A 53,184-nucleotide genomic window follows, 5' to 3' on the forward strand; every position below is an offset into this window, starting at 1 on the left:
GGCCATTAAAATTCCAGCGATCAAGACCTCTACCATGGTAAATCCCTTGGCTGGCACCTTGCATTGACTTCGGTGTCGATAGCGACCCTTGGTATTCACTCTGTTTGGTTAAATCAATGTGTGAATGATGAAGCTACTCGCTCATTATAATTGTATTGATTAATCCAATTCTTAGGGTGTAATGAGAGTTGAATTACCAACGGCGGAATGTATCCAGGCCAGTGCCCCGAATACCTCGCGTCACCAGCTGGCCATAGCCAGGAAAGTTTTTATTTTCCCAGTCCCAAAGTTCATTGAGATCGCGAACCACGCTGCTGCCTCCGCTGGTGTCGGTGATCAAGGAGAATGGTCCTGAGTTGGTGCAGATTCCATCAGCCCAGATCAGGCCATTTAGCTTTGTGGTGCTGCTGCCTGTTGAGACAAAACCTGGAATGAGATGAATAATTGCATTGGGCAGGCTGTCGCCATCAAAGGCCAGTACGTATTGGTCGGTTTGTGGAGTGACAGAACAGGTGCGTACGCCTGGGGGCTTCGGTGCTCCTGAGAGAATCACGAGTTGCTCCGGTTCAGCGTTGCAGGTTGTTTCCCCACTGTTCACGCCACAAAGTTGGCTGCCGTTGCCGAGATTGATGCTCCCGGTGATGCCAGGTTCTGAGGGTGCAACGGTGGAGGTTCCTGGATATTCCAAATGCAAGACCACGGGCCTGTTGGCGCTGGTTTCGATCAGCAACCTGGTTTTGTTGAGGTTGATGTGTTCAACGAATACGTGACAGTCGGATCCTGTGCCATTGCATAGTTCATTAGCACTGAGTCGGATCACAGCGGCATTATTTTCTTCGAGGTCTGATCGGCTCTGCGCAGTTGCTGTGTTGGTATCTCGACTGCAGGCAATGGACTGGCATTCCACCAGGCTTTGAGTGTCATCAAAGGTCCAGATCCGTACATTGTCTGAACCTGACTGTTTGTCCTCGGACCGTCCTAAGTCCCAGATATTGCTTGTCGGAAGGCCCTTCTCCAGGATTGGAATGATTCTGTTTTCGAGATTGTTGTTGCTAGCACTGGCTTGAACATCACCAAGCAGATTGGTTGGAAAGCATCCCGTTGCCGTTTGATAGGGCTCAGCGCTACTCACATTGAGCAGAATTTTTCCTTCGCCTACTGCTCCACTGCTTTTCAGGATTTTGGTATCACCGAGGAAGAGTGTGGGGCCTGATAACACAGCCCAGTCGCCCTCGCCTGCGACGATTGAGTTCACATATAGGGAGCGTAATAAGAGCGTTCTGGCTAGGTAACTTGTTTTGGGATCATCCCCATCACGCAGCACAATGCCTTCAATCTGGAAACGCCCTTCTCCTATTCCGTTGTTCGTGGCTGTTGCTGTTGTTGCATAGCCCCTCAGTCGATACTGGAGTTTGATGTTGTTCAGTCCATCGTTGCGTTGGCTGGATGTGCCTGCTGTTAGATCCGTATGGGGAGTGTTCGAGGTTCCTGTGTCAGGAGGCACCGCTGCTGGTAGGTGACTTCGATCGGTGCAGAGCTCTCTGAGCGGGAAGTTTGTCTGGTTGGCAGCGTTCCATCCCCACTGCTCAGACCCAGGATTTTCTGGATCGCCGCCGTTGTGATTAAGGGTGAAGAGGTATCCCTTGTAGGTGCTGTGGTTGTCCTCATTCAGCTCGCTGAGGATTCGGTTAAACCCATTCAAGGCTGCCGTTTCGGCCATCTGCTGATAGCTCTCGGCGGCTCCAAGCTTTCGTCCCATCAGTTGCCGCAGCAGTAATCCGCTTACCCCTGCGATCAGCACCATTCCCATCATCAAGGCGAGCAACAAAGAAAGCCCCTGCTCTTTTGCCGGAATCTTTGGCCCCGATTTTTTGATGGTGATGGTCCTTGGAGAGTTCATTTATCCACAGTTAGGAGTTGTGGCAGCGGTGTCTGCAGTGCCCTTGCCCTGGTTGATCCCACTGGCGCCGTTGGTCAGATTGATGCAGGCGATGACGTTGAGGTTTGTTACGTCGTCGCGGGTTGCGGTGATTGTGAATAAGTTGTCGGTATGCGTGATGGCTGCGTTATAAAAACCTCCGGCCAAGTTGATTGCTGAAAAATTACTACTTGTAGCAGGTCCGTTCTCGGTCATGATTGCATTGGTGTTGTTTAAGTCTGCCCAGCTGGTTGGCAGTACACCAAATTCATCGGCGTAAGCGGCGATCGTGGTTTGAATCTGGGAGATTACGGAAGCTGTTTCATTTTGCCTGGTGCGATTCACTTGATTCATGTAATTTGGGAGTGCAATGCTTGAGAGGATTCCAACTATCGCAACAGTTGCAATGCATTCGATCAATGTGAACCCACTACGCTCTTTATTGTTTCTCTCTGATGTGTTGATAGTGCTCAATTTTTTCATCGGGCTGCTCCATCGGCTAATTAACGGTGATTTGATTTGTTGTCAGAATTTTTGAGACCTCCCTTTAGGCATTAAGCCTTGATAGGGCTCTGTCTTTTAAACAGGGTTGCCAATTGTGATTGTTCCGCTTGCTATAGCTGCAGCGCCACCAGTAACTGCTGCCGTTCCCGTGAGGTTCACGCTGGAAGTGATTGTTTTTGTATTTAGATTTCCAGATGCTGCTAATCCTGTCGCTACAATTTGATTAGTGGATCCATCTTCATCACACGCATAGCTAAAATATTTAGTGTTTTCTGGGCAGGGGATGCTTCCTGTCCCATCGGGTTGGCCCGCCGCGGTAGAACCCCCCTCCTGATAGGCGGCATAAATTTGTTTTAGATAAGCACTTGCTACTGTTTTTGCTTCCGTTGCTTTTGCTTTGTCTGTTTGACTCAGGAAATTAGGAAGTGCTACAGCAGATAGAACGCCAACAATCGCAATCACGATCATTAGCTCCACCAAGGTGAAGCCCTTTTCGAGCAGATTGCGGCCTTTCTTGCGGTTGATCAGGGCCAATTGCATGCGGCTATTCAGTGAAGTCATGATGTTGTTTTGGTTTGTCGTTTCTTCGGCACGATTTATGCCCTCAGATCAAGCATTGCTTTTATGAATGGCCAGTAGCAGTGAAAACAGCTAGAGCTCTCTAAGAACGTTCTTATGGTTCTGGCTTTACCGCGGAAACAACAGTCTTTGCCGTCCCTGCGGGTTGGCTTGCAGTCCGCTGCTCTGATCTCCGTGATCGCAGGCTATGCCTTGTTCTTGGTGATTCATGCTGGTTTGGCGGATGCCCAGCGCCGTGACAATCACCAGCGCTTAGCGGCCTCCTTGCTCCTGCAGCTCAGGGGTGCAACACCTCCCGCTTTGCCTTTAGAAAACGAGACGCTGCAGATCCGCCTTCACTCCGAAGGGCCTGAGTTGCTCCCTCAGCAGCAATCCCTTGCAGGAGGAGAGCAGTGGCTGGTGAGTCGTCGTCGGGTGTCGACAGCGCAGGGTGATTGGCAGTGGTTGGAGCTGCGTCAAAACATCACCGATTCCCTAGCTAAGGAGCGTTTCAGCCAGCTTTTGTTGCTCGCGGTGGCTGGTGGGTCCATCTTGTTGACCTTTGTTTTGTTGCGTCTTGTGCTTCGGCGTGGACTGGAGTTACCGCTTCAAAAGCTTGAACATCAGTTGCAGGCTCTCGATGCTGACAACCTTGGTGACCATCTGCTTGATCCGGATCATCAGCCGCACGAGTTGCGCCCAATTGCTTTGGCTTTCAATCACCTGCAGCAACGCCTGGCTGTCGCCTGGAAGCTTGAGAGCAGCTTTGTTGATGGAGTGGCCCATGCGCTGCGTACGCCTATCACCTTGATGTCGGGCCACGCCCAACGTCTTCAGCGGCATCCGCTCCCCCTTGAGTTGCAACGACCTATCTCGGTGATGGCCTCAGAAGCCAAGCGGATGGGGTTGATGATCACGATGTTGCGTGACTTATCCCGCGCCAATGCGGGGCGTTTGGACTTGCAACTGGAGCCCCTTGATGTCGATCAACAGTTGCTGATTGCCTATGAACGTCTTGGCTTGGTTGCTGATGGTCGTTTGCTGTTGCCATCACCGGCCTCTGAATTACCTTCAACCTTGATCGCTGATCATCGCCGGCTTCAAGAGTGCCTTGATGCCTTGGTTAGAAATGCGTTGCTCGACAGCGAAGGCCCGGTGAGTTTGGAGGCCTCGATTGAGGAGGATTGGATCGTGCTGCATGTGCTTGATTCTGGAAATGGAATGTCCTCATCAGAGCGCTCTTTAGAGTTTCAGCGGTTCAGGAGTGGAACCAGCTCGTCTCGCCTTCGTGGCTCTGGAATTGGCTTATCGCTTGTGGATGCCCTGCTCAAAGCGATGGATGGCAACTTGCAGATTGCTGATGCACCCGACGGTGGCGCTGATTGTCAGATGCGCTTCAGGCGCTCATTGTCTCCACCCTCGCCATGAATCCAACCCCGCGAATGGTGTGCAGAAGTTGGGGATGATTTGGCTTCTCGATTTTGCGGCGCAGGTAGCCCATATAGACATCCAGGGTGTTGGGATCACCCACGAACGGCGCCCCCCAGACTCCTTCCAAAATGTTTTGGCGGTGCAGCACCTCCCCAGGGTGCTCAATCAAGTAGCAGAGGAGATCGAATTCCCGTTGCGTTAGCGAGAGCTTGTGTTCGCCTCGATGCACCGCTCGTTGTAGGAGGTTGATGCGGAGGTCGCCGAGCTCCAGCTGTTCTTTTTGTTTTTCGGAAGCGGCGAATGTGCCGCGTCTGAGCCTTGCTCGAACCCGTGCATGCAGTTCCCTCAGTTCAAAGGGTTTGCTGAGGTAGTCGTCCGCTCCATAGTCGAGGGCCTGCACGCGTGCGTCGAGATCATCGTGGGCCGTGAGCATCAGCACCGGTGTGGTGTTGCCAGTGCTGCGCAGGCGCTGGCAGATCTCCAGGCCGTCGAAATCGGGCAGGTTCCAATCCAAAACCACAAGGTCAAAGCGTTGCTGTCGCAGCAGTGTTAGGGCTTTGCTACCAGTCTTGCTGCAGGTACACGTCACCTTGTCGCTTGTGAACTCTTGATAGAGAAAGCGAAGCAGCTCTGGATCGTCATCAACGAGCAGCACTTGAGATTTGGGTTGTTGACCTTCTTGATCCCTCATGCCCACAGTCTGACCGTTTCGGTTTTCTTTCCTCTTACACTTTTACATTGATTTAGATCTGAGAGACCCCCTCTTTGGGGGATTGTTTTGACTCTTGCTGTCCCTCTGATGGGGGATGGCACGGGTGTTTTGTTGGATGGTCAGGCCCTGTCCGGCGCTTTGCGATTCGCCTGGGGAACACTTCATCCAGTTGCGTGTTGATCCTGTGTCGCTTGCGACGGCATTTCGCCCTCAAGCTCAGGCTGGTTTTGTCTTGCCGCTGGCTTTGTCTGCGTCAGCGGTGTTGCTCTTAGGGAGCGCCTCTCTTCATACGCTGAGCCTTCAAGGTCGGTTGCGTGTAACGGCCCTTCGACGACGTGAACATGCTGCTGATCAGTTGCGTTCCGCGGCACAAGCGTTTGCAGCAGCTGCCCTTGGGCCTGAATCTTGTTTGCTGACCTGGCCATTCACGGATTGGTCTGCCGTCGCCCAGTCCTGCGAAGGTGCCGATCCACTCGCGTTGAGTGGTGGGGTGGTGGCTGAGATTCCATGGTCTCTCCTCGATTGGCAGCCCAGCACTGGCAGTGGGCAATTGACACTGCAATTGGCGGACGGCCGAACCGGAAGCTTTCGGTTTGGGTTAGATCCCATCGCTCCTGCCGTACTCGAGATTGGTGATGTTCAGCTTCAGGCCCGAGTTCCTCAGCTGGAGGGCCAGCGATGACCTTGGTTGAACTGGTGGTTTCGTCTGTTGTTTTGGCTGGTAGCAGTAGCGCCGCACTTGGTGTGTGGAATCAGGCTGCCATTGAAATTCAAGGCGCCAAACAATGGGAGGAGCTTGCACTTCAGCTGGAGTCGTCGCGCATCGCCACCCATCGTTGGCTTCAGTCAGCACCGGTATCCGCTGATTTGCTCGATCCAAGGTCGCCAGATTGCCGTTTTAACGGAACGGCTTTAGAAACAGCCGTGGTTGATCGCCTGCCGATTGGATCGGATGTTCGCAGCCGTTGGATAGCCGATCCGCAGGGGCTTGGTTATTGGTTGGAGCTGAGTGCTGTTTCCCAGGCACAAGCGCCTCCATTGAAGAGGCGTTTGCTGTTTACGCCTGCGGCCTATGGCCTCTGCCAGCCCGAGGCTCTGAGCTCATGAGCTTGATCGAGCAGCTGATGGTGGTGAGTGTCCTGGGACTTGTGCTGTCGATTCCATTCGTAACGGGCCGCAGCGATCGTGATCAGCTTCAGCTGGATGCCAGTGCGCGACGCTTGCAGATGGGTTTGGATCGAGCTCGCAGTTTTGCCAAGCGTGAGCAGCGAGCTTGTGGAATGGCTCTCACCGAGGAGGGGTTTCGTGCTCCGGATGACGATCTCCTGCCTGGTGCGATTCCCTCCTGTACTGGGATTGGCTTGTCGTTGCAGGAGGCTTTTGAGCATGGGCCAATTGTTTTGACGACCAACCTGCCGTCGGTGCTGCGCTTTACCGCGAATGGTTTGCTCTTGGATGGCGGAATCGCTGTGCTCAGTCATCAGCGATTAGAGAAAGCACGTTGTTTGGTGGTGAGCTTGCCCTTGGGAGTGAGTCGTCTTGGCTCGTATCAGGATCCACTTCCTTCTAAAAGCGGCCGCTTAAGCAGTAGTCGTTGCTTGCCTTATGTCTCAGCGAGCTAAGTGGATGTTCAAGCAATGTTCTCCAACCCATGCCCAGTGTGGCTTCACTTTGATCGAGCTTTTGCTCTCCCTCAGCCTTGGCAGCATGCTGTTTGTTGTGTTGCTGCAGCTGATCGCCGCTGATCTACGCCTAGGGAAAAGCATGGCGAACCGTTTGCGTGAATCGGCGCAGCAACGCCGCACCTTGGAGCTGATTCGTGATGAATTAGCGATAGGGGCTGACTGGGTGGTGGATCCTGCTGTCTCCCCTCAATGGCCCTGTGGCATGGCTGGCCGGCAGCCCGTTTTGGCGATCGGCTTGGATTCAGAGAACACCCAGGCTGTAGTTCCAACCATTATTTACAGCGTGGGAGCTGCACCTTCACCGATTTGGCGCGGTCAGGTGTTGATGCGTTGCGGGCCCGCCTACGGACTCGATGGTGTGATGAGGGCAGGGGGGAGGGCCCAAAATCGTGTTCTCATGGATGGATTACCCCAGCAGGGTTTGGGGTTTCAAGCTCGCCTTGATTCTCAATCCAAAGTGCTTCATCTCGAGTTAGAGCAGCTGGCTGATGGTGGCTCTGGACGCCTTCGCTCTGCTGTCGTGTTTTGATGCTTGCTTGGTTACTTAGGGGGAATGCAGTCAGCGCTGCATTCATTTTTTTTGATGGGTTCTGGTTCTGAGTCCTTATTCGTTGAAATAAACCTTGATTCTGATCTTCACCAAGCGTTTGTAAGGAAACACTCTCCAGAATCGCCATAATCCCCAGGCCAGTAGCCAGCCAAATAACCCCACGACCAGTCCGACTAGGAATGAATGTCCAACTAAAAATGGTCCGCTGTATTCCAAATGAAACAGTTCAACTAAAAAGGCAGATGAAACTGCAACCAAATAGGTGGGAATTTGAGGATGAGGATTGGTTCGATTTTGCAAGTGGATTGAGACCTATTCAATCAATTCTAAGGAAGCGCTCTTTGCTGGTTCTTCATCGTTACACCACTACATCGGCCATCTTTATGACCGGATCCCTTAGCTTTGATTTAACGCTGATGCATTCAGCTGGGGTTATGCAGTCTCAGGCTCTGATGCAGGCCTGAATAGGAAGTAGACCTCTACGCTTGCCGCGGCCAGGGCAAGGAAAATGTGATCAATCCAGCCATTGCGTACTCCCATTCCCATGAAGGCAATCCAGGTGTTGATCACCACCATTACCCAAAGAAAAATACTTAGAATGAAGCAAGTACATTGATCGAGATGTTTCCGTTGGATCCACAGGCTGGCCAGTAAAGGAAGCAGGATTAGGGTTGACGTGGCATGTAGGATTTGCATGCTTAGATCACTATGAATATGAGGCGTCGTAGCGGCCCATAAATTCACGGGAATGAGTAAAGAGCTAAAAATTAGGTAATAGATCATCGTGAAATTGTACTTGAAGTTAGTTTAGGAAGGATGATTGAGAAGCAACTCCCTTCTCCTTCTTTGCTTTGAACGTGTATCTGTCCTCCCATGGCAGAGATCATTAGGGCAACCACAGACAGCCCGAGTCCTGTTCCGCTGCTTTCAGAGCTGTTCTTACCACGATAAAAGCGGTTGAAAATATGCGGGAGATCGCTCTCTGGAATCCCAATTCCCTCGTCTTTCACATCAATGGCAATGCCATGCTTATTTGGGTTCAGCACCAAGGTAATTAGAGAGTCTTTCGCAGAGTATTTGGCAGCGTTGTCGATTAAATCAAAGAGCACTTGTTGCAGACGGTCAGGATCAGCGAGTGCATCACTGGTTTCATGATTAGGAATGTTGTTCACCACTTCAAGCCTGTGATCCGTGAGATGGCTTTGGCTTAAATCAGCAGCTTTGCCCACCAATTCCTCAAGGTCCACCATCTCTTGGTTGAGCTGGAGTTGTCCGGAGTCACCGCGCGCCAGGTCGAGGAGATCATCGAGGAGCATGCGCATGCGAATGCTTTCCTCTTCTGCAGTTTTCAGGCCACGACGTTCGTCGTCGCTTAATGACTTACTGCGCTTAATCGTGCGATGCAGATATCCCTGAACAATGGTGAGGGGTGTTCGTAATTCATGGCTTACGGCACTCACAAAGCGACGTTGGTCATTCCATGACAGGGCCAGGCGTTCGATCAATTCGGAATAGGTCTTGGCCAACTGGCGCACTTCCTTTGGTGCGGCTGTCATCTCCGGAATCGAATCTTGATTCAGGGTGTCGGCGGTGAGGGCTGCACTTTGTTCACTGAGTTGTAGGAGAGGCCTCACGATTCGTCGCACCATCGCGTTAATGGTGATTAGTGAGAGCAACATCGATCCCACCCCAATCACGATCATCCAGCCCAGAAATTCATTTTGGATGCGGCCGGTGTCGCTTGCTATTGCACTACTCCAAACCCTTTCTCCGGTTGGATAGGCACGACCCAGAAGCGTGAGGTAATTCTGGCCTCCCACATTGATCAGTTGGGTTGTGTGATCTTTTTTGTGAGCCTTCATGGTGGCTCGCATCATGGTTGTGGGGATGGGGATGTGACCTGATTTCGGCGGCACGAGGCGTCCATCCGCCAATTCGATCCATAGGGTGGGTGGTACGCACGCCGGAGTGATCGCGTAGCTCCTGACGCACTTCTGCGTGAGTGGATGGGCTCCAATCTTTAGCTGAGTGGCCTTGCCCTAGATGGTCATAGTCCATCAGAGCGCTGATCAGGTGCTCCGCATTGGCCTTTAATTCCACTTCTCCATTTCGGATCTGATTGCGATTACTAAGCCAAAGCCCTGTGGTGGTAGCTCCGGTGAATCCGATCAGAACTGCGGTGTAGGTGGCCAGCTGGAGTTGGCCTTCAAGGCTTCCTAGAAGTTGCGATCTCCAGTTGGACTTCGATGCCACGAGATCGGTTCCCTTCCCTAGAAAAATTCCTGTCCTCGATTGTGCAGCAGGACCAGGGAGAATGGAACCCTTCGCTCGTTCTAGTGCCTTGAGCTTTGCGGTCTCGCCCTTAGGCATCTCACGCCCCACCCTCTCGGCGCGCATGGCCCGATGGGGTCTGGTGATTGTGGGGATCTACATCGCCGTTGCCCTGCTCACGCCTGCCTTGATCAGCGTTGGCTTTCTTCCGGATCCCAATGCCGGTTTAGATAGTGCGATCTATGCACCGCCATCTCCGCAGCATTGGTGTGGCACCGACCGGCTCGGCCGCGATGTGTGTGTACGCACATTGCAGGGGAGTGGCGTTGCTCTTCAAGTGGTGCTGCTAGCGGTCGTTCTTGCCTTGGTCGTGGGTGTGCCGGTTGGAATGTTGAGTGGTTATTTGGGGGGAGGGGTCGACCGGGTGCTGGTTCTGCTCATGGACACGCTTTACACCTTGCCGGTGTTGTTGTTGTCTGTGGTGTTGGCGTTTCTGCTGGGCCGAGGGATTCCGAATGCAGCAGCAGCACTGTGTGTGGTGTACATCCCGCAGTATTTCCGAGTGGTGCGCAATCAAACAGCTCAGGTGAAATCGGAGCTGTTCGTGGAGGCCGCAAAAACCCTCGGTGCTGGTCCGATTTGGATTCTGCGGCGCTATCTGTTCCGCAATGTGATCACCTCGGTGCCCGTGCTGCTCACCTTGAATGCTGCTGATGCGGTGTTGGTGCTCGGAGGCTTGGGTTTTCTGGGCCTTGGCTTGCCAGAAACGGTGCCGGAATGGGGCAGCGATCTCAATCTGGCACTTGCTGCTGTGCCCACTGGCATCTGGTGGACGGCTCTTTATCCAGGTCTGGCGATGTTTGTGTTGGTGCTGGGATTGTCGTTCCTTGGTGAAGGACTCGAGGCTTGGGTGAGCAGTACGGGGCGCGACGCGGCAAACTAAAAGCATTCGCTGTTTCAGGAATGACGCTCTGGGCCACATTCATCTTGCTAGGCCTGATGACCTACTTGTGGGTGTCAGGGCGCAGCAATCCCGACGACGTGATTGGTCTGCTGGAGCAGATCTTGGCCATCACACTTGGTTTGGTGGTGCTGTTTATCGGTCGCAGCCTGTTTCTGGAGCTCATGGTGCTGGTCTTTGCGCTTCGTTTGCCTGCTGCGCGTCGCAACCACCCTGTGGCAGCTCGCTCCAAGGCTGGAAAGGATATGTTGATGCCCTTCTGATTAAGCGCTAGGCAGATGGTTGTTGTTGTTAGCGTCATTGTTTGACTTTTAAAGGTATTTGTTTTTATGTGTTTGGAATTAGTTTTAACGATAAATTATTGGCTGAGGCTGATTATTCGGGATTGAAAGTTGTCAGGCTCGTTGGTAAAAAGCTATTACCTGATTTTAATCGATAGGCAATAGCTTTTTTGGCGTTAGACAATGATCAGAACGTGAACGTGGTTCTTAAAAGTCCGCCTAGTTGAGAAAAACTCTCATTGCTAGGAGTTAGCTGACCTAAGGGGCGACTAAGGTAAAATAATGCAGGAGTAACAGTAATATTATCAGTTACTTGGAAGCTATACCAACCCTCCCAGGCATAATTGCCATCATCAGGAGAATCACTCCCAGTGAGATCTGTTGCGAAAGTAGCTTGACCAACGGCAAGCCCCGCTGTATTTCCCTTCATGAATGCATCCTGCCATTGCAGTGACACTTGCCATGATTGGGAGGTGGAAACGTATCCATCAGGAGTGCTATCGCCATCAAAGCTAGTTGTATTAATACCCCATCCAACACTAATAGCAGGAATAAAACCTGAACTTATTGGCTGCCAATATCCTGAAAGCCCAAAAGCGTTGACTGATTGATCAATGTCTTGAAGATAGCTTAATTGGGTAAAGGAGGTAGAATACGGAACAATAGAAGCGTCTTGAATATAACTGTAAATAGCAGCGATTGCCCACTGATCAGACTGATAGCCAATTTGAACAGTACCTGTTGCAGCTGAATTATCCGTTGCAATGCCACCTTCTTGTGGATTACTGTTCGGTCCATTGTCTAAATTAGCTACATATTGCAAGCCAATCGTCCATCCATTCTTCTCCCAATTAAGTGCTACCCCAGGCCCTTGATTTTTGTTGTAGGCAGCAGGTGCACCATTAAGAGTGAGAACATCAAGAACTGTTGATGCATCACCTTGAGGATAAGCAGAAGGCCATAGAGGCAACATGTCATCTTGACCAACATTAGCTCCTATGAAAAATGTGAAATCCTCACCAATAGGAGTGTTGTAAAAGATTTTATCGATGAATACATCGTTTGGACCTGCATCCGACTCTGAAGCAACTTCTAATGTTGAAAGAGTTGTTGGCCCACCATTAAAGGAAGAGCTTCCAAAATTACCAGCTCTGAGAGTTGTTGTTAATAAATCTTTTCCAGTAAAACTGGTATTCAGGATCATCTGAATATCATAATTAAATACGGTTGCGCCAAAATTTTTCTTGGCATAGTTCACGTAATCCGATTTCGTCAAATCAACTTGTCCTGCGTCTCCCGAGGCCAAAAGCAAGTTTGAACCACGATTACCTTCGCCATCATCTGGGAATCGTTGGTCAATCTCATTGATTTGCTTAGCAGAATAGTTCAGGTCACCGCCAAAATTATTGGCGCCAACAACAAAACTTGCTTGAACATCAAGCTTGGTGGTGGTGGAGAACTGAGTGGCTTCCAGTTCGCCAACGCGGGCTTCAAGTCCGTCAACACGGCCCTTGAGGATGGCGAGTTCCTTTTCGAACTCCTTCATCAGGCGCTTGAGCTCGTCGGTCACTTCGGTGACGCGGTCGAGACAGGCGTTCAACAGAGCAGCCGCTTCAAAGCGGGTCATCGCCCTGTTGCCGCGGTAGGTGCCGTTGGGGTAACCGGCCACACAGCCGTAGCGCTCGATCAGGTTGCTCAGAGCCTGATAAGCCCAGTCGGTTGGGTAAACGTCGGAAAACTGAGTGATGCTGGTGACTTGCTCGCGGCTGCTCAATGCAGAGGTAGCGGCGTAATCAGACACACCATTGATATTGAGCTCAGTAGCGTTGAAGTCGGTGGCGTTTGCAGCCACAGGTGCCAACAGGCCCAGGGCAGCTGGGGCCACCAGCAGTTGATGGAAAAGTTTCATTTCGGCCTCACACAAAAAGACGCAAAATGCATCGAAAAAAGACTAACCAATCAGCTTGAATTCCTAGAAACAAATATTACAGAGAAAGCAATCAAGGTTTTTCAAGTCATCCTTGCGAGCCACCTCGAGTTTTTAATTATTTTCCAGCCAATTCCCAGTCATCCGAATGAAGGAGAAACCAGGAAAAAGAAACTTTGCTTTCCATTTAAATTCATTGTCAAATCAATAAGAAATTAATCATGGCCGTATCATTGAACCTGGTTTCTCTGACTCCTGCGTTGATGATCCGTTTGAGGTTTCTGATGCTGACACGATGCTTGCATACCTCAAGGGATCTCCTTCTCCGGGAATTGCTAAGCCAAACGATTTCGTGGGTTGAGTCTCTGAGATTCTTCGGCTTTTCGACAATCTTTTTTGCAACCCATTGATCTGTTTTCTAATGGTCTCTTGAGTAATATCTGGTTGTGTTGTTCTGGCTCTGAACATATTTTTGTAGTCTTGACGCGCCTATTGTTTTAAATTCTGTGTTGAAGCGATAGCTTATCGCTGATTTCTCCTTTTTCGCGCTTTTTGTAAGGGGTTTTTGTGGTTTTCTTGGTTATTTTCTTTTCTTTTCCGCTGCTTTTGTAGTGCTTGGATTCTTTGTTAATACTTCAGCCTTTCAGTGCGGGGTAGATCTTCTTGAATCTCGCCAACATCGTTGAGGGTTGGATAGGGTCGTTTTTGTTCTCGGCACCACAGCGCCACATCCGGATAGGCCCACTCGAACAACACATTGTCGTAGTTTTCTGCCGGGATTCCCTCTCCATCGGAAGGGGCAAGTCCAGCCGCTTCTCGCTGACGCAGGGCCTCAAACAAAAGGGTGGCGGTCGCCACCGATACGTTCAGCGACTGCACCATCCCGCGCATCGGGATGAACACGTCGGTGTCCATCAGCTGGGTGGCGTTTTCGCTGAGTCCCCATTTTTCTGCTCCTAAAACAAAGGCGCTGGGTCCTGTGAAGTCACAGTCGCGGTAATCGACTGCATCCACGCTCAGATTGGTGCCATACAAGTGAAAACCCCTGTCTTTCAGGGTTTTAACGGCTGCCTCGATACTGGAGTGGCCGTGCAATGGCACCCAGCGTTGACTGCCTTGGGCCGTGCTGTTGTACGTGCGTGAGCGACCACTGAGGCTCACGGCATGGGCTTCAAGGACGCCAACGGCATCGCAGCTGCGCAGGATGGCTGACAGGTTGTGGGGTTTGTCCACATGCTCGACCAGAACGGTGAGGTTGGCCATGCGCTGGTTCAAAACCACACGCAACCGCTCGAAACGACGGGGAAGGATGGGCATGGCGCATCGTTCTCTATCCCTGAGGGTATGGGATGCCGCTCTCGGTCACATCCAGACGCATTGCTTGGCGGGTTCAGTCATTGATTGTCCGTTGGTTTGCAGAACGATGGACTTGTTGCTTCTCTCACCATGAAACGCGCCGGGTTCGCTGTTGCTTTGATGCTGCTGTCGGCTGCACCTTCATTGGCTAGGCCAATCAATGTCTATGACGATCAATCTGTTTATGTAAATCAGCGTTATGGCGGTTCGGCTCGCGATCCTTGGGTCGGTGCAAATCGTCGCGATGTCTACGTGAACAATCAAGACACCAATAGTTGCGTTGAAGGCAGCGTGATCGGGGGGTTGTTGGGTGCTGGCCTTGGTGCTGCGTTGTCACGGGGCAACGGCCGCTGGATTGGTGTTCCCGTTGGTGGTGCCGCTGGGGCCCTGCTGGGTTGCCAAGTGGATGGGGGCTGATGCCTTCAGCGATTCCCTGTTGAGCCAAAATTGGCCTCCAAAATTGCGGCTTGCAAAAGGGTTTGCATGGTGTGTAAACCCTCTTGCTGATCGGGCTCGCCGCCTGGCCAACGCTCGAGTCGATAGCTCACGGCATCCAGCAGTAGCCTGAGATCTGCTGGACTTAAGGACAGATCGATTCGTAAATCACCATTGTCTTGGGTTGTCATAAGGCCTCTAAAGAAAACCTGATCGTTGAGGTGCGTCGGCCGAGTGATCAAACCGGCTCGCAACGAGCGACCTAGTGGTGGGTTGCTGAGGATTCAAACATTTGATGCAGATCAGTACTGAGAGAAGCTTCGATGAGCGGGTTTGTCATGCCGTCAGTTTGATTCCGCATGGCCGTTTGGCCACCTATGGCCAGGTGGCTGACCTGATCGGGGCCTGGGGCTGTGCGCGTCAGGTGGGATGGGCCCTGCGCCGGCTGAGCTTGCCTTCTGAAGTGCCTTGGCAGCGCGTTGTTAATGCTAAAGGACGGATTTCGATGAGTCTCAGTCGCGAGGGCTCAGATTGGATGCAGCGGCAGCTTTTGATCGCAGAGGGAATTCCTGTGGATGGAGAAGGCAGGCTCCCCTTGCGGCGATTTCTCTGGATGCCGGACCTCGAGGCGCTAACTCTGGAGATCAACCAATTTGCCATTGCCCGTGAGTGAGCCCAAAGCCAACGGCGAGAAAATTGGTTTACCGGCGCGTCGTTTGGCTTTGGAGGTGCTGGAGGCCGTTGCTGCGGGTGCCTATGCCGATGTGGCCCTAGAGCGAGCCCTTCGTCAAAATCCCCTGTCTCCTGTGGATCGCGGCCTGGCCACCGAGCTTGCCTATGGATGCATTCGCTGGCGTCAATGGCTCGATGGTTGGTTGGATCGTTTCGGCAAAGTTCCAGCTCATCAACAACCGCCCCGGTTGCGTTGGCTCTTGCATCTCGGCCTTTACCAAGTGCTACGCATGCAGCGCATCCCTGCTGCTGCAGCCGTGGACACCACGGTGGAGCTTGCTAAGCGACAACGGCTCTCCAAGCTGTCGCCAGTGGTGAATGGTGTGCTTCGTTCGGCCCTTCGCGCCAAGGAGGCCGGCGAGACCCTGCCCCTGTCTGACCAATCTGCCGAACGTCTGGCGTTGTGCCATTCCCTGCCTGTTTGGTTTGCTGAAAGCTTGTTGAGCTGGTCTGCTCCTGACCAGGCCGAGCGGGTGGCTGTTGCCTGTAATCAAGTTCCCCCCTTGGATCTGCGGGTGAATCGCTTGTGCAGCACACCTGACGAGGTGGCGGCTGAATTAGCCGAGGCGGGGGTGCCGACGCAACCGATCGATGCTTGTCCAGATGGGTTGCAGGTGCTGTCGCCTGCGGGGGATTTGCGACGTTGGCCTGGTTTTGAAGAGGGGCATTGGAGCGTGCAGGATCGATCGGCCCAGGGTGTTGCTCCGCTGTTAGCGCCTCAGCCTGGAGATCGGATTCTTGATGCTTGCGCCGCTCCTGGTGGGAAGGCAACCCATCTGGCGGAGCTGGTCAGGGATGAGGGTCAGATCTGGGCTGTGGATCGCTCGGCGGGTCGCTTAAAGCGAGTGGCTGCCAACGCGGCACGCTTGGGATGTGGTTCGATCCATGCGCTGGCAGCGGATGCAACCAACCTCCTTGAGCTAAAGCCCGAATGGCGTGGTTTCTTTCAACGCATCCTCCTGGATGCTCCATGCTCGGGACTGGGGACCTTGTCCCGTCATCCCGATGCCCGTTGGCGCGTCACGCCTGCCACGGTGGAGGAGCTGTTGCCGCTGCAAGCGCAATTGCTGGCGGCGATGTTGCCGCTGCTCGCTCCTGGTGGGCGATTGGTGTATGCAACGTGCACGATTCATCCCGCCGAGAATCTGGCGCAAGTCAACAAGTTCCTTCAGGATCATCCTGATTTTCAGTTGGAGTCCGAGCAGCAGCGCTGGCCAGATCCCGAGGGGGGTGATGGGTTTTACACCGCAGTGATCACTGCACCGGCAAAGGCCTAAAGAATTCATCCACCGGGGGGCCACCAGATGGGCTCACGTAGCGCGGTGTGGGTGGGGCCGAGTTGTTATTCGCTGGATCATCCGTTTCACCAAACAGATCACGATCCGGAAGGGGGCCATCAGCAGGGTTCGGTTGATTGGGGTTGCTCGCTTTCTTTTTCCCAGGCCGTGTAAGAACCGGTCGTACAGTTTTGGGCTTGGGCGGAAACTTCTGTGCCGGGAATTCAGACTTGATTTGATTCATGAATTGCTTCCAGGCCCACGCTGATTCACCACTGTTGCTTTTGGTCTCGGCATTGTTGTCGTGACCAAACCAAACGGCAGTGGTGAGTTGGGGAATAGAGCCGATGAACCAGATGTCTCTTGCCCCCTCTGATGTTCCAGTTTTTCCAGCCACTGGGCGATCATCGAGCTTGGCTGCAATTCCAGTGCCGCCGCTCACCACCCGCTGCAGCATCCAATTCATGGTGTCGGCAACATCACTATCCATGGCACGCTTCCCGCGGTCGCCATCCACCCTGCGGTTCCAAAGCACGACGCCACCAGGACCACGGATCTCTTCAAAGGCGGTTGGTTTCACGTACACCCCGCGGTTGGTTACAGCGGAATAGGCGGCCGTCATATCCAGAACGGTTTGTTCATAGGCGCCGATGGCCATTGGGTAATACCGGCCGAGAGGACGTTGGTTGCCAATCCCGAGATTGTTGGCCATCGCAATGATGGGGTCAAAGCCCACCTTGTCTTGCAATTGCACTGCAACCGTGTTGAGAGAATTTTTTAAGGCATCAGCGAGAGAAATGTAGCCAAAATATTTTTTGCCAAAGTTTTTAGGGCAGTAACCGTTCCAGCAGCGCGGTTTATCTAAGAATTTATCTTCCGGTTTAATGCCCGCATTAATCGCTGCGCTATAGGGAAACAGTTTGAAGGTGGACCCTGGCGATCTGAGTGCTTGTGTGGAGCGGTTGAACTGGCTGGAGTAAAAGTTTTTCCCTCCCACCATCACGCGCACCAATCCGGTGCCAGGCGCAATCGAAACGATGACGCCCTCGGTGCCATTCGGTGCGATTTCACGCACCACCTTCTGGGCTTTGCGTTGCCAGTCGAGATTCAGACTGGTACGAACCTTGAGACCTCCCACCTCCAGTTGTTCTGGGGTGAGCATGGTGGGCAGCTGTTGGGCCACCCAAGTTGTGAAATAGGGAGCCGTGCTGTTGTAGTACTTCGGTATGGCTGGTTTGAGTGCCAGTGGGCTGTTGCGAGCTTCTTCCGCTTCGTCCGAGGTGATGAATCCTTCCTGCTCCATCCGACTGAGCACGATGCTGCGCCTTTGCAGGGCAATCTCGGGGTTGACCAGCGGGGAATAGAGCGATGGAGCTGGTGGCATCCCAGCGATCAGAGCTGCTTCGGGGAGGCTTAGCTCCTCCGGTTGCTTGGAGAAATACACCCAAGCCGCATCGGAAACGCCATAGGCGCTGGATCCGAGATACACAAAATTCAGGTATTGCTCGAGGATCTGCTCCTTGCTTAATTGCCGCTCGAGCTTGTAGGCCAGCGCCGCTTCTTTGAGTTTGCGCGTGAACGTCCGGTCCTGGCTCAAGAACACCGTACGGGCCAGTTGTTGGGTGATCGTGCTCGCACCTTCTCGAACAGAGCCCTGCTTCAAATTTGTGAAGACAGCCCGTCCGATTCCCCAGATATCAACGCCGTTGTGGTCAAAGAAGCGGCGGTCTTCAGCTGCGATGAAGGATTGCATCACGAGCTGGGGCATTTGCCCTGGTTTGATTTTCTCCCGGGTCGCTGGCCCGAGTTTTTGGATCACCTTGCCGTTGGTCGAAAGGAGTGTGATCGTTCCAGGCCGATTGAAAAGATTGATTTCTCTTGCATCAGGCAAGGTTGAATCAAACGCTCGCGTGATGGCGGCTTGGCCGAGCGCAGCACCACTACCAATCGCAACGGCGACGCCTGCGACCAGGATCCAGTGACGACGGGTGCGATTCACATTCCCTGCGTCAGGGGACTGTGGCCAATCGCCAAAGCTGTCACCAGCATTCCCAGCACGAGAAAGGGTTGGGCACTGGCTTGATATTTCACGTCAAATTCCACTGGATCGCGAAGCAGCCAGATGTCTTGAAAAGTGATCTGAGGCACGATCAACAACACCAGCAGAACCGCTGCAAAATGCTGCCCGATTGCGATCAGAACCGCAACCATCAGGAGTTGGAAGAGGTCGATCATCCCAGCGCTGATCCAGCTTGCGGGCCCAATTCCAAATGCAACAGGGAGTGACTGAAGGCCGAGAGCGCGATCACCTTCCACACTTTTGAAGTCGTTCACGACAGCAATCCCCAAGCCAGCGAGGCTGTAGGCAAGCGTGAGCAGCGCCGTCGCCCAGGTGAGTTGGCCGAAGAGGGCCTGACCCGCCCACCAGGGCAGGGCTATGTAACTGGCCCCGAGGGCGTAATTGCCCAACCAGCCGTTCTGTTTCAGCTTGAGGGGAGGAGCTGAATAGATGAAACTCACGAACGAGCCGCCAAGGGCGAGAAGAAACAACACGGGAGTGTTGTGCCCAGCCCAGACATCCAAACCCCAAGACACCGCTAAACCAGCGATCAGCAGGGCCCAGATCTGAATTTTGACTTGGCCGAGACTGATCTCACCCGAAGGGATCGGCCGGTACGGCTCATTGATCGCATCGATCTCACGGTCGTAGTAGTCGTTAATGGTTTGGGTGTAGCCGGCGAGAAGCGGGCCACTCATCACCATGCAGGCCAGCGCAGCTCCCACGTGGTCAAGACGCCATTCGTAATTGCCGCTGGCCGCGGCACCACAGACCACTCCCCAAATCAAGGGAATCCAGGTGACTGGCTTCATCAGCTGCAGGCGCAGCTTCCAAATGTTGGAGGTGCCCTTGGCACCTTTCATACCGAGCAGCTGACGGGCGTCACTCACTGGGTCAATCCTCAGCCGGGCGCGATTTCGTCTTCGAAGAACCAGCTGGTTGAGCCATCACTGAGCTGAACGACCACGCCGATTCCCTTCCCGTCGACAGTGCGGAAATCAACCACGGTGCCAGTGGAGTCTTTTTTGAGTAAGTCCACCAGCTCACCGGGAATGCGATCGCGGACTCGGGTGACCCGGACCTTTGAGCCGATGTCTATCGTGACGGCAGTCTGCTGTGACATGGCCTGCGAGGCTTGAGATGTGGCCGCAACCCTAACAGCCTCTTTTCAACTCACATGGTCGCTCTTCGTTTGATTCCCTGCCTCGACGTGGCCAAGGGCCGGGTGGTGAAAGGTGTCAATTTTGTGGGCCTGCGTGATGCAGGCGATCCGGTGGAATTGGCCTGTCGTTACAGCGAGGCCGGAGCCGATGAATTGGTGTTTCTCGATATTGCGGCCAGCCATGAGGAACGCGCCACGTTGGTTGACCTCGTGCGTCGCACGGCTGCGAGTGTCACGATTCCGTTCACGGTGGGAGGCGGAATCGCGTCAGTGGAGGGCATCACTGAACTTCTGCGAGCAGGTGCCGACAAGGTGAGCCTGAATTCGTCGGCTGTGCGTCGCCCTGAGCTGGTGTCAGAAGGGGCTGAGCGGTTTGGATGTCAGTGCATTGTTGTGGCGATTGATGCGCGTCGTCGGCCGAGTGGTGGTTGGGATGTCTATGTCAAAGGCGGCCGCGAAAACACCGGATTGGATGCGGTGGACTGGGCGCGTCGGGTTGCGGCCCTTGGTGCCGGAGAGATTTTGCTCACGTCGATGGATGGCGATGGAACCCAAGCGGGATACGACCTGGCTCTCACGAGAGCTGTGGCGCAGGCAGTGCCGGTTCCAGTGATTGCCTCTGGTGGGGCCGGATGCATGGATCACATCGCTGCAGCCCTCGATTCCGGGCCAGAGGGCGGCCAGGCATCCGCCGCTTTGCTGGCTTCACTGCTCCATGACGGCGTTCTCAGCGTTGAGCAAATCAAGCTGGATTTGCAAGGACGCGGTTTGTTGATCAGACCCTTAGAGCCTGAGTTCAGGTCTTAAATTAAAGCCCTCGAGAAGGTGGTTTTTGATCGGTGGTCTGCCATTTATGACGCGTCAGCAGGCTTTGCCTGTGGGGATTGTCTTGGTCGTGGTGGTGATTGCTTTGCTGGCGTGGGCACTGCAATTGATGCAGTCGGCTATCGACCAGCAGGAATTTTCATTGATGCTCGCAGGCTGCTTGGTCTGTTCGGCTGCCGTTGGTTTGGCCACGGTGATGGTGATGACTTTGAACGGATTGCTTCTTTGAGCTGCTTGTGAACCCTCTTGACCCTGCTGCGGTGGAGGCGTTGTTTAACGCAGTCGCTCCCCGTTATGACCGCCTGAATGACCTGCTGAGTTTGGGGCTGCACAGGCAATGGAAACGTCAACTTCTGTCGTGGTTGAGTCCGCATCCTCATGAGCGTTGGCTGGATTTGTGTTGTGGGACAGGTGATCTCGCCCTTGCCTTGGCAAGAAAGTTGAGACCTGACGGTTCGGTTTTGGGACTTGATGCCGCAGCGGCACCCTTGACCGTGGCTGCGGAACGAGCAGGCCGCGAGCCTTGGCTGCGGGTGCAATGGATGCAAGCGGATGCCCTTGACACCGGGTTGCCGGATCAAGACTTCGATGGGGTTGTGATGGCCTATGGCTTACGCAACCTGGCGGACCCGTTCTTGGGTTTTCAGGAGATGGCAAGGGTGTTGAAGCCCGGCGGGCGCGCGGCGGTTTTGGATTTCAACCGGTTGCCAGAAGGAAGTGCAGCGGCAGCTTTTCAGCGGACCTATCTGCGCCGGGTTGTGGTTCCTGTGGCCGCTGGCATGGGGCTTGCCGACCAGTACGCCTATTTGGAAACCAGTCTGAAGCAGTTCCTAACCGGCGCGGAGCAGGAGAGTCAGGCGCTTGCTGCTGGGTTTACAGCGGCAAAGCATCGACGTTTGGTTGGTGGACAGATGGGTGTGCTGCTCTTAATTCGTTAAGGAAGTTTGAGGCCTGTTCCAATTTCCGCGCCAGACCTTGATTTGGGATTAGGAAGAAAACATTAAGAAACGGAGCTGTCCGTTTGGCCTTCCCTATCCCCTCGTTGCTGGCTTCGATTGAAGATCTTTTAGTGGAGGTGGCATGGCTAGACGGGATGATCCTGGTCACGGAGTCTCAGGAGGCCACCTTCCTTCCCGTGGCACAGGTCACTCCTGTGCTGGCCAGGCTGCGATCAAAGCCGCGAGGTGCGGAGGTCGCGGACAAGCTCAGCCTGTCGTTGCTGAAATCGCAGGGAAAACGGGCGAGTAAGCCTGTGCTGGTCGTTCAGGGAGACGGATGTTTTTGGTTGGGGATCATTAGCCCAAGCATGTCCCGTTCTCGATCACGTCATCAATACGCTGTCGAACACCTTGCTCGCTGCTTTGCAAAGGGTTAGGTCCAGGCCTGTGGGCTGTTTCGCTTACTTGGACGACTTTGTTTGAACAACATTGGATCGGAGTCGCAATCTTTGGCTTTGGTCTGATCTGAATGGATTGAATTGCGATCTTTGTTTTTGGTTTAGATCGTTGATTCTTATGGCCTGGCTGATGCCTGCTAGATTTTTATTGCTTGCTTGTTATTGATTGAAAGGGCCCTCTACGCTGGCTTTGTTCGTGGCCGTTGTCGGCAGCGGCTTGGTTGGCATGTTGGTTTATGCCGGTCTCTTTTACTCCAATGCTAAGCGCACAGTTCCTGTCTCCAGTGAGATTGACGATTCCATTTATCAGTCTCGGGAGCAGGCTGAAACTGCGGCGAATGAATGGATCTCACTCGGCGGCGTTTATGTTGTCGAAACACTGACAACGGTGAGGCGTACTGTACCCGTGACGGCGATCGAAAAAAAGAAATTAAAATCTCAGATTGAACAATCTATGAGGAAAAAAATAGAGGCTGAATATAATCGTTGCCTTCAAAGGGCTGAGAATAGTCTTGCTAAGGAGTTGTGTTCGTTTGGCCCGCCTGAAGCCGCTGTTGGCGACGATGTGAAGATCCCTCAGAAAAAGACCATTCAGGATCGGAAAGTGAGAACAATTGAATATCAGCGTCGAGAATGCGCTGATGATCAAGAGCTGCGGTCTTTTGAATGTATTGAATTGGATGTTGCACGTGGCGAAATCGTAAGTCTTTCAGAAGAAGGTGAGGAGATACCTGTTAAAGTTTTTCGGCAGTTCCGCTATTAACGGATTGCTAATGACTCAGGGCTTGGGTATTGGCTGGACTGAAAGTATTGCAATAAGCTGATTCGGGTTGGTTTTTGGAATCATTGTGCGTTGCTGATTGTTTTGCGCTCTGGCCTTTCTTTCGATCTTGGTGAGTTGATTGTTTGCTCTTCCTGGGAAAGAAAGAGAGTTGATTCACTCCTTCTCTGCTAGCGGTTTCAGGCCTTGAAGGGCTTTGCAAGCCGTAGCAGCTGCTGTTTGGCGCTCGGGGTGTTCCTGGGCGAGCGAAGACTGCGAGGTTTGGCTAGTAAAGATGGAGTCGTTGCTGGGCAGGGGCATGCCCAACGGTGAGCCGGCTCTGTTGAAAAAACGGCAACAATTACGCCGTGAACAGGCAGAGCAATTGTTGAATGCTTTGCGTCATCAGGGGTGGAGAGCAACAGAACCTGTGAGGGGGTCTGCTCGTGAGCCATAAAAATGAGAGGGCTCTCAACCCCTCTCAGCGCGTCTTGCTTTCGCTTAGTCACTTTGGCTTTTGAGTTGGCGGAGGTATGACGAAATGGTGAGCAAGTCGCTACTAAATCAGTCTTTGGCAAGAGGGCGCTTCCCTGGATTGGCTTGTTCTTCGGGTGGTGCGCTGATCCATTGCTTCTTTGTTCAGGCCAGAAGCCTTAGCTCGACTAGCCTTTTAGCTCCACAGGTTCTCTGCGTTGCTGGCCCGAATCGCAATCGTCCGATCTGCGCTCCAAGGCTTGCGATAGCGCGGAACTCAGTGAGCAAGTCCAACCGTTCTTTCTAGGCCCCTGCTCGGTATGCACTTCCAGGACATCATCAGCACGCTGAATCGCTTTTGGGGAGAGCAGGGCTGCGTGTTGTTGCAGCCCTATGACACTGAAAAGGGTGCTGGAACCATGAGCCCGCATACGGTGCTTCGGGCGATTGGGCCTGAGCCCTGGGCGGTTGCTTATCCAGAACCTTGCCGGCGTCCCACCGATGGTCGTTATGGAGATAACCCCAATCGGGCGCAGCATTACTTTCAGTACCAAGTGCTGATCAAGCCCTCGCCCGATGGCGTTCAGGAAACGTATCTGGCATCCCTTGCGGCCCTAGGAATTTGTGCTGCCGATCATGACATTCGTTTTGTGGAGGACAACTGGGAGTCCCCAACGCTTGGTGCCTGGGGTGTGGGTTGGGAGGTGTGGTTGGACGGCATGGAGGTCACCCAGTTCACCTACTTCCAGCAATGTGGAGGCATTGACTGCAAGCCCGTCTCGATTGAGATCACCTACGGCTTAGAGCGCTTAGCGATGTACCTACAGGATGTGGAGAGCATCTGGGATTTGAGCTGGAACTCGGAACGTAGCTATGGGGATATTTGGCTTCCTTTCGAGAAGGGGCAATGTCAATTTAATTTTGAATCATCCAATCCTGATCGCCTTAAACAGCTCTTTGCGATTTATGAGGCAGAAGCCGCTGATCTGATTGAACAACACTTGCCAGCGCCTGCTCTCGACTTTGTCTTGAAGTGCAGCCACACGTTCAATCTGTTGGAAGCTCGTGGCGTGATTTCGGTGACGGAACGTACCGCCACAATTGGACGGATTCGTAATCTGGCGCGAAAAGTAGCTGAGGCTTGGTTGGCAGAACGGGAGGCTCTGGGGTTTCCTTTGCTGCAGCCAACAGCTGCCGCGGTGGCAGATCATTGACCTTGCTATGAATGAATCAAGCAGTATTAATTCGAAATTTGAGCCTGTTTTTGGCGCCTACCTGTTGGATTGATTGAGTCCAGATACGTCTGTCAGTGATTGTTTTTAAAACCGCTCTGACTTGATGTAAGCAAGCCTCTTCAAAGTATGGGCTATGGGCCTGGGGGTATCGCTTTTCTCCTTTGTTGTTTGAGGGGAATGCTTCAACCAGCTTGATGGCTCAGCGTTGATGAACGTTGCTCTTTGGCTGGTTCTCTTGATGCTTGCCACTCAGCTTGGTGCCGCCTTTCCCCAGGGGATTCAGCACTGGTGTGTGGTGTTGGTTGGGCTTGCTGCGGCTGTTCTGTTGATCTGCCGCCGGTTTCCACTTCCAGGCTGGAGGCTGTTTCTTCTTGTTCTCGTGCTGTGTGGCTTGTTGCTGCGCTCGTCTACGGGGCAAGAGGCCATGCCCTCACCACTGGATCCTCGTCAGCTTGTGTCAAGCGGCTCCGACCAGAAGCCGCTGGTGATTGAGGGCCGTGCCCTCGCTGATGCACCTCTGCGTAGGGGGCGCTGCCAAGCCCTGCTGCAGGTGAACCATCTTGGTGGCCAGAGTCGCGATGGTCGCACCGAACTGGTTGTAGACCCCTGCCTTCAGATGTTGCGCAAAGGCTCATTGGTCAGGGCTCAGGGTCAGCTCGTGACTCCTGCAGTTGCAACCCATCCCCTACTTCCTAATCCAGCTGAACGCTTGGCGGATCAAGGGTGTTGGAGCCAATTCCGCACCAAGCAGGTGGAGCTGATCCAGCAAGAACACACTCCTCTGGCTGATGGGCGTCGTCTGATCGCTGCTCGATTTCAAGACTTAGCAGAGGAGCACTCAGGTGGACTACTGGCCGCATTGGTGCTTGGGGGTGGGCAAGTAGAGCTCAGCTCAGAGCTGCGAGAGGCCTTTCGAGTCGCGGGTTTATCCCATGCATTAGCAGCATCTGGATTTCACCTTTCAGTGCTGTTAGGAGCCACGCTTGCCCTGACGCGCAGGGTTGACATGCTCTTGCGATTGGCGGCTGGAGCTGGTGCCATGGCTGTTTTCCTTGCCCTGGCGGGCGGGCAGCCATCGGTTGTTCGCGCTGTGTTGATGGGAGCTACCGCCCTCTTGATTCGAGAACGGGGCTCTCGAGCTCAACCCTTGGGTGTGTTGCTCACCACATTGGTGTTGATGCTGTTGGTACACCCCTCCTGGGCACGTTCCATTGGTTTTCAGCTCAGTGCCGCTGCGACAGCTGGCTTGGTGCTCAGTTCGCAGCCATTAGAGCAGTGGCTCCTGCAGCTCTGTCCTCAGCGTTGGATGCGAGTTTTGGCCCCTGCCCTGTCGGTGCCAGTGGCGGCGCTGCTCTGGACCCTTCCCCTGCAAATCCTGCATTTCGGATCTGTGCCTTTGTATGCGCTGGTTAGCAACCTGATCGCTGCACCTTTGCTGGCACCGCTCACCCTTTCGGCGATGATCCTGGCGCTGCTGACCTTAATGCTGCCAACGGCGATCGCTGCACTGGTGATGCCAGTGTTGGTTTCGCCGGTGCAGCAGTTGGCGTCGTTGTTGATCGCTTTGGTGCATTGGATCAGTTCCTGGCCCCATGCCCAGTTGCTCACGGGACATCCGCAGCCTTGGGTGGTGCTGGTCGTCGTGCTGGCGCTTCTCCCTTGGGCCTTGCCGTCCCTGCATCATTGGCGCTGCAGGGCTTTCCCTCTTTTACTCTTGGCCACGCTGGTGCAAGCCAGCGTTCAGCTCAGCGATGAGCTTGTCATGGTGCGGCAGTGGGGGAGACAGTGGCTACTGGCCCGTCATCAGGGGCGCGCCGCGCTGATCAGCAGTCACGGAGATTTGCTCAGTTGCCAGTTGGCTCAGCAACTTGGGCATGGTTATGGACACCCACGCTTGGACTGGGTCGTGGTGATGGATCCAGTGGCGAGCGATCACAGCCGTTGTTGGACTGAACTAGCGCACACCGTTCGGGCTGAGCATCAGGGCGAGCCTCCTTTGCTGCCAGGTCAACGCCTGCAAAGCCCTGGTTTGATGCTTCGCCCAATGGGAGGCCAAGATCGTCGTTGGTATTTGCGCGTGAATGGTCAATCCCATCGACTCAGGCAATCAAGCGGTGGAGCCTTAAGATGGGATGACGCTCGTGAAGCGTTTGGAGAGGTGGCAGAGCCCGGTTGAATGCGCACGACTCGAAATCGTGTAGGGGTAACACCCTCGTGGGTTCGAATCCCACCCTCTCCGTTTTAGATGAGTCCGAATAAGCGCTTTTTCAACACCATTCTTGTGATGCTCTGAATGATGGGCGGTTATCTCATCTGAAATGTGCCTTTAGGGAGCATTCTCAGTCCATTGGGTCCTTGCAGTTCACTCTTTCCCCTGTCCGGCGAGAACGCAAGCAGGGAAACCAGCAGCTCGAAGAAAGACTGCGGTGGCAAGAAAAAGGCGAGGATTGCCAATGGCGTCATTCAGATGGCAGCTACTGGTCTCTCTGCTATTTCCTAGGCAGCAAGCGCTCTTTGCTTCTGTGCTGTGAAGCAAGAGAACAAGGTGTGTAACGGTTGCGTTGAAGAGGTCATTGCTGTCGGTCAGACCAATGCGCAGGCAGTCCGCTTCCGTAACGGCGGGAACTGAATAGGGGGTTCCGCAAAACAGCACTACATAATCTCTGTGACTCACGTCTCAGAGATCTTTCTTTTGGTTTTGACCGCATAGGGAATCGGTGTCTGTCCCTACAAAAGAGTTCACTTGGATACATAAAACTGGCTTCGTTCCTCACACGGGACAGCACGGCGAGGAGGAAGGTTTCTCAAAACCTTCCTTTTTTTTGGTCTGCTGACCTCATAGGGATTTGGTGCTTGTCCCTACAAAAGAGTTCATCCGGATACATAAAACTGTTCATAACCCAAGGAGGTGGTCCTTGGGGATGCGTCGTCATGGGGGAGGTTGTGGAAGGCCTTCCTTTTTTTGCTTGGGTTCTGTTGTCTGACCTCGCTGGAAGTGAAGTCGTTTCGAGGGTTTTGGTTAGTGGTCCATTAAGTCCAAACGAAGTTTTATTGGATGTTTTGTTTGAAATCAGTATCTTCTCTTCTGTTTGGCCCTAAATCGAGATTGAAGGTGATTTTTAACCCTATATATAATTCCACCCTCTTCGTTTTGAGTTTGTCTCAGGACTGATCGGAAACCCATGAATGCAAGGCAATGGGTCTGGTAGTTTTTCCTGCCTCGCGGTTTCTATGAGCAGATGATCTGGCGGCAAAGCAGAAGTTTACTTTTAGGTGCTAAGCCTTTATAAGTGTTTCGCTGTTCAGGAATTTTGTTTCTGCTTCAAGTACTAGACCCCACTAGTTGCAAAGCAAGGATCAGTCTATTGCAGAGTTCTGAGATTTGATATGCTTTGAGGCGTCTTCGATAGCGCATAGCAGCCCAATTAAAAGGAAGGCTCCGCCAAATATTTTGGTCCACTCCTCAAGATGAGCCAGGTACTGGTGGACGTGGATAGGCAATCTGAAATATGGACTGAAATCGCATGCAACCATTATAAAAGCCATTGCAAGAGAATATTTGGCGAATTTCATAAACCTTGTGGAGAAGCGAAAATAACTTCTGCTGTAAAAAACGAAAAAAGCACCAATGACTCCATAAATGCCAACAATTATGTCGTCAATTCTGTCGCTTAAGCGAGTCTCTTTCCAGCCAAATGCCGAATGTATCATGTAATCTATTCGCTCGTGAAACATGAAGCTATCGTCCATTGCTAAAAAAGCAAAGCCCAAGGCTAAAAAGATCCATATGGAGAATTCGGTAAGCTTTATCCCTCCGCTTCTTAAGTTTAATATGAAAGGTATGATTATGCTGGCCAGCGAGCATGAGGCTAATTGCAAGGTTGAAACTGTGGTGATTATTGAGTTTTCTTTGTAAGAGGGTGCCGTCAATAGAATCGCGGCAAGGTAAGCAATGTAAGTAACCAGTATGAATTGCTTGAGGTATTTAATGCGAAAGTTTTGAATCATTTTTAGCTAATGAGAGTTGAGGTAGGTTTTAGCAGTTAAAGGTTTGGTGTAAAATCTGAGGCCAAGTTCTTCGATATTGTTGGCTTCGGGCAAGGTTTTTATCCGTCAAAAGCTTGCGTAGAGTATTAGATACTTTAGCACTGATAGGCCTTAATAAAGTGCACTCAAGTTGCCATTCTTATTTATTCAAAGTCTGGCTCGTTGATATCACTCTCTAAGGCATCCCATCTATCGCTCGATCGCTGCATGGGAGTTTCCAAATCAGGTTCCGATTGGCGGCAACACGGTCGTCTGGACGGAGTCTTCGGTCCATGAGTAGATGTCAGATCGAATCAAAGAGGCATGACCCCAGGCTTGGGTATGCCGTTAGAGGCAGGGCGTTCACGCGTCCTGATTTTTTTGTGCCTGGCGTAGATGCCTGGTTGTCCAGGATCTCCATAGGGGGGGGGCTGGTCCCTTGAAATCGTCCAGGGCATTTCCCTTCGTGAGTTGGATGAAGGGGGGACCCGTACTCCTGTTGGCGGTTCTCTCCGTATCCAGATCCCAATGCCCGTCCGATCCTGATGGGGTCGAGCAGTTCATGAGGGACCGGACCTCTGGGGTTGAGCACCCAGGGGTCTTTTTCTGTCAGAAGCCTCGTCCTGAGATGTTTCATGGGGGTGTCAGGGCGTCTCCTTCGGCGACATTCTTTGTGTTGGTATGTTCGAGCGCGAATTCGGAAAACAACGCTCAGAGCCTCTCGGGGAAACTTATTTGGGGTAAAGCCGGCTTCATCCCAGCATCTCTGTTCTAAGTAGGTCCTGATAGATCTTCTGGTGTTCCCAACCCGTTGTGGTGAGGGACTTTTTTATTTCTTGGTGTTCTTGGGTGTGCCTAGAAACGCCAGGGTGTGTAGTAACAGAGTTAGGTGAATCCTCAAATGTCTCTCGCTGGCTCAGAAGTTTGTGTAAAGACTTCGTGGAGCAAAAGACAGAAAAAGAGTTGTGGTGATTCGTTCTGTTTGGTCGTGGAACCCATCAGCAAATGTGGAGGCGTCGCCTATCGGCATCACCCGATTCTCTCCCTGAAGTCCCAAAAATGGGGGAAAGATGGTTGAGGTCTGAATCGGTCCTTAAAGGTATCTGGGATGGTCAGGGGAGTTGTGTGGATCTCGATTGACGATCCTAAATGTTATTTAGGAATAGACTAGTTGTCCGCAGCTTCAGTTATACGCGCTTCTTTTTTTTTGATTGCTATGAATTGCTGGTCACGGCGTGTTTTGTATCACTCATTCTTTTTGGAGTTGTCTATGATGTTCGCAGAGTGGATTTTCGGTCGACTAAGAATGAAACAAGAGGACTAGGCCCTGGCTAACTTGATGGAATTCACGCTCTTCCCGGCTTAAATCCAGCCCAATCTCTAAACCTTCCTTTAAAGCATTTTCAAATGGTGGCGTGGAAGGCGGAGACGCGTCGATCCATAACGCCGCGATTCCAATCGCCGTGGCGTGCCATCGAAAGCTCCCTGTTTCTCCGATCGTTGGCTCCTGGAGAGCTTCTTCGAGAAGTGCGCTGATGGACGTTTCGGTGGAAGTCATGCCCTAGCTTCGGAATTCTTGCTCTTTGCCGCAATTGGCTGAGAGACTTCTTGATCTGTTTCTGTCAGCAAATGCTGTTATCCACCGCTGCGAAGGGTGCGCTACTGCGAGTCGAAATCAGCAGTGGTTCCTGTGCCTTTGAGGTGACTGGCCATTTTTCCCTTTTGGCTAGGCCCTGTTGCGGTTCAGTGGGGTGAGACTCAAGGGTTACTTGATGCAACTTGGTCTGCGTGCAACGTCGTTTCAGGCCGGTGGTTCCAGTCTCAGTCGGCGTGCGACGAAGCGGCATCTCGAGTTGTTGTCAGCTCCTCCCTCGGTGCTCACGTCGGTGGCACTGGTTCGAAAACAAAGCAGGTTGGGCCGCACGCTCAAGCGAAGCGGTGATATTGCCTTTTCATTGCTGGCTTTGGGACTTGGATCGCCCGCTTTTTTGTTGATCGCGGCCTTGGTGAGCCTGAGTTCACCCGGTCCAGTGTTTTATGTCCAAAAACGTGTTGGTCGTGGATATCGCCGTTTTGGTTGCATCAAATTCCGCACCATGCGCGCTGATGCCGACGCTGTTCTGCAACGCGTGCTGGCCGACTCACCGGAAATGCGTGCTGAGTTTGAGCGTGATTTCAAGCTCCGTCAGGACCCTCGCATCACCCCGATCGGTCGTTTCTTAAGGCGTTCCAGCCTGGATGAACTGCCACAGTTCCTGAACGTTTTACGTGGTGAGATGAGTGTGGTGGGGCCACGGCCAATTGTGGATAAGGAGATTGAGCGCTATGGCCCTTTCATGGATGAGGTTTTGGCTGTGCGTCCTGGTTTAACCGGGTTGTGGCAGGTGAGTGGTCGCAACAATCTCAGCTATCCCAAGCGGGTGAGGCTTGATTTGGCCTACTCGAGAGGTCGTTCGTTCTCTCTGGATGTGGCGATCATTCTGCGTACGTTTGGAGTGCTGCTTTTGCCCATGGATCGCGGTGCCTACTGAACCAACGAGCACCCAGCTGCCACGACTAACCAAGCACTTTCCAGCTTGAGGCCAAGGTTCAACAGCTTGCGCACGCCTGAATCCGTTGCCTTCCCGGAGTGTGCGGAAAGCAGCGGTTTGTTGATCCAAGTGTTGCCGTAGCGATTGAGCCCACCCATCTGTACATCGGCGCAGTGGGCAAAAATGGATTCGGAGAGTCCTGCGTTTGGAGAGGGGTCAGGTTTCCCATCTGCAGAGGCGGCACGTACTGTTGATGACCATTGGGCCCAGCTCAAGCTCACCAGTGGAAGAGTGATTACCACCAACCTGCAGGGCAACCAGGTCAGGAGATCGTCGAGCCGGGCCCCAGCAGTACCGAGCCAGCGCAGTCGGCCATGCTTGTATCCAAGCATCGAATCGAGGGTGCTGCTTGCTTTGAAGGCCCAAGCCAAGGCGAGGGGGCCTGGACCTTGGCTGAATCCTGCCTTCCATAGCCCGGCTCCGATCAGCATCCAAAACAAGGGAGCAAACAGCCCATCCACCGCATTCTCACTGGCTGTTTCTGCGCTAGCCCTGAGGATGTCGTCTTGATCCAATTGACTCACATCACGCCCCACAATCCAACTCAGGCGATCCCTGGCTGAGGGAAGGTTGGGGAGGGCCTGAAGGACGGCCAGCACGCTGTCGCGAAGGCTGCGTGCCGCCAAGGCGCTCGCCAGGGCAATCACAACTAACAGTGATGCCAAGGGATGGGGCAAGGGAGACTGCGGCAAGATCAGCCTCTCGAGCAGCCAGCCCGCTCCGCCGCTGCCCAACACCAAAACGAAGGTGATCAGGCCCCCGCCGGCGCGCAAGCGAAAGGGCCGGTCTCCGGCCCAGGGTTCGATCCAGTTGCGCAGTCCACTGATCACTCGACCCATGCCGACCACTGGATGGGGGCAACAGCGGGGATCGCCGACCAGCAGGTCAAGGCCTGCGGCGACGATCACCAGCAGTATTGGGTCGCTCAGGCCGCCTTGAGCCAGCTGAACATGGAACGCAAACCTTTGCCGACTTTCTCGATCGGATGCTCGGCATCACGAGAGCGAATTTTATTCATCTCAGGTTTGCCGGCTGCACATTCTGCAACGAAGTTCTTGGCAAAGGTTCCGTCTTGGATGTCGGAGAGGATCCTCTTCATCTCCGCTTTGGTGTCGGCTGTGATCAGACGAGGGCCACTGACGTAGTCCCCGTATTCAGCCGTATTGGAGATGGAGTCGCGCATGGAGGACAGACCTCCTTTCACCATCAAGTCAACGATCAACTTGACTTCATGCAGGCACTCGAAATAGGCCAGTTCAGGCTGATAACCCGCTTCCACCAGGGTTTCAAAGCCGGCTTTGACCAGCTCAGAGAGACCGCCGCAGAGAACAGCCTGTTCACCAAAGAGATCGGTTTCGGTTTCTTCCTTGAAGTTGGTTTCGAGGATGCCTGCGCGCGTGCCGCCGATGCCCTTTGCGTAGGCCATGGCCAAATCGCGTGCGTTCCCGGAAGCATCCTGTTCGATCGCGAACAGGGCAGGAACCCCCTGTCCGTTCTGATACTCCCAGCGCACGGTGTGGCCGGGCCCTTTCGGAGCGATCATCAACACGTCCACATCCGCAGGCGGCTTGATCAACTCAAAGCGAATGTTGAACCCGTGAGCAAAACTTAAAACCTTGCCAGCGCTGAGGTGTGGGGCGATTTCCTTCTCGTAGACCTCTTTCTGAAATTCATCGGGCAGCAGCACCATGATCCAGTCGGCCTTGGCGGAAGCATCTGCCACGCTCAGAACTTCAAGGCCGTCGGCTTTGGCTTTCTCGGCTGAGCGACTGCCGTCATATAGACCAACAACCACATTCACGCCACTGTCTTTGAGGTTGAGGGCATGGGCATGACCCTGGGATCCATAACCGATGATGGCTACCGTCTTGCCGCTCAGAAGCGAGAGATCGGCGTCTGAGTCATAGAAAAGCTGAGCCATCCGGTCGGAACCTGCTGGAGACAATACTGAAGTTTACGGATGGACCGGATAAGCCCTCACGCTTCATTGGGGTGGGAAATGACTCGATCAATTAAGCCGTAATCCTTCGCTTCTTCCGCACTCAAGAAATAATCCCGGTCGGTGTCCTTTTCGATTTTTTCAAAACTTTGGCCTGTCATATCGGCCATCGAGCGATTGAGCATCTCTTTCATCCGCAGGATTTCCCTGGCTTCGATTTCGATATCACTCGCCTGTCGTTGCGCCGTGCCACCGAGAGGCTGGTGAATCATGATTCGACTGTGGGGGAGAGCCAAGCGCTTGCCTTTTGTGCCTGCCGTCAACAAAAAGGCACCCATCGATGCGGCCAGTCCTACGCAGATGGTGACGACATCGCTCTTGACGTATTGCATGGTGTCGTAGATCGCCAAACCAGCGGTGACGGATCCACCTGGAGAGTTGATGTACAAGTAGATGGGCTTGCTGCTGTCTTCTGAATCGAGATACAGCATCTGGGCGACGAGGCTATTGGCAACTCCGTCATTCACGTCCTGGCCGAGGAACAAAATCCTCTCAACGCCAAGACGGGTGTAGATGTCGACCCAGCGCTCCATTTGGCTGCCGGGGAGGCGGTAGGGAACGCTGGGGGTACCGATTGGCATGGGTCCTCAGAGGGGTTGAAGGAGATAAAAAGATGGTCTGATGAGGCAACCACAGCTGCTTCAACAGCTTTGGTGTTTTCAACTACGAATGCAGTTGATGCTTGGGTGCGTGATTAAGCCACTGCTGCAGGCAGCTCCTTGCGACTGTCCAGAACCCTGTCGATCAGGCCATAGGAGACGGCCTCTTGAGGGGTGAGATAACTCATTCTGTCTGAATCTGCAGAGAGTTCTTCCACGCTGCGCCCTGTGTTGGTCGCAAGGATTTCGAGCATGGCTCGCTTGTTATGCAGCACCTCTTTGGCGCGGATTTGAATGTCTGTGGCCTGGCCGCGAGCGCCGCTGCGAGGTTGATGCAACACGATGGATGCATGGGGCAGGGCCGCCCTTTGACCTTTGGTGCCAGCAGAAAGAATCACGGCAGCCGTTCCCATCGCCTGACCGATGCAAATCGTGTGGACAGGTGGCTTCACGTAGCGAAGCGTGTCGCAGATGGCAAAGGCTTCTGTCTCGAAGCCAATCGACTCGCCCGAATACCAACTGGTCCCTGTGGAGTTGATATAGAAGTAAATCGGTTTCTCTGGGTTGTCGAATTCCAGATAAAGGAGCTGGGCAATGATCAGTTCCGTCACGTCAAGGCCCATCTGACGCTTGGCATCTCCGTCTGAAAACAGCGGTAGGCCCAGATACACGATCCGCTCTTTGAGCATCAAAGAGGGCAGGTCAGGCGGGGGTGTGCGCATCACGCCTGAGTCGCCGTAATAAGGCGCTGATGTGGTCATTCCGCTAAGCATCCCTGTCGTAGAGCGAGCCTAGCGGGGTCAAGTGGATGGCTGCTCCTTAGGGCTGTCAGTCCGTGCAGCCTTGCTCTTGCTGCCCTTGCTGCTGCGGTTGCTCTTGGCCCCGTTTTTGTCACGGCGCGCAAACACCATGCGCCCTGTTGGGGTCTGTAGAGCACCGGTCACCACAACGGGCTGACGGGATCCGATCAAGCTCCGGCCCTCCTCAACCACCACCATCGTCCCGTCTTCGAGATAGCCCACTCCCTGACTCTCTTCTTTGCCTTCGCGCACGATTTTGAGCAACAGCTCATCACCTGGCTGAACCTCAGGGCGTAAGGCGATCACCAATTCGCTCAGATTCATGACTTTGATCTCCTTCAATTCGGCGACTTGGGCCAGGTTGAAGTCGGCGGTCACGAGCGTGCCGCCCGTGTCGCTTGCGAGCAGTAGTAGACGATCATCCGTTCCCGTGCCTTCGTAACGGGTGCTGTTGATCACCAGTCGACGTCCGTAGGTGTCGCGTAGATCGCGCAGAAGTTTCAGACCACGTCGCCCCTTGGCTCGCTTCTCCAAGTTGGTGGAGTCGGCCAATTGCTGCATCTCGTCGATCACGGTTTGAGCAACGATGGCCTGGCCTTCCAGCAAACCGCAGGCCAACATGCCGCGGATTCGCCCATCGATGATCACGCTGGTGTCGAGGATCTTTGGGGTCGCAGGGGTGAGAACACCATCTGCGACCAGCAAGGCTTCCGTGCTTGTGGGGTTAAACAGGCGCAGGAGCGTGCGTCCATGCACCTCAGCGAGGTTGTATCCCAGAACCCCAAAAAACACATTGCTGAGAACCGCAGCAAGGGGTTTGACCAAGGTGACGCCACCGGTGAGTGGGAGCAGCAGGATGGGTGCCAGCAATAAATTGGCAACCAGTAATCCCAGGATCAGTCCCACCGATCGACTGATCAATAAATCGGTGGGCATCGTGCGCACCTGCTGCATCAGTTGCAGTCGCAGCCGCTTAAACACCAGGCCTGCCACCAGGCCGACTGCAGTACCGATGCCGGTGAGCACGAGGCGCACGCGTTGGACATCGGTGACATCGTCCAGCATCTCTTGTGGAAGGAGATGAACACCCATCCAGCCGGTGGCTCCACCGGAGATCAGAAATAGGACCAGGATGAGAACTTCAACCATGGCAATCAGTCGTGGCCGTTCACTCCGTATGCAGGCAGCATGCACCATCTTCCGTCGCTCTGCCTGCGCAGATGACCGCATCTGCACCTCGCAGCGCCTATTTACATATTCCTTTTTGCCATCGGCGATGTTTTTACTGCGACTTCGCGGTAGTTCCTCTCGGTGATCGGGCTGATGCCTATGGAGGGTCTGGTAGTGGCTCGATCGAGGCCTACCTGGATCTGCTCAGCACAGAGATCAACCTGTCTCCCCAAGGCCCTGCACTGGCCACCGTGTATGTCGGGGGTGGGACGCCATCGTTGTTGAGACCCGATCAAATTGCAGGGCTGCTGCAGCAGCTCAGAGGTCGATTCGGGTTCCAGGACGGTGCTGAAATCACCCTCGAAATGGACCCTGCCACGTTTGCGCGTAGTGATCTTCACGCCCTGATCGCTGCGGGAATCACCCGCGTGAGTTTGGGAGGGCAAAGTTTTGACAATGTCAGGCTCGCGGCCCTGGGGCGTCGACATCGCAGGCAGGATTTGCTGGAGGCCTGCCATTGGCTCCAAGAGTCTGTGCAGGTTGGTGACCTGCAGAGCTGGAGTTTGGATCTGATTCGAAATCTTCCAGAGCAAGGAGATCTGGAATGGGAGGCTCAGTTGGAGCAGGCCGTCACTGTTCAAGCTCCCCACGTGTCGATCTACGACCTCAGCGTGGAGCCAGGCACGGTGTTTGCTTGGCGCGAGAAGCGAGGCGAGCTGGCGCTCCCCGAGGACGATGCCGCCGCCGACCGCATCGCCTTGACCACCCGCAGGCTCCGACGGGCCGGTTACAGCCGCTATGAAATCTCAAATTTCGCCAGGCCAGGTCATGCCTCCAGGCATAACCGCGTGTATTGGAGTGGTGCGGGCTGGTGGGCCTTTGGCCTGGGGGCCACCAGTGCTCCCTGGGGGGAGCGGATGGCCCGTCCTCGAACCCGTGAGGCTTATGCCTCCTGGTTGAAGGATCAGAGTCAGCAACTGGATTCCAGCTTGCTTCAAGGGTCAGCGAGGAGCTTGCCTTTGGATGATCGGTTGCTCGTGGGGCTGCGCTGCCACGAAGGCGTGGACCCATGGGATCTTGCAAGACGCTGCGGCTGGAGTGAACAGCGCTGCATCCGTGATCTATCCGCCCTGGAGGCCCGTTGGCAACCCTTTGTGGAGATGGGTCTTGTTGAACGCTTTGGCCGTCGCTGGCGCCTCAGTGATCCCGAGGGGATGGCCGTTAGCAATCAGGTGCTGGTGGAGGTGGTGGAGTGGTGGGAGTTGCTCCCTGATCCCGTTGCTCCTGAAGCCAGCTTTTGAGAGCGTTGATGCTGAGTGCACGGCCTTGCATTCGGGCCGGGGTGAAGGGTGGTTGGCTCGGCGTTAAGCCCAGCAGGTCGGCGGTGACGCTGACCTGTCCATCGCAATCGGGTCCGGCGCCGATGCCGATCACCGGGATGGATAACGTGCGTCGCAACCGACCGGCGAGTTCGCTGGGGATATGTTCCACAACAAGGGAGAAACAACCGGCGTCCTGTAGGGCTTGTGCTTGGCGATGCAGTTTGTCCTGGCTCTTTGGATCGATGCCTTGCCGCCGGTAGCCGAGTCGGTGCACCGCCTGGGGGGTGAGTCCGAGATGTCCCATCACTGGGATGCCCATGCGGACGAGGCGGTCCACAACGGCCACCACCTCGGGTTCTCCGCCCTCAAGCTTGACGGCCGCGGCATCCGACTCTTTGAGAATGCTGCCTGCAGCGGCGACGGCACGATCGAGGCCGCATTGATAACTCAGGAATGGCAGATCGCAGACCACCAGCGGTTGCTCCGAGAGAGGTTTGCTGAGGCCACGGCATACGGCCTGGCTGTGATGAAGCATCTGTTCGAGCGTGACCGGAAGGGTGGTGTCATGGCCAAGAACCACCATCGCGAGTGAATCACCCACTAAGACCACATCGGCGCCGGCCTCTTCCACCAAGGCAGCACTAAGGCCATCCCATGCCGTGAGCATTGTGATCGCTCTGCCTGATTGTTTGAAGCGAATCAATTCAGCTGGGCGCATCCGCCCTTCCGCCACAAAAGAGGTTCATTGCTAACATCGTATTGATTCGGATCCATGCGGTCCAGACGCCCAAACCTGGTCAGAACCGGAAGGGAGCAGCCACACGGGATGCTCTGGGCAGGCGTGGACTCCGGGTCACCAACCTTTAGCTGTCGTTTTGACGCTGTTGGCGCTGCCTAAGGAAATCAGGAATTCGAGCACCACTTTCTGGAGCGATGTTGGTGTTGGAACTGGGCTCGAACGCTGAAACGGCTGGTCGAGTGGTGATGCGCTCCGAGCGATAGGGAGTTCCATCTGTAAAGCCGGTGGCAATCACGGTCACGTGAATCTCTCCTTCGAGTCGCTCGTCCACCACAGCGCCAACAATGATGTTGGCTTCTGGATCCACCACGTCGTAAATCACCTCTGATGCGGTGGTCATGTCCTCCAGGGTCATGTCCCGGCCGCCACTGATGTTGATCACGCAGCCGCTTGCACCATCGATGCGAGCGGATTCCAGCAAGGGGCTGTTGATGGCGGTTTGGGCGGCTTCAACCGCTCGTGATCGGCCCGAACCCACACCGATACCGAGCAGGGCCGTACCGGCTTCTGTCATCACGGAGCGCACGTCAGCAAAGTCAACGTTGACAAGGCCTGGGAGCGTAATGATGTCGCTGATTCCCTTCACTCCCATGCGCAGAACGTCATCGGCACTCCGGAAGGCTTCCTGCAGAGGTGCTCCAGCGATGGCATCGCGCAATCGATCGTTGGGAATGACGATCAGGGTGTCGACGTGCTCTGCCAGGCGGGCAATGCCTTCATCGGCCTGCCGCATTCTGCGGCGACCCTCAAAACTGAATGGTTTGGTGACGATGCCAACAGTGAGGGCCCCGCTTTCTTTGGCAACCTCTGCAACGACAGGAGCAGCACCGGTACCGGTGCCACCACCCATGCCCGCGGCGATAAAGACCAGATCTGCGCCTTGGAGGGCTTGTTGGAGATCAGCTCGCGACTCTTCTGCAGCCTTTTGGCCAATGCTGGGGTTTCCGCCAGCTCCAAGCCCGCGTGTCAGTGTTTGGCCTAACTGAACCCGATTGTCAGCGGCTGATTGAATCAGCGCCTGTGCATCAGTGTTTAAAACGCGGTAAGCAACTCCTTCTAGGTCACTCAAAATCATGCGATTGACAGCGTTGCTGCCACCCCCACCAACACCAATCACTTCGATGCGGGCCGATTGGCTAGGCGAGATGCCCTCTGGATTCATGGATGAGGACATTTCACTGCTCACAATCTCCATTATGTGGGCTTTAACCGCTTTAATCGGTTGCATTATGGAGCTGTGAGCGGCTTTTGCCGACAAAAGTGATACAGGAACTTGATTGTCACGATCATTTTTGCGGCGGGGCCGTCAAGAATCGGTGACTTTCCCAGGGGTTGATGGCTTGGGCTTCGGCCGTAACTTCAGTTCAGGTTGGCTTGGATCACTGAGATCGAGGCCTTCGTTGGACGCGCCGCGCAGGTTGGGAGGGAGGCTTTGATTGAGTTGCGCAATGGTTATGAATTGCTCATCTAAAAGGGCATCATTGGCGCCGAGATAGACAAGTCCAAGCGTTTCAATGCGCAAACTCACGCCACCAGCGGGTTCCACCTGAATGGTTTTGAGTGGTCGACCCAGCAGGTCTCGTTGTTGAAGAATGCGGGCAATGACGGCGCGACGATTGGAAATCCAGCCTTCGACTTTCACCGCGCTCGATGGTTTCTCGCCCTGCTTGGCCATGTCCATCGGCATCCAATAAGCCTCGCCGTCCACCATGCCCCGCTCGATTCCTCTGGGGCCCATCCGCGTGGCAGCCGCGACAGGGCGTCGCTCAACGAGTTGGATGTCGAGGCCTGGAGGGAGAAGGTGCCGCTGAACGGACACCTCCTGCACAGGAAGCTCCTGCATCAATTTGGCCTCGATCTCACCAGGCTCAAGGCTCAATAGGGATTGGGGAAAGGAGAGGCCTGCAGCTTTCACCACCACGGTTTCGTCCATCCTCTGGCTTCCGCTGATCTGAATTTGTGAAGCGGATCGCAGGCTCCAACCCAGGGTCAGCAACAACCAGCTCAATCCAGTGGCCGTGAGGAGAAAAAAAACAAGCCTCCACAATTGGATCAAGCGCTCTTGCCTTCGCTCTTGCCGCAGCCTTCGCCGCCGCTCCACACCAGGAGGCAGCGGGCCTGAGCTTTTGCGTTTTCCGAGCCTAAGGCCTTTCTTTCTGGAAGCTTCCGGGCTCACAAGTCACAGCGTGCACGAGACATCAGTTGGTCCATCCAACGGCGGGCGCGATCTGCATCGGCAAAGGGCACATCAAGCTGACGGCCATTCCCAATCAATCGGAGACGGCATCGACCTTGAGATTCACTGGCCAGTGGTGCCTCCCCTGATGCCAAGGCCATGAGTTCGACCAATTCCAGATTCTTGATCACAAAGTGCCCCTCCTCTTGAAATGACCCAGCGCTGAAGCTGCACCAGCGCAGTTCACCATCCTTGAGAAGTGCCGCGCCGCAGCCATCGAGTTTGGCTAACTCAGATCCTTCGCTCCAGGTTCGGAATAGATTTTGACGACGGCGCTCGAGCCACCCCAGTGCTACGAGCAGCACAAAGGCGACGAGGAGTGGAAGCCAGAGCAGACCTTCAATCATCGCTTGTCTGGATATTCCTTCATTCTCGCGCCGTGTGGACCAGCTGGGCCACTAGGTCGGGTAAAGCGACACCACTGGCCTCCCAAAGCATGGGATACATGCTTTGGGAGGTGAAACCAGGCAGGGTGTTGATCTCGTTGAGCCAGATGTCACCGCTTTTTTCATCGTAAAAAACATCAACCCGTGCCAAGCCATAGGCGTGAACAGCGGTGCAGGCTTGCAGGGCAATCGCCTGAATCTGAGCGCTCACCTGCTCGGGAAGTGGAGCTGGAATCAGCGTTTGGCTGCAGCCATCGGTGTATTTGGTTTCGTAGTCGTACCAATCGGCCTCAAAACTGATTTCGCCTACAACGGAGGCCTTCAGCTCTTTCCGTCCGAGTACGGCACATTCCAACTCGCGAGCGCTAACACCACGCTCGACAACGAGGCGGGTGTCATGGTGTGCCGCTTCCTGCAGGCCAGCAAGCAGTTGGTCTCGGTGACGCGCTTTGCTGATTCCAACCGATGAGCCCATGTTGGCCGGTTTGACAAAACAGGGATAGCCCAATTCCGCTTCGATCCTGGCGACCAGCTTGTTGTGGCGTTCAGGGTGATCGAGATCTGCAGCATTCAGCCCCACATAGGGAACCTGAGGTAACCCTGCGGCGGCAAAAGCGGCTTTCATGGCCAGCTTGTCCATCCCTACTGCGGAACCGAGAACACCGGAGCCCACATAGGGCTGCCCCATCAGTGTGAATAACCCTTGCACTGTTCCGTCCTCTCCGTTAGGGCCATGAAGCACGGGGAACCAAACATCCACCCGGTCGTGGTCGATGGGCAGGGAGCGAAGGCCTGCGGGAGGTAGGGGCTGGGGAAGGTTGTCCTCAGTTAGCGGTTGCTTTCGTTCGAGCACGCTGTTGGCAATGCGCTCCGGCCACCAACGCCCCGACTGATCGATGTAGAGCGGAACCACCTCGAAATGATCTCGATTTCGCCCTTCTTGAAGGGCCTTGATCACCGTGATGGCCGAGCGAATCGACACTGCATGCTCACCGGATGCTCCTCCGAACACCACGCCAATGCGAACGGGAGAAGAGGGCATAGTGCGGCCGTTCATTCACAAAACGAACCCGAAAGGTATCAGTTGATCACCGGTGTGCCAGTAAGGGAGAAGGAGCGAACTTGATCGATTCGAACATCGACTAGATCTCCCGCACGATGCGTGATGCCGTTGGGGGATTCAGCAGAGAAGAAGGTGAGCCTGTTGGAGCGCGTCCGCCCCATGAGCTGGCTTGGATCTTTGGGATTCATTCCCTCTGCAAGCACTTGCTCAATCCGACCGGCATAGCGAGCGTTCCGTTCTTTTGCTGTGGATTCCACCAGAGCATTGATCTCTTGAAGGCGTGCGACTTTGACCTCCTCAGAGAGCTGATTGTTCCAGTCCGCAGCGGGGGTGTTGGGCCTTGGCGAATAGGCAGCTGTGTTCACTTGGTCAAAGCCAATCTCTTCAATCAACGCCAGGGTGCGTCTGTATTGCGCATCGGTTTCTCCAGGGAAGGCCACGATCACATCAGCGCTGATGGCTGCATCGGGCATGCGCTTGCGAATGCGATCAATGATGCGCCGGTAACGCTCAACGGTGTATCCGCGGGCCATCGCTTTTAAAAGCTCGTTATCACCGCTTTGGAAAGGGATATGGAAGTGTTCGCACACTTTCGGAAGGTCAGCGCAGGCATCAATCAGTCGCTCGGTGAAATATCTCGGGTGACTCGTGGCAAAACGCAGGCGTTCGATGCCCTCGACGTCATGCACTTGGTGAAGGAGATCCGTGAGGGTGTGTTGGCGTCGGCCCTCGGCGGTGATGCCTGGTAGATCGCGTCCATAGGCATCGATGTTTTGACCGAGCAAGGTGATCTCTTTGAACCCACGCGCTGCCAATCCTTCCATCTCCAAAACGATGGAGTTAGGCAGGCGGGATTGCTCTTTGCCACGAACCGAGGGCACCACGCAATACGTGCAACGCTCGTTGCAGCCGTAGATCACATTCACCCAAGCGCAGGTGCTGCTGTCGCGCCTGGCGGTGGTGAGGTCTTCGAGGATGTGATGGTCTTCAGTCGCGACGACCTGCTGTCCAGTTTGGACTTGTGTGAGCAGGGTTTCGAGGCGATTGGCGTGCTGGGGTCCCATGACCAAATCCAGCTCTGGAACTCGGCGCAGTAGGGATTCTCCCTCTTGTTGCGCGACGCAACCTGCCACCACCAAGGTGAGATTGGGATTGGTTCGCTTGCGGATGGCCTGGCGACCCAAATAGCTGTACACCTTCTGTTCGGCGTTGTCGCGAATGGTGCAGGTGTTGTAGAGAACGAGATCGGCGTCCAGTTCGGCGTTGGCTTCCTGGTAGCCCATGCTTTCCAGAATTCCTGCCATCCGTTCGGAATCGGCCTTGTTCATCTGGCAGCCAAACGTGGTGATCCAGTAGCTACCGCGCTGCCCCTCGTTCCGAGTGGAGGATGCAGGGTTGGTCTTGGCAAGACTGGGGCTGGCGGGACTGGAGAGAGCCAAAGCGGGTGGCGATCCTGGAGACCGACGACGGTGAAATCTTCTTTTAGTTTGAGCCACCGTCAACTTGTGCCAGCTTGGGGATTGGCGTTATAGGGCGATGGTCTGGTCTCTTCGGCGCTTTTCTCTCACCAAAGCGGTGCCGCTCGCCATTAGCCGCGGAACCACAGCCCAGGTGGAACATCTCGAGCTCACCTTTCGCCTGGATGGCTGCAGCGGTCGCGGCGAAACGGGAGGGTTTGATACCGGACATCGTGCTTTCAGGACCGATGACTTGGCCTCGGAGCTCGAGGCTTTGATGCCAAAACTGGGCGATCTTGACCCTGCGGATCGCCAGCGACTTGCTCCCCTGCTAGAGCCGTTGTCTCCCCCGGCCCGTTGTGCTGTGGACCTCGCTCTTTGGGATTGGTGGGGGCAACGGCTGGGACAGCCGGTGTGGCGATTGTTCGGTCTCGATGGCAGTCGCCCTGTTGCCACCAGCGTGACCTTGGGGCTCGGGTCAGTCGATGAGGTTGTGAGCCGCCTTCATCGTTGGTGGCGGCAGTTACCGGCAACGCGCATCAAGCTCAAGCTCGGCAGTGCTGATGGCTGCGATCACGATCGGGCCCTGTTGGAGGCGGTAGCCCAGGCTTTGCAGGAGCACGGCCAACAGCAGCAGCAGCAGATGGAGCTTCAAGTGGATGCCAACGGTGGCTGGAGTCTCGATGAAGCAAAGGCGATGCAGGCCTCTCTGCAACAGGCCGGGGTGGTGTTGCTGGAGCAGCCGATGGCGGCAGTGCTCGATCCCGAGCGTGATACGGCTGCCTTTGCGGCGCTCAAGCCCCATTGCGCCATGCCCCTTGTGGCCGACGAGAGCTGTTGGGATCTGCAGGATTTGCTGCGCCTTGCCCCTCACGTGGATGGGGTGAATCTCAAATTGCTCAAAAGTGGAGGGCTCAGTGAAGCTTGGCTGATGGCCCAGGTTGCTCAGCGCTTGGATCTGGATCTGATGATTGGCTGTTACTCCGACAGCCTCTTGCTCAATGGGGCGGCTGCCCAGCTGCTGCCCTTGATCCGCTGGCCTGATCTCGACAGCCATCTCAATCTTGTGGATGACCCTTATCAAGGGCTCAAATTGGTGGGAGATCAAATGCGAGCACCAGCTGCTGCTGGGCTTGGGATCACCCGCGCGTGACTGCGACAAACAACGCTCTTTTGTGTTGTCGCTGAAAGTCTTGCTAGAGGCGTGGAGAAGAGTTGGCTGAGTTGTTTTGGTCCGCTCGGGTCGTCATCGCAACAGAAGTGGAGTGAACAACCAGTGTCCTGAGGGATTTGAACAGATGCCTGTGCTGCTGCTTCAGCACGGTGGTCTCACATCCCTAACTGGGAAGACAGGTCTTGCACTGTTGCGACATCGACGGGGGCCGATTGCCGGTGTCATTGACCCCGAGCACGCCTACGGCTCCCTGGCTGAGATCACAGGGATTGATCGCCCTGTGCCGATTGTGCCCGATCTGGCTGCGGCATTGCCCTATCGCCCTGCTGTTGCTGTGGTTGGCTTAGCTCCCTCCGGTGGAGTTTTGCCCGACCCGGTGCGACGGGATGGCCTGGCCGCACTACGGGCCGGGCTGAGCCTGGCTAGTGGCTTGCACGCGCTATTGGGCGAGGACCCCGACTTCGAGGAGGCATGTCAGGACGGGCAATGGATCTGGGATTTACGCCGGGAGCCCCCCGCTATTCAGGTGGCTCAGGCTCGGGCAGCTGCGCTCTCCTGTCAGCGCGTTCTAGCGGTGGGAACCGATATGGCTGTAGGAAAGATGAGTGCCTGTTTGGCACTGCAAGCGGCAGCAGCACGGCACAAGCGGGTGTGCAGGTTTGTTGGAACCGGTCAGGCTGGAATTTTGATCAGCGGTCGGGGCATTCCTTTGGATGCGGTGCGTGTGGACTTTGCGGCAGGTGCTGTGGAAGCGGCTGTTCTAGAAGCAGGCTCGGGATTGTCAGAACGGGATTTATTGGTGGTGGAAGGGCAAGGCTCGCTCTGTCACCCAGGCTCGACTGCCACGCTTCCCTTGATGCGCGGCAGTCAACCAACGGCGTTGCTGATGGTGCATCGGGCGGGTCAGTCCACAATCGGGCGACTGCCGCAGGTACCGCTGCCCCCCTTGAAGGAGTGCATCAGTCTTTATGAATCGCTGGCAGCGATTGCACGCCCTCGAGGCTCATCTCCTCCTCCGAAGGTTCAAGCCGTTGCCCTCAACACAGCGGCCTTGTCGGCCGAGGAGGCACAGAGATCGATCCACTCTTGCCAAGACGCTCTAGGCCTTCCCTGCGACGATCCCATCCGCAATCAGGCAGACGGCCTGCTCAAAGTCTTTCTTAATCGTTGAGGGCGGATGAGGGGATTCGAACCCCCGGATGGCGGCACCACAAGCCGCTGCCTTAACCACTTGGCGACACCCGCCGTGTCGAGTAAGAATCTACCAATTCACCAAACTTCTTCAGGAGACGCTCATCGGTCCTTTTCGCAAGCCATCGGCCAATGCAGTGGCAGCCGTTTTGGCATTGGCCGCCTCTGGTGTGGCACTCGCCTTCACCAATCCCTCTCCTGAGGACTTCAAGAGCTACGCGGGCGGCCAACTCGTCTCCGTGATCAGCGATGAGTTGTGTGAGGGTGGATTGCCGATGGTGTTGCAGCTTTGGGTGAAAGATTGCCCGCGCTTGATTCGTGATCAGGAGCCAGCCTTGGCTGAGCTCGCTGGTCAATTCAGCCGACGTCTCAACCTTGGCTTGTTCAGCATTTACACCACTGAGCTGGGTGGACAGGACTTACTCCCCACCTTGCGTCTTCCTGAGTATTCGGTCATGACCCTCGGAATCGCCGGCCAATTTGTCATCCTTCAAGCCAAGAGTGACGCCGGCAAGATCGAATGATTCCTCGTTTTGGAGATGGCACTCTCAGTGCCTGGATTCCAAGGGGACTGGTCGAGCTCGACGATGAACGCGTGGGTACGCCAGCGCCGATCACACGTGCTGATGGCCTTTGTGCCTTGCAGGTGTCCTGGCGTGAAGGACGGATTGTGCGAGTCCAGCCTCTCGTTGAGGGAGCTGCGGAACCGGATGGGATGTTGCTTCCCCGTTTGCTGGAACCGCATGCGCATCTTGATAAGGCGTTTAGCTGGAGCCGCTATCCCAATCTCCGTGGCACCTATGCCGGAGCGATGGCGGCCAACTTCAGGGAACATCAGACCCGAACCCTCGAGGTGGTTCAAGAGCGCTTTGAGCGCGCCATGCAGTTGGTATGGCGCCATGGTCTACGCGCTGTACGCACCCATATCGACAGCCTTGGGCCTGGGGCCCAGTGCAGCTGGGACGCCATTCTGGACGGGGCCTCCCGTTGGCAAGATCGGGTCAAGGTTCAGCCGGTTGCCCTGGTTCCAGTGGCGTATTGGGGCACCTCAGAAGGGGAACAGCTGGCGGCTCAGGTGGCAGAGTCCGGGGGCTTGCTCGGCGGAGTGATCTCCCCGCCCTGCTCAGGGCGTGCCTCCCGCCAGGAGCTGAAACACCTTTTGGCGCTGGCCGACCGGCATGGATGCGGGGTGGATTTGCATATCGACGAAGCCGGTTCTGAACCTGCGGCCGGGGTGTTGCAGTTGATGCGTGTTCTCAAGCGGATGCCCGTTTCAGTGCCGATCACCTGCAGCCATGCCAGCAGCCTGTCGCTCCTCAGAGCATCTGCGTTGCAGCGGCTTGCTGAACGGATGGCGCTTCACAACATTCGAGTGGTGGCTCTCCCCCTGACCAATGGCTGGCTTTTAGGTCGGCAAGATTTCGCGACGCCTCTGCGGCGACCCTTGGCTCCGATTCGTCAGTTGCAGCGTGCTGGTGTGTGTGTGGCCGTCGGGGGTGACAACGTGCAGGATCCATGGTTCCCGGCTGGCAACTTTGACCCTTTGGCTTTGATTGCAGCAAGCCTGGCTAAGGCCCATCTGGTTCCCTGGGAGCGCTTGGGTCTTTCTCCCTTCACAACGGCGGCAGCGCGATTGATGGAGATGGAGTGGGACGGGGTACTCCGGGCGGGTGCCCCCGCTGATGCGATGCAGCTTCCCGTTCAAAGCTGGGCGGAAGCCTTGGCGGCACCTCCGGAACGTCGCTTGTTGGTGCGTGGAGTGTGGGTGCAGGATTCAACCTGAGGATCACCATCGCTACAGCAGTCTTTTTCAGTTACAGCACCCCCTCACACAGCCAGCCCTGAAGCGCCATGGTTCCTGATGCTTTGCACAACGAGCTGGCAGCCATTGCCGATCTCAACTTGCTAACGAGTCCAGCCGATTTGGATCGTTATTCCCGTGATGCCTACGACTACTCACCAGTGCTGCGAAAACAGCTCAGCCAATGCCGCGCTGATCTTGTTGTCAGCGTGGCTTCAGTGCAGGCGGTGCAAGCGGTGGCCGCGGCGTGCCATCGCAATGGCGTGCCGCTGACCTTGCGCGGGGCGGGAACGGGTAATTACGGCCAGTGCGTTCCCTTGAAAGGAGGTGTGGTGCTCTTGATGGATGCCCTGCGCGAGGTGCGTTCCATCGATCCGGTTTCTGGTGTGGTGACTGTGGAATGCGGTTGCTTGATGCGTGACCTGGACCGCGCTTTGGCTGTTCATGGCCGGCAATTAAGGCTGTTTCCAAGTACTTGGCGCAGTGCCACGATCGGTGGCTTTATCAGCGGGGGATCTGGGGGGATCGGTTCGGTGCGTTGGGGATTTTTGCGAGATCCCGGTCACCTCCTTGGCCTGGAGGTGGTGACGATGGAGTCTTCACCTCGGCTGTTGCAACTAGAGGCCGGAGAGGCGGAAGCCTTAAATCATGCCTATGGCACCAATGGCATCATCACGGCGCTCAAGCTCTCCTCGGCGGCGCGGGTGGCGTGGCAGGAGGTGGTGGTGGATTGTCCCGACTGGGCGAGGGCGGTGGAGTTGGCCCAGCGATGTGGTCAAGCTGCGGTTGAGTTGAACCTCTGCACCGTTCTGCAGTCGGCCATCGTGGAGCGCCTTCCGTCTTGGAGTGGGGCCTCACGGGGACAGCACCGGTTGCTGTTGTTGGTGGCTCCCGATGGGGTAAGCACGATTGAACGTCTGGCGAGTTCTTTGCAGGCGCAGGTGCAGGTGCTCGGGCCAGAGGACAACCGTCAGGGCAATGGTTTGAGGGAGTTGAGCTGGAATCACACAACCCTGCATCTGCGCAACCACGATCCCAACTGGACCTATCTGCAGATGCTTCTGCCCCAACCTGAACAGGCCTGCCTGGATGCGCTCCAGCAGCGCTGGGGCGATGATTTCGTGTGGCATCTCGAGGCCGTTCGTCAGCAGGGGACCTTTCGATTGGCGGCTCTGCCAGTGGTCTATTGGAGAGGGGCGAAGGCTCTCCAGGACTTAATCGACGACTGTCGTGCTCAGGGGGCATTTGTGTTTAACCCCCATGTCCTCACTGTTGAGGGAGGCGGCCTGGGTGTGATTGATGGCGATCAGGTGGCAGCGAAGCATCGCCACGATCCTGATGGCTTGCTCAACCCTGGAAAGCTTGGCGGATTTCCAGCGTGATCAGCAGTCCAGGCTGTCGCGGGTGGAGACACCGCTGCTGGAATTGACGCCATCAGCGTCCTGACAGAGCCGACGTTGATCCTCCCGATCCAATAAAGCATCCGTGAAATCAGCGCCCTCGATGTCTGCACCGGCAAAGCTGCTTCCGGAAGCGATCACGCCAAGAAGCAAGGCATCGCGAAGATCTGTTTTGGAGAAATCGGCACGATCCATGAGCGCATCACTGAGGTTGGCGCCATGGAAATTGGCTTCTGGGAATTCCGCTTGGGTGAAGATCGTTCCTTGCAGGTTGGCGTCGCTGAAATCAGCCTTCCTGCCTGTCGCACCGGCGAAGGATGTGTTGACGAGGTCCTGCCCGTGGAAGTCACCGCCGCTCTGGTTGGTCAGGGTGTAATCCACCCGCTCTTGGAATAAAGCTCGATCTTGAAGCCCCACACCAGTGGAGGTATCGAGTGCGATCACCGGGAATGGCAGAGCTGTCATGAGCGCCAGCAGAGCAAGAGCGAACAGGGAGCGCAGAGTCTGGTTGCGCATGACGGATGCATCGAAAGCTGACCTCACTCTGCCGTTTGTTCCTGCACGCTGAGTGGAACGCAGCTGAACCATGTGCCGATGAGGGGTTTGAGGAAATGTTTATCCCTAGTGCTCTTGCAACACTCCCTCTCTCAACAAGGATCCAATCAAATACAAGGAGCCTGCAATCACAGGCGTTGGCCTTGATCTGTCTGCGTCATTCTTGGACAGCCTGATGAGAACGTTCTCCACGCTTGAGGCGCTCCTCAGTTGATGCGCATGCGTTGGGCAGATCTTGCTCAATGCGTCAGCTGTCCAGCTGAGATGCCCTGGCACCGGCACGATCCAGGCTTCATCGTTTGGTTTCAACAAAATTCTGAGCATCTCCGGGGCTTGTTTATGGGCCTGAATGCCAAGAATCCAGACCTGGTGATGCCCTGGCTGGTTCCAGCATCGACGCTCAAGCGCGAGCTGCTGAGCTGCATCGGGGTTGTGGGCTCCATCCACACGTACAGATTGGTGGTTCCAGTGCAGCGTTTGAAGCCTTCCAGGCCAACGGGCTTGAGCCAGGCCTTGTCGGATTTGCCCCTCTGTTATCGAGCTGCCAAGTGCCTTCATGCGTCGCAGCGCAGCACAGGCTACGGCTCCGTTTCGCCGTTGTAGGCGTCCAGATAGCCCTAGCTCCCACTGGTCTGTGAGGGGTGACACCCACTCCAGCGTTGCACCCATCTCTTGGCTGCGGGCCTCCAAGACCTTGGTCACATCCTCGTGTTGAGGGGCGCTGATCACATGCGCTCCAGGGCTGATCACCGCAGCTTTTTCGCTGCTGATGGCGGTTAAGGAGTGGCCGAGATGCTCGCAGTGATCCATGCCGATCGAGCCAATGGCGATGAGAGGTCGATAGGGATGGGCCGTTGTGGCATCCAGCCGTCCTCCAAGGCCTGCTTCGAGGACAAGCCAATCCAGGGCGTTGGCATCGAAATGGACCAGGGCGGCGCTGATCAGCTGTTCGAACGGCGTCAGGTTGTGGCGCTGCGCCAGTGGTTGGAGTTGTTTTAAGCGTTGGCGTAGTTGGGCGAGCTCGATCTGCTGCTGGTTCACGCAAATCCGTTCACACCAAGTTGTGAGATGGGGAGAGGTGGTCAGTCCAGAGCGAAGACCTGCTGCGGTTAGGCCGCTGTGAATCATGCAGGCGATCGAGCCTTTGCCATTGGTGCCCACCACCTGAACGGCGGGAACATCAGCGCAGGGGCTGGCTAGATCAGCAAGCGCGCTCTGCATGCGCTCAAGGGATAGATCCATCCCCCGCTGCTCAAAGGGAGAGATCAGGTCCGCCAACTCATCAACGGGGTCAACCTTGGACCGGGTCACTTGTTCAGCAGTTCCAGCGTCCGTTCAAGGCGGGAGAGCAGCTCTTTCACCTCTCGGCGATCGATGATTAAGGGAGGAACCATCCGCACCACTTTGGCCCCGGCAGGAACGAGTAAAAGTTTTTGAGCTAAAGCTGCTTTGACAACGTCAGCAGCATTGAGATCGCAGTCCTCTCGAAGCACTAAACCCTGCAGTAAGCCCCATCCTCGGGCTTCCTGGAGTTGTTGAGGGAAGCGATCTATGAGCTGGTTGAGTCCAGCTTTTAATTGCTCCCCCCGTTCTGACACGTTGCGGAGCAGCTGTCTCCGTTCCAATTCGCGGGCGACGGTCAGCCCAGCGCGACAAGCAAATGGGTTGCCGCCGAACGTGCTGGCGTGATCTCCGGGTGCAAACAGATCGGCGTGGTGGGTTGTCAGCAGGGCACCGACCGCATGGCCGCCACCGAGACCTTTCGCCAAGGTGATCGCATCAGGTTGGACCTCCAGTTGCTCGTAGCCCCAGAGCCGGCCGCTGCGACCCATACCCACTTGAACCTCGTCAAAGATCAACAGGATGTTGCGTTCATCGCAGTGGCGACGAATGGCACGGAACACATCGGGATCTCCTGGATTCACACCGCCTTCGCCCTGGAGCGGTTCGATCAGCACAGCGCAAACTCGAGGCCCATGGCACTCCAGGCGGTTTAAGAGCTTTTCAAAGCTCTGGATGTCGTTGTAGGTGAAGGTCTCAAACCCCTCCACAATCGGCTCAAATCCCACGTGATAACGAGGTTGTCCGGTGGCGCTCACCGCTGCCAGCGTGCGGCCATGGAAGCTTGCGGCCGCCGTCAAGATCACGGGTCGTTCGATTCCCCGTCGTTGATGGCCATGTTTGCGGGCCAATTTGATGGCCGCTTCATTGGCTTCTGCACCAGAATTGCAGAAGAAAACACTGTCGGCGCAGCTGTGATCCACGAGCCAACGGGCTAGCTCTTCCTGTTCAGGAATCTCATACAGATTGGAGACGTGCTGCAGGCGGCTGAGCTGATCCTTAAGCGCACGCCGCATCGCGCGGTTGCTATGGCCGAGGGTGCAGGTGGCAATTCCAGCCACGGCATCGAGGTAGCGATGACCTTTGCGGTCGCGGACCCAGCAACCGTTCCCACTCACCAGAGTGAGCGGATAACGGTTGTAGGTCCCCATCACAGCAGTGGATGGCGACTCAGTCATGCCAGTGGTTTTTTGGGATGCTTCTGCCATTTCGCCCGACTGTTGACCAGTGGCCTTCGTTCACCTATTGAAGCTGACCAACCTTGATCGAGTTGGCCACGTATTGAGGTGGCCATGACAGTTCTTTTGACTTGCTTCTCTCTGATGGATGAACGACGGGCCCATGCAATGGGTCGGATCATCGCGGTTAGCTCATACAGGTGGTCGGACTTGAACCGACAAGGGTTTCCCCGCCGCATTTTGAGTGCGGTGCGTCTACCAATTCCGCCACACCTGCTAGTTCGCGTCTCCAGACGCTCTAGGTCCCTCAATGAATTGAGGACTCTCAAATTACCCTACACGTTTTGCGACTGAGGCTTCCTCAGGATGTACGCCTGGTTAATTTGGCTCCAGTACGACCAAGCTTCGCTTCAATATCGGCGTACCCACGGTCGAGGTGGTCGAGGCCACTCACTTGCGATTTCCCCTTCGCCACCAGTGCCGCCAACACCATGGCCGCTGAGGCCCTGAGATCGGTTCCATTCACTGGTGCCCCGCTGAGTGCGGACACGCCTTCTACAACCGCAGTGTTGCCTTGAACCCTGATGGAGGCACCCATGCGCTGCAGCTCTGCGACGTGCTGCATCCGATTTTCGTAGATCTTTTCGGTGATCACACTGGTTCCCTGTGCCGTGGCCAGTAAGGCCATGAAGGGTGCTTGCAGATCGGTGGGAAAACCAGGGAACGGTTGGGTGGTGATGTCGATGCCCTTGATCTCACCTGGAGTGATCGTGATCCCTTCGTCGTCGATCTCAAGTTTGCAGCCGCAGTCGCGCAATTTCTGCAGCACTGCACTGAGGTGATCAGGAATCACGGGTGCCACTCTGAGCTTGGATCGGGTGATGGCCGCTGCAAGCAGGAAGGTACCGGCCTCAATACGGTCGGGAATCACCGTGTAATCGCAACCTTGGAGTTGATCTACACCTTCCACGGTGATGGTGGGTCCACCAGCCCCGCTGATTTTGGCGCCCATCGCAATCAACAAGTTGGCGAGATCCTGAACCTCTGGCTCCTGGGCTGCATTCGAAATCACGCTCGTGCCTTGAGCCAAGGCGGCAGCCATCAAAATGGTTTCCGTGGCGCCCACACTGGGGCAATCCAAAACGATCTCTGCACCTTTAAGACGTTGCTCCCTGCCTGGGATTGAGGCGGCAATGATCCCGTGCTCCACGTTCACAACGGCTCCGAGGGCCTTCAATCCACGGATGTGTTCCACCACCGGACGAGCACCAATGCGGCATCCACCTGGAAGGGGCACCCGCGCGTATCCCATGCGGGCGAGAAGGGGGCCAATGGCAAAAAAGCTAGCGCGCAAGCCATTCACCAATTCATAAGGCGGCTCTGCTCCTGTCATCTGATTGGCGTGGAGGTGCACCGTCTCGCCGCTGCGTTGAACCTTCACGCCCAGGGAAGACAGGATTTCTGTCATCCCGCCGATGTCTGTTAATGGGGGAACGTTGCGAAGGGTCAGGGGGGCTTCGGTTAGGAGAGACGCCGTCATCAGCACGAGGGCTGAATTTTTTGCTCCGCTGACGCGAAGCTCTCCGG

The 53,184-nt window shown here is 55.2% G+C and carries 60 protein-coding genes, 3 tRNA genes, 1 other RNA gene and 1 pseudogene (2 of these 65 cut by a window edge); 29 read left to right on the forward strand and 36 right to left on the reverse strand.

Annotated elements, in window-relative coordinates; genetic code table 11:
* The 4 genes from SIC18_RS06130 to SIC18_RS06145 form a co-directional block, all read right to left on the reverse strand.
* Nucleotides 1–6 carry the start of a hypothetical protein gene (locus tag SIC18_RS06130; RefSeq protein WP_413430408.1) on the reverse strand. The gene continues 396 nt to the left of window position 1, outside the view, so the window shows 6 of its 402 coding nt (coding positions 1–6); the start codon lies at nucleotides 4–6; its stop codon lies beyond the left edge, outside the window.
* Between the two features lie 187 nt (nucleotides 7–193).
* Entirely contained in the window at nucleotides 194–1,900 is a 1,707-nt protein-coding gene (locus SIC18_RS06135) for a hypothetical protein (RefSeq protein WP_413430409.1), read from the reverse strand.
* Nucleotides 1,901–2,401, reverse strand: coding sequence for a prepilin-type N-terminal cleavage/methylation domain-containing protein (locus SIC18_RS06140; protein ID WP_413430410.1), 501 nt, complete (start codon nucleotides 2,399–2,401; stop codon nucleotides 1,901–1,903). It abuts the gene before it with no gap.
* A 96-nt stretch (nucleotides 2,402–2,497) separates the two neighbouring features.
* Nucleotides 2,498–2,983: a type IV pilin protein gene (locus tag SIC18_RS06145; RefSeq protein ID WP_413430411.1), complete on the reverse strand. Its 486-nt coding sequence runs from the start codon at nucleotides 2,981–2,983 to the stop codon at nucleotides 2,498–2,500.
* Between the two features lie 168 nt (nucleotides 2,984–3,151).
* Here SIC18_RS06145 and SIC18_RS06150 point away from each other — a divergent pair, with 168 nt between their 5' ends.
* On the forward strand, nucleotides 3,152–4,408 hold the full coding sequence (locus tag SIC18_RS06150; protein ID WP_413430412.1) for a sensor histidine kinase: 1,257 nt from the start codon (nucleotides 3,152–3,154) through the stop codon (nucleotides 4,406–4,408).
* On the opposite strand, the gene SIC18_RS06155 is transcribed toward SIC18_RS06150, so the two are convergent.
* Nucleotides 4,377–5,102 carry a response regulator transcription factor gene (locus SIC18_RS06155; protein ID WP_413430413.1) on the reverse strand — a complete coding sequence of 242 codons (726 nt, stop codon included), beginning with the start codon at nucleotides 5,100–5,102 and terminating at the stop codon, nucleotides 4,377–4,379. The two genes, SIC18_RS06150 and SIC18_RS06155, sit on opposite strands and share 32 nt — an antisense overlap.
* 115 nt (nucleotides 5,103–5,217) lie before the next feature.
* Between SIC18_RS06155 and SIC18_RS06160 the strand changes: the two genes are divergently transcribed.
* Genes SIC18_RS06160 through SIC18_RS06175 form a run of 4 tightly spaced genes read left to right on the forward strand, consistent with a single transcriptional unit; the run spans nucleotide 5,218 to nucleotide 7,337 of the window.
* Nucleotides 5,218–5,805: a hypothetical protein gene (locus tag SIC18_RS06160; RefSeq protein WP_413430414.1), complete on the forward strand. Its 588-nt coding sequence runs from the start codon at nucleotides 5,218–5,220 to the stop codon at nucleotides 5,803–5,805.
* Nucleotides 5,802–6,230, forward strand: a complete 429-nt coding sequence (locus tag SIC18_RS06165; protein WP_413430415.1) for a hypothetical protein — start codon at nucleotides 5,802–5,804, stop codon at nucleotides 6,228–6,230. The genes SIC18_RS06160 and SIC18_RS06165 overlap by 4 nt, the downstream gene beginning before the upstream one ends.
* Nucleotides 6,227–6,745, forward strand: coding sequence for a GspH/FimT family pseudopilin (locus tag SIC18_RS06170; protein ID WP_413430416.1), 519 nt, complete (start codon nucleotides 6,227–6,229; stop codon nucleotides 6,743–6,745). Before SIC18_RS06165 ends, SIC18_RS06170 begins: the two co-directional genes overlap by 4 nt.
* 4 nt (nucleotides 6,746–6,749) lie before the next feature.
* Entirely contained in the window at nucleotides 6,750–7,337 is a 588-nt protein-coding gene (locus SIC18_RS06175; RefSeq protein ID WP_413430417.1) for a prepilin-type N-terminal cleavage/methylation domain-containing protein, read from the forward strand.
* Between the two features lie 453 nt (nucleotides 7,338–7,790).
* Here SIC18_RS06175 and SIC18_RS06180 read toward each other — a convergent pair whose 3' ends face one another.
* The 3 genes from SIC18_RS06180 to SIC18_RS06190 all read right to left on the reverse strand — a co-directional run bounded on the left by SIC18_RS06180 (nucleotide 7,791) and on the right by SIC18_RS06190 (nucleotide 9,755).
* Nucleotides 7,791–7,934 (reverse strand): hypothetical protein, encoded by a 144-nt coding sequence (locus SIC18_RS06180; protein WP_413430418.1) that lies wholly within the window; start codon nucleotides 7,932–7,934, stop codon nucleotides 7,791–7,793.
* Between the two features lie 203 nt (nucleotides 7,935–8,137).
* Complete coding sequence (locus SIC18_RS06185; protein WP_413430419.1) at nucleotides 8,138–9,220, reverse strand: sensor histidine kinase; 1,083 nt, start codon at nucleotides 9,218–9,220, stop codon at nucleotides 8,138–8,140.
* Entirely contained in the window at nucleotides 9,111–9,755 is a 645-nt protein-coding gene (locus tag SIC18_RS06190; protein ID WP_413430420.1) for a hypothetical protein, read from the reverse strand. Before SIC18_RS06190 ends, SIC18_RS06185 begins: the two co-directional genes overlap by 110 nt.
* On the opposite strand from SIC18_RS06190, the gene SIC18_RS06195 reads away from it, so the two are divergent.
* Both SIC18_RS06195 and SIC18_RS06200 read left to right on the forward strand, forming a co-directional pair.
* Complete coding sequence (locus SIC18_RS06195; RefSeq protein ID WP_245407232.1) at nucleotides 9,754–10,572, forward strand: ABC transporter permease; 819 nt, start codon at nucleotides 9,754–9,756, stop codon at nucleotides 10,570–10,572. The two genes, SIC18_RS06190 and SIC18_RS06195, sit on opposite strands and share 2 nt — an antisense overlap.
* Nucleotides 10,573–10,592: 20 nt before the next feature.
* Nucleotides 10,593–10,853 (forward strand): hypothetical protein, encoded by a 261-nt coding sequence (locus SIC18_RS06200; RefSeq protein WP_048345949.1) that lies wholly within the window; start codon nucleotides 10,593–10,595, stop codon nucleotides 10,851–10,853.
* A gap of 205 nt (nucleotides 10,854–11,058) precedes the next feature.
* Here SIC18_RS06200 and SIC18_RS06205 read toward each other — a convergent pair whose 3' ends face one another.
* Nucleotides 11,059–12,780, reverse strand: a complete 1,722-nt coding sequence (locus tag SIC18_RS06205; RefSeq protein ID WP_413430421.1) for an iron uptake porin — start codon at nucleotides 12,778–12,780, stop codon at nucleotides 11,059–11,061.
* Between the two features lie 232 nt (nucleotides 12,781–13,012).
* Here SIC18_RS06205 and SIC18_RS06210 point away from each other — a divergent pair.
* Nucleotides 13,013–13,159 (forward strand): annotated as a pseudogene (locus SIC18_RS06210) (peroxiredoxin); the annotation flags it as partial.
* A gap of 266 nt (nucleotides 13,160–13,425) precedes the next feature.
* On the opposite strand, the gene trmH reads toward SIC18_RS06210, so the two are convergent.
* Nucleotides 13,426–14,115 (reverse strand): tRNA (guanosine(18)-2'-O)-methyltransferase TrmH, encoded by a 690-nt coding sequence (gene trmH / locus SIC18_RS06215; RefSeq protein WP_048345950.1) that lies wholly within the window; start codon nucleotides 14,113–14,115, stop codon nucleotides 13,426–13,428.
* 129 nt (nucleotides 14,116–14,244) lie between these two features.
* On the opposite strand from trmH, the gene SIC18_RS06220 reads away from it, so the two are divergent.
* Complete coding sequence (locus SIC18_RS06220; RefSeq protein ID WP_048348017.1) at nucleotides 14,245–14,571, forward strand: glycine zipper 2TM domain-containing protein; 327 nt, start codon at nucleotides 14,245–14,247, stop codon at nucleotides 14,569–14,571.
* A 5-nt stretch (nucleotides 14,572–14,576) separates the two neighbouring features.
* Here SIC18_RS06220 and SIC18_RS06225 read toward each other — a convergent pair whose 3' ends face one another.
* Nucleotides 14,577–14,780, reverse strand: coding sequence for a hypothetical protein (locus SIC18_RS06225; RefSeq protein WP_048345951.1), 204 nt, complete (start codon nucleotides 14,778–14,780; stop codon nucleotides 14,577–14,579).
* A gap of 104 nt (nucleotides 14,781–14,884) precedes the next feature.
* Here SIC18_RS06225 and SIC18_RS06230 point away from each other — a divergent pair, with 104 nt between their 5' ends.
* Both SIC18_RS06230 and SIC18_RS06235 read left to right on the forward strand, forming a co-directional pair.
* Nucleotides 14,885–15,262: an MGMT family protein gene (locus SIC18_RS06230; RefSeq protein ID WP_048345952.1), complete on the forward strand. Its 378-nt coding sequence runs from the start codon at nucleotides 14,885–14,887 to the stop codon at nucleotides 15,260–15,262.
* Nucleotides 15,249–16,598 (forward strand): 16S rRNA (cytosine(967)-C(5))-methyltransferase, encoded by a 1,350-nt coding sequence (locus SIC18_RS06235; protein ID WP_413430519.1) that lies wholly within the window; start codon nucleotides 15,249–15,251, stop codon nucleotides 16,596–16,598. Before SIC18_RS06230 ends, SIC18_RS06235 begins: the two co-directional genes overlap by 14 nt.
* On the opposite strand, the gene SIC18_RS06240 is transcribed toward SIC18_RS06235, so the two are convergent.
* From SIC18_RS06240 to SIC18_RS06250, 3 genes are read right to left on the reverse strand one after another with little or no spacing between them, the layout of a single operon-like run.
* Nucleotides 16,576–18,597 (reverse strand): transglycosylase domain-containing protein, encoded by a 2,022-nt coding sequence (locus SIC18_RS06240; RefSeq protein WP_413430422.1) that lies wholly within the window; start codon nucleotides 18,595–18,597, stop codon nucleotides 16,576–16,578. The two genes, SIC18_RS06235 and SIC18_RS06240, sit on opposite strands and share 23 nt — an antisense overlap.
* Entirely contained in the window at nucleotides 18,594–19,547 is a 954-nt protein-coding gene (chlG, locus tag SIC18_RS06245; protein WP_048345955.1) for a chlorophyll synthase ChlG, read from the reverse strand. Before chlG ends, SIC18_RS06240 begins: the two co-directional genes overlap by 4 nt.
* An 11-nt stretch (nucleotides 19,548–19,558) precedes the next feature.
* Nucleotides 19,559–19,780, reverse strand: a complete 222-nt coding sequence (locus SIC18_RS06250) for a DUF2862 domain-containing protein (RefSeq protein ID WP_048345956.1) — start codon at nucleotides 19,778–19,780, stop codon at nucleotides 19,559–19,561.
* A gap of 54 nt (nucleotides 19,781–19,834) precedes the next feature.
* On the opposite strand from SIC18_RS06250, the gene hisF reads away from it, so the two are divergent.
* The 5 genes from hisF to SIC18_RS06275 all read left to right on the forward strand — a co-directional run bounded on the left by hisF (nucleotide 19,835) and on the right by SIC18_RS06275 (nucleotide 22,803).
* On the forward strand, nucleotides 19,835–20,626 hold the full coding sequence (hisF, locus tag SIC18_RS06255; RefSeq protein ID WP_048345957.1) for an imidazole glycerol phosphate synthase subunit HisF: 792 nt from the start codon (nucleotides 19,835–19,837) through the stop codon (nucleotides 20,624–20,626).
* Nucleotides 20,627–20,672: 46 nt separating this feature from the next.
* Complete coding sequence (locus tag SIC18_RS06260; protein ID WP_048345958.1) at nucleotides 20,673–20,873, forward strand: hypothetical protein; 201 nt, start codon at nucleotides 20,673–20,675, stop codon at nucleotides 20,871–20,873.
* Between the two features lie 7 nt (nucleotides 20,874–20,880).
* Entirely contained in the window at nucleotides 20,881–21,582 is a 702-nt protein-coding gene (ubiE, locus tag SIC18_RS06265; protein ID WP_413430423.1) for a bifunctional demethylmenaquinone methyltransferase/2-methoxy-6-polyprenyl-1,4-benzoquinol methylase UbiE, read from the forward strand.
* Between the two features lie 83 nt (nucleotides 21,583–21,665).
* Complete coding sequence (locus tag SIC18_RS06270) at nucleotides 21,666–22,019, forward strand: hypothetical protein (protein ID WP_048345960.1); 354 nt, start codon at nucleotides 21,666–21,668, stop codon at nucleotides 22,017–22,019.
* A 217-nt stretch (nucleotides 22,020–22,236) separates the two neighbouring features.
* Nucleotides 22,237–22,803, forward strand: a complete 567-nt coding sequence (locus tag SIC18_RS06275) for a hypothetical protein (protein WP_413430424.1) — start codon at nucleotides 22,237–22,239, stop codon at nucleotides 22,801–22,803.
* A gap of 174 nt (nucleotides 22,804–22,977) precedes the next feature.
* Here SIC18_RS06275 and SIC18_RS06280 read toward each other — a convergent pair whose 3' ends face one another.
* Nucleotides 22,978–23,121 (reverse strand): hypothetical protein, encoded by a 144-nt coding sequence (locus SIC18_RS06280; protein WP_245407234.1) that lies wholly within the window; start codon nucleotides 23,119–23,121, stop codon nucleotides 22,978–22,980.
* Here SIC18_RS06280 and SIC18_RS06285 point away from each other — a divergent pair.
* From SIC18_RS06285 to SIC18_RS06300, 4 genes are all read left to right on the forward strand, one after another.
* Entirely contained in the window at nucleotides 23,120–23,257 is a 138-nt protein-coding gene (locus tag SIC18_RS06285) for a DUF1651 domain-containing protein (protein WP_413430425.1), read from the forward strand. The genes SIC18_RS06280 and SIC18_RS06285 overlap by 2 nt on opposite strands.
* Nucleotides 23,258–23,594: 337 nt before the next feature.
* Nucleotides 23,595–24,488: a glycine--tRNA ligase subunit alpha gene (glyQ, locus tag SIC18_RS06290; protein WP_048345962.1), complete on the forward strand. Its 894-nt coding sequence runs from the start codon at nucleotides 23,595–23,597 to the stop codon at nucleotides 24,486–24,488.
* A gap of 229 nt (nucleotides 24,489–24,717) precedes the next feature.
* Nucleotides 24,718–26,685: a ComEC/Rec2 family competence protein gene (locus SIC18_RS06295; protein WP_413430426.1), complete on the forward strand. Its 1,968-nt coding sequence runs from the start codon at nucleotides 24,718–24,720 to the stop codon at nucleotides 26,683–26,685.
* Nucleotides 26,662–26,748, forward strand: a tRNA-Ser gene (locus SIC18_RS06300). The genes SIC18_RS06295 and SIC18_RS06300 overlap by 24 nt, the downstream gene beginning before the upstream one ends.
* Nucleotides 26,749–26,871: 123 nt before the next feature.
* On the opposite strand, the gene SIC18_RS06305 is transcribed toward SIC18_RS06300, so the two are convergent.
* Nucleotides 26,872–27,183: a hypothetical protein gene (locus SIC18_RS06305; protein WP_413430427.1), complete on the reverse strand. Its 312-nt coding sequence runs from the start codon at nucleotides 27,181–27,183 to the stop codon at nucleotides 26,872–26,874.
* Nucleotides 27,184–27,866: 683 nt separating this feature from the next.
* Nucleotides 27,867–28,439, reverse strand: coding sequence for a hypothetical protein (locus SIC18_RS06310; protein WP_413430428.1), 573 nt, complete (start codon nucleotides 28,437–28,439; stop codon nucleotides 27,867–27,869).
* A 316-nt stretch (nucleotides 28,440–28,755) separates the two neighbouring features.
* Here SIC18_RS06310 and SIC18_RS06315 point away from each other — a divergent pair, with 316 nt between their 5' ends.
* A complete protein-coding gene (locus SIC18_RS06315) occupies nucleotides 28,756–28,836 on the forward strand; it encodes an AlpA family phage regulatory protein (RefSeq protein WP_413430520.1) in 81 nt (26 codons plus the stop codon).
* 3 nt (nucleotides 28,837–28,839) lie between these two features.
* Here the strand turns inward: SIC18_RS06315 and SIC18_RS06320 are convergent, their stop codons facing one another.
* Both SIC18_RS06320 and SIC18_RS06325 read right to left on the reverse strand, forming a co-directional pair.
* A complete protein-coding gene (locus tag SIC18_RS06320) occupies nucleotides 28,840–29,172 on the reverse strand; it encodes a hypothetical protein (protein WP_413430429.1) in 333 nt (110 codons plus the stop codon).
* 663 nt (nucleotides 29,173–29,835) lie between these two features.
* Complete coding sequence (locus SIC18_RS06325; RefSeq protein ID WP_048345971.1) at nucleotides 29,836–30,093, reverse strand: hypothetical protein; 258 nt, start codon at nucleotides 30,091–30,093, stop codon at nucleotides 29,836–29,838.
* 214 nt (nucleotides 30,094–30,307) lie between these two features.
* On the opposite strand from SIC18_RS06325, the gene SIC18_RS06330 reads away from it, so the two are divergent.
* Nucleotides 30,308–31,066, forward strand: a complete 759-nt coding sequence (locus SIC18_RS06330; protein WP_413430430.1) for a sugar transferase — start codon at nucleotides 30,308–30,310, stop codon at nucleotides 31,064–31,066.
* On the opposite strand, the gene cbiB is transcribed toward SIC18_RS06330, so the two are convergent.
* From cbiB to SIC18_RS06355, 5 genes are all read right to left on the reverse strand, one after another.
* Nucleotides 31,060–32,034, reverse strand: a complete 975-nt coding sequence (cbiB, locus tag SIC18_RS06335; RefSeq protein WP_413430431.1) for an adenosylcobinamide-phosphate synthase CbiB — start codon at nucleotides 32,032–32,034, stop codon at nucleotides 31,060–31,062. The two genes, SIC18_RS06330 and cbiB, sit on opposite strands and share 7 nt — an antisense overlap.
* 17 nt (nucleotides 32,035–32,051) lie before the next feature.
* Nucleotides 32,052–33,047, reverse strand: coding sequence for a ketol-acid reductoisomerase (gene ilvC / locus SIC18_RS06340; RefSeq protein ID WP_413430432.1), 996 nt, complete (start codon nucleotides 33,045–33,047; stop codon nucleotides 32,052–32,054).
* 56 nt (nucleotides 33,048–33,103) lie between these two features.
* Nucleotides 33,104–33,706, reverse strand: a complete 603-nt coding sequence (locus SIC18_RS06345) for an ATP-dependent Clp protease proteolytic subunit (RefSeq protein WP_048345975.1) — start codon at nucleotides 33,704–33,706, stop codon at nucleotides 33,104–33,106.
* 113 nt (nucleotides 33,707–33,819) lie between these two features.
* Nucleotides 33,820–34,485, reverse strand: coding sequence for an ATP-dependent Clp protease proteolytic subunit (locus SIC18_RS06350; RefSeq protein WP_413430433.1), 666 nt, complete (start codon nucleotides 34,483–34,485; stop codon nucleotides 33,820–33,822).
* 39 nt (nucleotides 34,486–34,524) lie between these two features.
* The gene (locus SIC18_RS06355) at nucleotides 34,525–35,673 is read right to left on the reverse strand and encodes a PIN/TRAM domain-containing protein (protein WP_413430434.1); all 1,149 of its coding nucleotides are present in this window, start codon (nucleotides 35,671–35,673) and stop codon (nucleotides 34,525–34,527) included.
* A 71-nt stretch (nucleotides 35,674–35,744) separates the two neighbouring features.
* Between SIC18_RS06355 and hemW the strand changes: the two genes are divergently transcribed.
* Nucleotides 35,745–36,995 (forward strand): radical SAM family heme chaperone HemW, encoded by a 1,251-nt coding sequence (hemW, locus tag SIC18_RS06360; protein ID WP_413430435.1) that lies wholly within the window; start codon nucleotides 35,745–35,747, stop codon nucleotides 36,993–36,995.
* Here hemW and panB read toward each other — a convergent pair.
* Nucleotides 36,916–37,734: a 3-methyl-2-oxobutanoate hydroxymethyltransferase gene (gene panB, locus SIC18_RS06365; protein ID WP_048345979.1), complete on the reverse strand. Its 819-nt coding sequence runs from the start codon at nucleotides 37,732–37,734 to the stop codon at nucleotides 36,916–36,918. The two genes, hemW and panB, sit on opposite strands and share 80 nt — an antisense overlap.
* A 43-nt stretch (nucleotides 37,735–37,777) precedes the next feature.
* Between panB and ffs the strand changes: the two genes are divergently transcribed.
* An RNA gene (gene ffs, locus SIC18_RS06370) (signal recognition particle sRNA small type) lies at nucleotides 37,778–37,874 on the forward strand.
* 5 nt (nucleotides 37,875–37,879) lie between these two features.
* On the opposite strand, the gene ftsZ is transcribed toward ffs, so the two are convergent.
* The 5 genes from ftsZ to miaB form a co-directional block, all read right to left on the reverse strand.
* Entirely contained in the window at nucleotides 37,880–39,043 is a 1,164-nt protein-coding gene (gene ftsZ / locus SIC18_RS06375) for a cell division protein FtsZ (protein WP_048345980.1), read from the reverse strand.
* Between the two features lie 78 nt (nucleotides 39,044–39,121).
* Nucleotides 39,122–39,916 (reverse strand): cell division protein FtsQ/DivIB, encoded by a 795-nt coding sequence (locus SIC18_RS06380; RefSeq protein ID WP_413430436.1) that lies wholly within the window; start codon nucleotides 39,914–39,916, stop codon nucleotides 39,122–39,124.
* A 71-nt stretch (nucleotides 39,917–39,987) separates the two neighbouring features.
* The gene (locus SIC18_RS06385; protein ID WP_413430437.1) at nucleotides 39,988–40,398 is read right to left on the reverse strand and encodes a hypothetical protein; all 411 of its coding nucleotides are present in this window, start codon (nucleotides 40,396–40,398) and stop codon (nucleotides 39,988–39,990) included.
* A 19-nt stretch (nucleotides 40,399–40,417) separates the two neighbouring features.
* The gene (locus SIC18_RS06390; protein ID WP_413430438.1) at nucleotides 40,418–41,479 is read right to left on the reverse strand and encodes a D-alanine--D-alanine ligase family protein; all 1,062 of its coding nucleotides are present in this window, start codon (nucleotides 41,477–41,479) and stop codon (nucleotides 40,418–40,420) included.
* A gap of 38 nt (nucleotides 41,480–41,517) precedes the next feature.
* Nucleotides 41,518–42,828, reverse strand: coding sequence for a tRNA (N6-isopentenyl adenosine(37)-C2)-methylthiotransferase MiaB (miaB, locus tag SIC18_RS06395; RefSeq protein ID WP_048348019.1), 1,311 nt, complete (start codon nucleotides 42,826–42,828; stop codon nucleotides 41,518–41,520).
* A gap of 208 nt (nucleotides 42,829–43,036) precedes the next feature.
* Here miaB and SIC18_RS06400 point away from each other — a divergent pair, with 208 nt between their 5' ends.
* Entirely contained in the window at nucleotides 43,037–44,110 is a 1,074-nt protein-coding gene (locus tag SIC18_RS06400; RefSeq protein ID WP_413430439.1) for a dipeptide epimerase, read from the forward strand.
* A gap of 145 nt (nucleotides 44,111–44,255) precedes the next feature.
* On the forward strand, nucleotides 44,256–45,302 hold the full coding sequence (locus SIC18_RS06405; protein WP_048345984.1) for a DUF1611 domain-containing protein: 1,047 nt from the start codon (nucleotides 44,256–44,258) through the stop codon (nucleotides 45,300–45,302).
* A gap of 1 nt (nucleotide 45,303) precedes the next feature.
* Here the strand turns inward: SIC18_RS06405 and SIC18_RS06410 are convergent.
* Nucleotides 45,304–45,376: transfer RNA gene (locus SIC18_RS06410), tRNA-His, on the reverse strand.
* An 83-nt stretch (nucleotides 45,377–45,459) separates the two neighbouring features.
* Between SIC18_RS06410 and SIC18_RS06415 the strand changes: the two genes are divergently transcribed.
* The 3 genes from SIC18_RS06415 to SIC18_RS06425 all read left to right on the forward strand — a co-directional run bounded on the left by SIC18_RS06415 (nucleotide 45,460) and on the right by SIC18_RS06425 (nucleotide 48,505).
* The gene (locus SIC18_RS06415) at nucleotides 45,460–45,846 is read left to right on the forward strand and encodes a DUF4359 domain-containing protein (RefSeq protein WP_048345985.1); all 387 of its coding nucleotides are present in this window, start codon (nucleotides 45,460–45,462) and stop codon (nucleotides 45,844–45,846) included.
* The gene (locus SIC18_RS06420; RefSeq protein WP_413430440.1) at nucleotides 45,843–47,105 is read left to right on the forward strand and encodes an amidohydrolase family protein; all 1,263 of its coding nucleotides are present in this window, start codon (nucleotides 45,843–45,845) and stop codon (nucleotides 47,103–47,105) included. The genes SIC18_RS06415 and SIC18_RS06420 overlap by 4 nt, the downstream gene beginning before the upstream one ends.
* Before the next feature lie 68 nt (nucleotides 47,106–47,173).
* The gene (locus SIC18_RS06425) at nucleotides 47,174–48,505 is read left to right on the forward strand and encodes an FAD-binding oxidoreductase (RefSeq protein WP_413430441.1); all 1,332 of its coding nucleotides are present in this window, start codon (nucleotides 47,174–47,176) and stop codon (nucleotides 48,503–48,505) included.
* On the opposite strand, the gene SIC18_RS06430 is transcribed toward SIC18_RS06425, so the two are convergent.
* The 5 genes from SIC18_RS06430 to murA all read right to left on the reverse strand — a co-directional run.
* Nucleotides 48,506–49,039: a pentapeptide repeat-containing protein gene (locus SIC18_RS06430; protein ID WP_048348021.1), complete on the reverse strand. Its 534-nt coding sequence runs from the start codon at nucleotides 49,037–49,039 to the stop codon at nucleotides 48,506–48,508.
* A 105-nt stretch (nucleotides 49,040–49,144) separates the two neighbouring features.
* Nucleotides 49,145–50,320: a bifunctional folylpolyglutamate synthase/dihydrofolate synthase gene (locus SIC18_RS06435; RefSeq protein ID WP_371190333.1), complete on the reverse strand. Its 1,176-nt coding sequence runs from the start codon at nucleotides 50,318–50,320 to the stop codon at nucleotides 49,145–49,147.
* Nucleotides 50,321–50,385: 65 nt separating this feature from the next.
* Complete coding sequence (locus tag SIC18_RS06440; RefSeq protein ID WP_413430442.1) at nucleotides 50,386–51,627, reverse strand: aspartate aminotransferase family protein; 1,242 nt, start codon at nucleotides 51,625–51,627, stop codon at nucleotides 50,386–50,388.
* Between the two features lie 165 nt (nucleotides 51,628–51,792).
* Nucleotides 51,793–51,874, reverse strand: a tRNA-Leu gene (locus tag SIC18_RS06445).
* Between the two features lie 84 nt (nucleotides 51,875–51,958).
* Nucleotides 51,959–53,184: the 3' portion of a UDP-N-acetylglucosamine 1-carboxyvinyltransferase gene (murA, locus tag SIC18_RS06450; RefSeq protein WP_413430521.1), read on the reverse strand. Its footprint extends 73 nt past the window's final position; only the last 1,226 of its 1,299 coding nucleotides appear in the window; the start codon falls outside the window, past its right edge — the gene reads right to left on this strand; its stop codon occupies nucleotides 51,959–51,961.

It is taken from the genome of Synechococcus sp. Cu2B8-bc1011 (assembly GCF_047302735.1).
In the GTDB taxonomy this organism is placed as follows: Bacteria; Cyanobacteriota; Cyanobacteriia; order PCC-6307; family Cyanobiaceae; genus Synechococcus_C.

What these genes read in the sequence shown, in the direction of transcription:
- SIC18_RS06135 (WP_413430409.1), bottom strand. Translation starts at nt 1,900, where the DNA reads ATGAACTCTCCAAGGACCATCACCATCAAAAAATCGGGGCCAAAGATT.
- SIC18_RS06140 (WP_413430410.1), bottom strand. Translation starts at nt 2,401, where the DNA reads ATGAAAAAATTGAGCACTATCAACACATCAGAGAGAAACAATAAAGAG.
- SIC18_RS06145 (WP_413430411.1), bottom strand. Translation starts at nt 2,983, where the DNA reads ATGACTTCACTGAATAGCCGCATGCAATTGGCCCTGATCAACCGCAAG.
- SIC18_RS06155 (WP_413430413.1), bottom strand. Translation starts at nt 5,102, where the DNA reads ATGAGGGATCAAGAAGGTCAACAACCCAAATCTCAAGTGCTGCTCGTT.
- SIC18_RS06160 (WP_413430414.1), top strand. Translation starts at nt 5,218, where the DNA reads ATGGCACGGGTGTTTTGTTGGATGGTCAGGCCCTGTCCGGCGCTTTGC.
- SIC18_RS06165 (WP_413430415.1), top strand. Translation starts at nt 5,802, where the DNA reads ATGACCTTGGTTGAACTGGTGGTTTCGTCTGTTGTTTTGGCTGGTAGC.
- SIC18_RS06170 (WP_413430416.1), top strand. Translation starts at nt 6,227, where the DNA reads ATGAGCTTGATCGAGCAGCTGATGGTGGTGAGTGTCCTGGGACTTGTG.
- SIC18_RS06175 (WP_413430417.1), top strand. Translation starts at nt 6,750, where the DNA reads ATGTTCAAGCAATGTTCTCCAACCCATGCCCAGTGTGGCTTCACTTTG.
- SIC18_RS06180 (WP_413430418.1), bottom strand. Translation starts at nt 7,934, where the DNA reads ATGGTGGTGATCAACACCTGGATTGCCTTCATGGGAATGGGAGTACGC.
- SIC18_RS06185 (WP_413430419.1), bottom strand. Translation starts at nt 9,220, where the DNA reads ATGAAGGCTCACAAAAAAGATCACACAACCCAACTGATCAATGTGGGA.
- SIC18_RS06195 (WP_245407232.1), top strand. Translation starts at nt 9,754, where the DNA reads ATGGCCCGATGGGGTCTGGTGATTGTGGGGATCTACATCGCCGTTGCC.
- SIC18_RS06190 (WP_413430420.1), bottom strand. Translation starts at nt 9,755, where the DNA reads ATGCGCGCCGAGAGGGTGGGGCGTGAGATGCCTAAGGGCGAGACCGCA.
- SIC18_RS06200 (WP_048345949.1), top strand. Translation starts at nt 10,593, where the DNA reads ATGACGCTCTGGGCCACATTCATCTTGCTAGGCCTGATGACCTACTTG.
- SIC18_RS06205 (WP_413430421.1), bottom strand. Translation starts at nt 12,780, where the DNA reads ATGAAACTTTTCCATCAACTGCTGGTGGCCCCAGCTGCCCTGGGCCTG.
- trmH (WP_048345950.1), bottom strand. Translation starts at nt 14,115, where the DNA reads ATGCCCATCCTTCCCCGTCGTTTCGAGCGGTTGCGTGTGGTTTTGAAC.
- SIC18_RS06220 (WP_048348017.1), top strand. Translation starts at nt 14,245, where the DNA reads ATGAAACGCGCCGGGTTCGCTGTTGCTTTGATGCTGCTGTCGGCTGCA.
- SIC18_RS06225 (WP_048345951.1), bottom strand. Translation starts at nt 14,780, where the DNA reads ATGACAACCCAAGACAATGGTGATTTACGAATCGATCTGTCCTTAAGT.
- SIC18_RS06230 (WP_048345952.1), top strand. Translation starts at nt 14,885, where the DNA reads ATGCAGATCAGTACTGAGAGAAGCTTCGATGAGCGGGTTTGTCATGCC.
- SIC18_RS06250 (WP_048345956.1), bottom strand. Translation starts at nt 19,780, where the DNA reads ATGTCACAGCAGACTGCCGTCACGATAGACATCGGCTCAAAGGTCCGG.
- hisF (WP_048345957.1), top strand. Translation starts at nt 19,835, where the DNA reads ATGGTCGCTCTTCGTTTGATTCCCTGCCTCGACGTGGCCAAGGGCCGG.
- SIC18_RS06260 (WP_048345958.1), top strand. Translation starts at nt 20,673, where the DNA reads ATGACGCGTCAGCAGGCTTTGCCTGTGGGGATTGTCTTGGTCGTGGTG.
- SIC18_RS06285 (WP_413430425.1), top strand. Translation starts at nt 23,120, where the DNA reads ATGCCCAACGGTGAGCCGGCTCTGTTGAAAAAACGGCAACAATTACGC.
- SIC18_RS06280 (WP_245407234.1), bottom strand. Translation starts at nt 23,121, where the DNA reads ATGCCCCTGCCCAGCAACGACTCCATCTTTACTAGCCAAACCTCGCAG.
- glyQ (WP_048345962.1), top strand. Translation starts at nt 23,595, where the DNA reads ATGCACTTCCAGGACATCATCAGCACGCTGAATCGCTTTTGGGGAGAG.
- SIC18_RS06295 (WP_413430426.1), top strand. Translation starts at nt 24,718, where the DNA reads ATGAACGTTGCTCTTTGGCTGGTTCTCTTGATGCTTGCCACTCAGCTT.
- SIC18_RS06320 (WP_413430429.1), bottom strand. Translation starts at nt 29,172, where the DNA reads ATGAAACATCTCAGGACGAGGCTTCTGACAGAAAAAGACCCCTGGGTG.
- SIC18_RS06325 (WP_048345971.1), bottom strand. Translation starts at nt 30,093, where the DNA reads ATGACTTCCACCGAAACGTCCATCAGCGCACTTCTCGAAGAAGCTCTC.
- SIC18_RS06330 (WP_413430430.1), top strand. Translation starts at nt 30,308, where the DNA reads ATGCAACTTGGTCTGCGTGCAACGTCGTTTCAGGCCGGTGGTTCCAGT.
- ilvC (WP_413430432.1), bottom strand. Translation starts at nt 33,047, where the DNA reads ATGGCTCAGCTTTTCTATGACTCAGACGCCGATCTCTCGCTTCTGAGC.
- SIC18_RS06345 (WP_048345975.1), bottom strand. Translation starts at nt 33,706, where the DNA reads ATGCCAATCGGTACCCCCAGCGTTCCCTACCGCCTCCCCGGCAGCCAA.
- SIC18_RS06350 (WP_413430433.1), bottom strand. Translation starts at nt 34,485, where the DNA reads ATGACCACATCAGCGCCTTATTACGGCGACTCAGGCGTGATGCGCACA.
- SIC18_RS06355 (WP_413430434.1), bottom strand. Translation starts at nt 35,673, where the DNA reads ATGGTTGAAGTTCTCATCCTGGTCCTATTTCTGATCTCCGGTGGAGCC.
- hemW (WP_413430435.1), top strand. Translation starts at nt 35,745, where the DNA reads ATGACCGCATCTGCACCTCGCAGCGCCTATTTACATATTCCTTTTTGC.
- panB (WP_048345979.1), bottom strand. Translation starts at nt 37,734, where the DNA reads ATGCGCCCAGCTGAATTGATTCGCTTCAAACAATCAGGCAGAGCGATC.
- ftsZ (WP_048345980.1), bottom strand. Translation starts at nt 39,043, where the DNA reads ATGCAACCGATTAAAGCGGTTAAAGCCCACATAATGGAGATTGTGAGC.
- SIC18_RS06385 (WP_413430437.1), bottom strand. Translation starts at nt 40,398, where the DNA reads ATGATTGAAGGTCTGCTCTGGCTTCCACTCCTCGTCGCCTTTGTGCTG.
- SIC18_RS06390 (WP_413430438.1), bottom strand. Translation starts at nt 41,479, where the DNA reads ATGCCCTCTTCTCCCGTTCGCATTGGCGTGGTGTTCGGAGGAGCATCC.
- miaB (WP_048348019.1), bottom strand. Translation starts at nt 42,828, where the DNA reads ATGAACAAGGCCGATTCCGAACGGATGGCAGGAATTCTGGAAAGCATG.
- SIC18_RS06400 (WP_413430439.1), top strand. Translation starts at nt 43,037, where the DNA reads ATGGTCTGGTCTCTTCGGCGCTTTTCTCTCACCAAAGCGGTGCCGCTC.
- SIC18_RS06405 (WP_048345984.1), top strand. Translation starts at nt 44,256, where the DNA reads ATGCCTGTGCTGCTGCTTCAGCACGGTGGTCTCACATCCCTAACTGGG.
- SIC18_RS06420 (WP_413430440.1), top strand. Translation starts at nt 45,843, where the DNA reads ATGATTCCTCGTTTTGGAGATGGCACTCTCAGTGCCTGGATTCCAAGG.
- SIC18_RS06425 (WP_413430441.1), top strand. Translation starts at nt 47,174, where the DNA reads ATGGTTCCTGATGCTTTGCACAACGAGCTGGCAGCCATTGCCGATCTC.
- SIC18_RS06430 (WP_048348021.1), bottom strand. Translation starts at nt 49,039, where the DNA reads ATGCGCAACCAGACTCTGCGCTCCCTGTTCGCTCTTGCTCTGCTGGCG.
- SIC18_RS06435 (WP_371190333.1), bottom strand. Translation starts at nt 50,320, where the DNA reads ATGGATCTATCCCTTGAGCGCATGCAGAGCGCGCTTGCTGATCTAGCC.
- SIC18_RS06440 (WP_413430442.1), bottom strand. Translation starts at nt 51,627, where the DNA reads ATGGCAGAAGCATCCCAAAAAACCACTGGCATGACTGAGTCGCCATCC.